Below are 56,252 nucleotides of genomic sequence, written 5' to 3'. Positions count from 1 at the left end.
CAGGGCTGGACGCCCTGCGATAAACATTTTCCCGTCGGGTCGACGTTTAACAGGCCTGATGAGGCCAATCTTAGTATTGAAAATAGAGTGTAAATTGAAGGAAGGGACGCTATCAGAATTCCTTCTTAGAGCCTATCCCATTAGGGCTATTTTACTTGCCATTTTGGTCCTGGGCAGTGCTCGCCAAAACGCGTTAGCGTTTTGAACGCCGCTAGCGGCGGCCCGAAGGGCGAGCGTAGCGAGTCAAACCTCACGTACTACGTGTACGCTCCGGTTTTTGCGCGCTGTCTGTGTTCAAACTGGCTGCGCCAATAACGCCTGGTGGGATAGGCTCTTAATTTTTATTTTAAGGAACCATATATCCGGTCAACAATCCAGCCATACGTCGCCGCAGGTAATAATCCACTGACAAAAACATTTGGATTCACTTTAGGATTTGCTACCGGCGAGTGCGGCCTGTTACCTAAAATCACAATCGCCATATGATTAACCGGATCGATAGACGTCAGCGTTCCGGTCCATCCGGTATGTCCATACGTTTGCGGACTGGCTAATACCCCGAACGTGGGGGTCATTGAGGCGTTGCCGTTAACGCGCCACCCCAGACCAAAGGTAGCGTCTTCTGGCGAGCGGCGAGTAAACTGCGCAACCGTTTTGTCGTCGAATAGCTTCACGTTACCGTAGCCGCCCCCATTGAGCATGACTTGCATTAACACAGCCATATCATGGGTGTCAGAAAACAGTCCGGCGTGTCCTGAAACGCCGCCCATTGAGTACCAGGCTTTTTCATCATGCACCTGGCCCCATAGTGTATTGGTGCGAATATTGGGGAAATGAATCACGCCGTCACGCGTATTGCCGTGTAGTTCCGTTGCGGCGATTTGCGGCGGCGTGAAGCCTTTCATCAGCGGGTTAAAGACGGTATGTTTTAATCCGAGCGGTTTATAAATGGTGGTTTCGACGTAGCGATCTAATGGCATTGCCGTTATCGCTTCAACGATAAAACCAAGAATCATATAATCCACGTCGCTGTAGATATGCTTTGACCCAGGTTGATATTCCAGCGGCGTCTTTTTAATCATCTCCAGAGTAGTGATTTTACTCTGTGAGAATAATTTACCAGCGACGTTTTTATTAGGATATTGTGGGTCGGCAGGAAAGCCCGCGACGTGATGAAGAATATCAATAATGCGGAGTTTATCTTTGCCTTTTATTTTATCCCCAGGCATATCCTTAAAGCCGGGGATGTATTTTGATACCAAATCATTGACATCTATTTTTCCTTCATACACCAGTTTTTGCAATGCAAAGTTAGTGGCATACATTTTTGTGTTTGAAGCCAGGTCATACATCGTGTTAGTGGTCGCCCGAATAGGATGGGCTAACAGCGTGGAACCGTCATATTTTTTGGCATAGCCCCAAGCTTTTTGTAGAACAATATGATTATCTTTTATCACCAGAAGATTGATGCTGGGATATCCGGCATCAATTTGATTTTGAATCCAGCCATCAAGTCGGTGAAGTTTTTGGCTATCAAACCCCACCTGATCAGGGCTCGCGGTGGTCAATACCGGGTACTCAACGGCAAAAGCTGAAAGGGAAAACGTCAGTAGAACCGTCGCAACGAGAGTAAATTTCATGATGATTCCCTCAGTCTCACTCCGGCCGTCAAATCATATCGCGAGCATGGACTCTGCGGCCCGGAGAAGCAGAATATGGTCATGGCAGTGACATAAAAATATGGCTGTACGTCCGTTCAGTTGGCATTAAGGATTAACCCTTCAGCAGACAAAACCGACCTCACGGCGTAATATTAATGCTCTTTTTACACCCTGGAGCCAGCATGTCGCAAACCATTACGCTTATTAAGGATAAAATTCTTTCTGATAATTATTTTACTCTGCGCAACATTACCTATGACCTGACCCGTCGTAATGGCGAGGTTATCCGTCACAAGCGTGAGGTTTACGATCGCGGGAATGGCGCAACCATTCTGCTTTACAACTCAACTAAAAAAACCGTGCTTCTGGTTCGCCAGTTTCGCGTGGCGACATGGGTCAACGGTAATCAAGACGGTATGTTAATTGAAACCTGCGCTGGCCTGCTTGATAACGACGAGCCGGAGGTCTGTATCCGTAAAGAGGCCATTGAAGAGACAGGGTATGACGTTGGTGAGGTACGCAAGATATTTGAGCTTTATATGTCGCCAGGCGGCGTCACGGAGCTGATTCATTTCTTCATTGCCGAATATCATGATAGCGAGCGTGCCAGCATCGGCGGCGGCGTGGAGGACGAAGAGATTGAGGTGCTTGAACTGCCGTTTTCCCGGGCGCTGGAAATGGTGCGCTCAGGCGAGATTCGGGACGGTAAGACCGTGTTATTGCTTAACTATTTACAGACGTCTCATCTAATGGACTGAAAAAAAAGAAATATATTTCTTTACACAAAAAAGACCAATCCGATAAATCTGATTGAGAACCCTGAGGCGCGCAAGGAAGATACCGCCTTAGCTGTGTTGTTCTGAATCTGGGGTTGTTCCGTTCATGCGCTACCGCGTTATTCTTTTTTGTCTGTTTGGCCTGTTGCCGGTCCAGCTACTGTGGGCTGCGCCAGCGCAACGGACTTTTTCCGACTGGCAGGTCACCTGCAATAACCAAAATTTTTGCGTAGCGCGCAATACTGGCGAACATCATGGGCTGGTGATGACATTAAGCCGCAGCGCCGGGGCGCGTACCGATGCGGTACTGCGTATCGACCGCGGCGGTTTGGCGCCGCCCGACGCTAAAGAAGCCGCAATTGCGCCTCGCTTATTGCTGGATGGCAAACCGCTTTCGTTCAACAGTCCACACTGGCGCGTGTCGCCCTGGCATCTCATGACCGGCGATCCTGCCACCATCACCGCATTTTTACAGACGATTCAGGATGCGCAGGCCATCACCTTAAAAAACGGCGTTCAGACGCTTTCGCTGGCGGGATTAAAAGCGGCATTACTGTTTATCGACGCGCAACAAAAACGTGTGGGTAGCGAAACCGCCTGGATTGAAAAAGGAAACGAACCGCCGCTCAGCGTGCCCCCGGCGCCGGCATTAAAGGGGATCGCCGTTATTAATCCAACGCCCGTACCGCTGAGTGAGGAAGAACGCGACGATCTGCTGGACTACGCAGCATGGCGGGTAAACGGCATTCGTTGTTCGCTTGACCCGCTGCGTCGTGAGACGCAGGTCAGCGCGTTGACGGATGATAAAGCGTTATTGATTGTTAACTGCGAAGCCGGCGCCTATAACACTATTGATCTCGCCTGGGTAGTTTCACGCAAAAAAACGCTCGTCTCGCGCGCCGTACGTTTGCGGCTACCGTTTAATCGCGGCGTCGAAAGTAATGACATGGAGTTGATGAATGCCTTCTTTGACGAGAAAACGCGCGAGCTGGTGACGTTGGCGAAAGGGCGGGGGTTAACCGACTGCGGTATCCAGACGCGCTGGCGTTATGGTGGCGATCGTTTTCGTCTGGTACGTTATGCCGAAGAACCGAGCTGCGATAGCTGGCACGGGCCGGATGCCTGGCCTACGCTGTGGATCACGCGTTGAATCCTGGTTGTTATCCCCTTTTCAGAATAAGGATACACCTATTGAGGTTTCATTTATGGTATAGAGATTGCTACGTTACGGTAGGATTGTTACTTTACCCGATAGCCTCACCACAGCAGGAAATAGTATGAAAATAAATAATGGCCCCGTATTATGCCCCCATTGTGGCTGCCTGAGCGCTTATTATGAAATAGATCGGCTGGCGGCGATAAGAGAAAAAGTGAATAAAGAAGGCGGATCAGCGGCGTGGGATTCAACATTACAGGCGCATAAAAAAAAGGCCTTTTGCCTGATGTGCCATAAATCCATTGATGAGGTCGTCATCGGGCAGTCAGATGCGCCTGAGTCTACGAAGTAATTTTGCACAGCCTACAGAACAGGTCTGCAGACTGTGCAAAGTCTGTGTTGCTAACGCTCGCCTTAGCCTTTGATATTCAGCACCCGGCGGGCTTTTTCTACAATATTTTCCACGGTAAAGCCAAAATACGGGAACAGTTTGTCAGCCGGGGCGGATTCACCGTATCCCGTCATGCCGATAATTGCGCCTTTTAGGCCAACATATTTATACCAGTAGTCGGCTATACCGGCTTCCACCGCGACGCGGGCGGTCACGTGCGCCGGTAGCACTGATTCGCGATATGCCTCGTCCTGCGCATCGAAAATATCCGTTGAAGGCAACGACACCACGCGAACGTTATGCCCCTCGCCAGTCAATTTTTCCGCTGCCTGTAGGGTAATTTCCATTTCCGATCCGGTAGCGATCAGAATGATATCCGGCTTGCCGCCGCTATCTTTGAGAATATAACCGCCGCGGGCAATTGCTTTCACCTGTTCCGGCGTGCGTTCCACCTGCGCCAGATTCTGCCGCGAGAGAATCAACGCCGTCGGCCCGTGCTGACGTTCAATGGCCAGCTTCCAGCCGACTGCTGCCTCAACCTGATCGCAGGGACGCCAGGTGCTGAAGTTTGGCGTTAAGCGCAGGCTCGCCAGTTGTTCCACGGCCTGGTGCGTCGGGCCATCTTCGCCCAAACCGATGGAGTCGTGGGTATAGACCATAATCTGCCGGGCTTTCATTAAGGCCGCCATACGCGCCGCGTTACGCGCATATTCGACAAACATCAGAAACGTGGCGGTATACGGTACAAAGCCGCCGTGGTGGGCGATGCCGTTGGCAATGGCGGTCATGCCGAATTCGCGCACGCCATAGTGGATGTAATTACCTGCCGGATCCTCTTTCAACGAGGTCGAACCTTTCCAGATAGTCAGGTTGCTCGGCGCCAGATCCGCCGATCCGCCCAACAGTTCCGGCAACAGGGGTCCATAGGCATTGAGCGTATTTTGCGATGCTTTACGGGTGGCGATTTTGGCCGGATTAGCCTGCAAGTCGTTAATAAATTTTTGCGTGGCGGATTCCCATGCCTCCGGCAATCCGCCGCTCATCCGGCGGGTAAACTCTGCGGCCAGCTCAGGATAAGCCTTCTCATAAGCAGCAAACTTTTCCTGCCACTGCTGCTGCGCTTTCTCGCCTTTTTCACGGCCATCCCACGCGCGGTAAATCTCTTTTGGGATCTCAAACGCCGGATGATGCCATCCCAGCTTCTGGCGGGTCAGCGCCACCTCTTCTTCGCCCAGCGCCGCGCCGTGCGACTCCTCCTTCCCGGCTTTATTCGGTGAGCCAAAACCTATCACCGTCCGACAGATAATTAGCGAAGGTTTATCTTTTACGCTCTGGGCTTCGAGAATGGCTTTTTTCACCGCCTCCGGATCGTGCCCGTCAATGTCATGCACGACATGCCAGTGGTAGGCTTCAAAGCGTTTGGCGGTATCGTCGGTAAACCAGCCTTCGGTTTCGCCATCAATGGAGATGCCGTTGTGATCGTAAAAGCCGATCAGTTTGCCCAGTCCCAGCGTACCAGCCAGCGAACACACCTCATGCGAGATACCCTCCATCAGACAGCCGTCGCCCATAAAGACATAGGTGTAGTGGTCGACAATCTCATGGTCCGGCCGGTTGAACTGTGCGCCTAACGTACGCTCGGCAATCGCCAGCCCGACGGCATTCGCCAGCCCCTGGCCCAGCGGCCCGGTGGTGGTTTCAACGCCGGGCGTATAGCCAATCTCCGGGTGACCAGGCGTTTTGGAGTGCAGTTGACGGAAGTTTTTTAGCTCCTCCAGCGGCAGGTCATAACCGGTTAAATGCAGCAGACTATAGAGCAGCATGGAGGCGTGACCGTTGGAAAGGATAAAACGATCACGGTCATACCAGGTCGGATCGGTGGGGTTATGTTTAAGAAAATCGTTCCATAGCACTTCAGCGATATCCGCCATCCCCATCGGCGCGCCGGGGTGCCCGGAATTGGCTTTTTGAACGGCATCCATGCTCAGCGCACGAATCGCATTGGCAAGGTCTTTACGGGACATAAATCACTCCATGCAAGGTTTATAGTTTGGCGGCAAGCAGGTCTTCCAGTTTGCGCTGGTCAACAGCAAAAAGACGGATACCTTCCGACAGCTTCTCTACGGCCATCGCGTCCTGATTATGTTCCCAGCGGAACTCCGCTTCCGTCATTGGCGTAGGACGGTGGAACATCTGCGAGGAAGGCACCAGTTTACGGATCACCGGTTCTTCTTTTTCTTTCAGCTCTTTAAGCAGATTAGGGGAGATAGTCAGTCGATCGCAGCCGGTTAGCGCGAGGATTTGCTCAGTACGGCGGAAACTTGCGCCCATCACGATGGTTTCATAGCGATGCTGTTTAAAGTAATCGTAGATATTGCGTACCGATTTCACGCCGGGATCTTCCTCCACGACATACGGCTCCAGCGGACTACGCGCCTGATACCAGTCGTAAATTCGGCCCACGAACGGAGAGATCAAATAGACGCCCGCTTCGGCGCAGGCGCGCGCCTGGGCAAAAGAGAACAACAACGTCAGGTTGCAATTAATGCCTTCTTTTTCGAGCTGCCCGGCGGCGCGGATACCTTCCCAGGTTGCGGCGAGCTTGATCAGAATGCGCGATTTATCAATACCCTGCTGCTGGTAGAGATCCACCAGATGGCGCGCTTTCTCGATACTTTTTTCTTTATCGAATGATAACCGCGCGTCGACTTCAGTGGAGACGCGACCGGGAATACTTTTCAGTATTTCCGCGCCAAAATTGACCGCCAGTTTATCGCTGGCTGCCGCAACCTGCTGTTCCTGCGTACCGCCGTGTTTTTTTCCCCAGGCAATCGCATCCTCAATCAAATGACCATACTGCTCAAGCCCGGCGGCTTTCAGCAGTAAAGAGGGATTTGTTGTGGCATCCTGCGGCTGGTAGTGGCGGATGGACTCGATGTCGCCGCTGTCGGCGACGACGGTAGTGAATTGTTTGATGCCGTCTAGCTGGTTCATAGGAAATACTCCTTGAAAAGTAAAGTGTTAGATGAGTGTGTTGATTCACACTTCTGAAAGATTGATACACTACATAACCAAAAAGCATAGCAGACAGGCATGGTATTGCTGGTATAAGCAGGTAACATGGCTGTTATAAGTTGATAACAAACTCTTGCGCCGCGTCGTGATAGTTTGCAGACCTTCAAAGTTTGTGTTGCGCAGTACGGTGATAATGTGCGGCGCACCAGGCCGCGTCACTTTTTGAACGATACGTGAAAGGAACAACAAAATGGATGAGCAGTTAAAACAAAGCGCCCTTGATTTCCACGAATTTCCGGTACCCGGTAAAATTCAGGTTTCTCCGACTAAGCCCCTTGCCACCCAACGCGATCTGGCGTTGGCTTACTCGCCAGGCGTGGCGGCGCCCTGCCTGGAAATCGAAAAAGATCCGCTGGCAGCCTACAAATACACCGCGCGCGGCAACCTTGTCGCGGTCATTTCCAACGGTACAGCGGTACTGGGGTTAGGCAACATTGGCGCGCTGGCCGGCAAGCCGGTCATGGAAGGCAAAGGCGTTCTGTTTAAAAAATTCGCCGGCATCGATGTGTTTGACATTGAAGTCGATGAGCTTGATCCGGACAAATTTATCAATGTGGTCGCAGCGCTGGAGCCGACCTTTGGCGGCATTAACCTCGAAGACATTAAAGCGCCGGAATGTTTCTATATTGAGCAGAAACTGCGCGAGCGCATGAACATCCCGGTTTTCCATGACGATCAGCACGGAACGGCGATCATCAGTACGGCCGCCATTCTTAATGGCCTGCGAGTCGTAGAGAAAAATATTTCCGACGTGCGGATGGTCGTCTCCGGCGCAGGGGCGGCGGCAATCGCTTGTATGAACCTGCTGGTCGCGTTGGGGATGCAAAAGCACAACATCGTGGTGTGCGACTCTAAGGGCGTTATTTACAAAGGCCGTGAGCCGAATATGGCGGAGACCAAAGCGGCCTATGCGGTAGACGACAGCGGCAAGCGCACGCTGGATGAGGTCATTGACGGCGCGGATATTTTCCTCGGCTGTTCAGGCCCGAAAGTGCTGACTCAGGAGATGGTGAAGAAAATGGCCCGCGCGCCAATGATTCTGGCGCTGGCTAACCCGGAACCGGAAATTCTGCCGCCGCTGGCGAAAGAAGTGCGTCCGGACGCCATCATCTGTACCGGTCGTTCCGACTATCCGAACCAGGTGAACAACGTATTGTGCTTCCCGTTTATCTTCCGCGGCGCACTGGACGTCGGCGCGACGGCGATCAACGAAGAGATGAAACTGGCGGCGGTCCGTGCGATTGCCGAGCTGGCGCACGCCGAACAGAGCGAAGTGGTGGCCTCGGCCTATGGCGATCAGGACCTGAGCTTTGGGCCGGAATACATTATTCCGAAACCGTTTGACCCGCGTCTGATTGTCAAAATCGCTCCGGCGGTCGCGAAAGCGGCAATGGATTCCGGCGTGGCGACGCGCCCGATTGCTGACTTTGATGCCTATATCGATAAACTGACCGAGTTTGTCTACAAAACCAACCTGTTCATGAAGCCGATCTTCTCGCAGGCACGCAAAGATCCGAAGCGCGTAGTGCTGCCGGAAGGGGAAGAGGCGCGCGTGCTGCACGCAACCCAGGAGTTGATCACCCTGGGGCTGGCGAAGCCCATCCTGATCGGGCGTCCGAGCGTGATCGAAATGCGTATCCAGAAACTGGGGTTACAGATCAAAGCGGGCGTTGATTTCGAGATCGTGAATAATGAATCCGATCCGCGCTTCAAAGAGTACTGGAGCGAGTATTACCAGATCATGAAGCGTCGCGGGGTAACTCAGGAACAGGCGCAGCGTGCGATGATCGGCAACCATACGGCCATTGGCGCGATCATGGTGCAGCGTGGGGAAGCGGATGCGATGATCTGCGGCACCATCGGCGACTACCATGAGCATTTCAGCGTAGTGAAAGCCGTCTTTGGCTACCGTGACGGCGTGCATACGGCAGGGGCGATGAACGCCTTACTGCTGCCAAGCGGCAACACTTTTATTGCCGATACTTATGTTAACGAAGATCCCACGCCGGAACAGTTGGCGGAGATCGCCGTAATGGCGGCGGAAACCGTTCGCCGCTTTGGTATTGAGCCGAAAGTTGCGCTGTTGTCGCACTCTAACTTTGGTTCCTCAAATTCGCTGTCCGCCAGCAAAATGCGCGAAACCCTTGAGCGGGTACGCGAACGAGCGCCCGATCTGATGATTGACGGTGAGATGCACGGTGATGCGGCGTTGGTGGAAAGTATTCGTAATGACCGGATGCCGGATAGCCCGCTGAAGGGTGCCGCCAATATTCTGGTGATGCCGAATATGGAAGCCGCCCGCATTAGTTACAACTTACTCCGCGTCTCCAGTTCCGAAGGCGTCACGGTCGGCCCGGTCCTGATGGGCGTGTCTAAACCGGTACATGTATTAACGCCGATCGCCTCTGTACGCCGTATCGTGAATATGGTGGCGTTAGCGGTAGTTGAAGCGCAAACCACGCCGCTTTAATAACGCATTACTCTCTCTTCTGGCGCAGGTTCTCCTGCGCTTTTTTTATGCGCCGCTGGGCTTCGCCATGGTATGAAAGGCTCGGGTGGGGATATTCTGGAACCTATTGCGTTACCCCTACTTATTTCACTGAATCTGTACTATGCACAAATCGAGTGATACGCATTATTTTTATCAATAGTAGTAATACAAAGAATAGCCGGTGGGTATTTATTGCGGAACAGGCTTAAATTCAGAATGACGCCTGAAAATGTGATGCACCACGATATTTATCGTTAACACCTTCGACAGAAGTCCCTTTTATTTTCTTTCTCTTAGTGATCTACCTCACTTTTTACATCACCTTGCCGAATTTTGTTATTTACTCCGACAAAAAATTGCCACGATGGCGGCAGTTTCAGTGGAGACGGTGAGCAATGAATAAAGAACGCATTATTCAGGAATTTGTGCCGGGCAAACAGGTCACGCTGGCGCATCTCATTGCGCACCCTGGTGAAGAACTGGCGAAAAAGATCGGCGTTCCCGATGCTGGCGCGATTGGCATTATGACCTTAACTCCGGGAGAAACGGCCATGATCGCTGGCGATTTAGCGATGAAGGCTGCGGATGTACACATCGGTTTTCTCGACAGATTTAGCGGTGCGCTGGTGATTTATGGCACCGTCGGCGCAGTAGAAGAAGCGCTATTACAGACGGTCAGCGGGCTGGGGCGATTATTAAACTTTACCCTGTGTGAGTTAACAAAAAGTTAATTGGTGGCGGTAATGAAACGTATTGCTTTTGTCGGCGTGGTCGGCGCCGGAAAGACAACGCTTTTTAACGCGTTACGGGGAAATTATTCCCTCGCCAGAAAAACGCAGGCCGTGGAATTTAATGATCATGGCGATATCGATACGCCGGGTGAATATTTTAGCCATCCCCGTTGGTATCACGCCTTAATTACCACGTTGCAGGATGTGGACACGCTGATTTATGTCCACGCGGCAAACGATAAAGAAAGTCGCTTACCTGCCGGGTTATTGGATGTTGGAACCCGTAAACGACATATCGCCGTTATCAGCAAAACGGACATGCCGGATGCCGACGTCGCCGCTACGCGGCAGTTGCTTTGCGAGATTGGGTTCCGGGAGCCGATTTTCGAGCTCAACGGCCACGACCCGCAAAGCGTGCGGCAGTTGGTGGATTATCTGGCAGCTCTCAGTGAACAGGAGGAAGAGGCAGGTGAAAAAACTTATCACAGCTAACGATATTCGTGCGGCCCACGCCCGCGGCGAACAGGCGATGTCGGTAGTGCTGCGCGCCAGCATTATTACCCCGGAGGCTCGCGAAGTGGCGGAACTACTGGGCTTCACGATTACCGAATGCGACGAGCCCGTCCCGGCATCCACATCGGCGCAGGTGTGTAAAAGCGAAAGCCAGCGCATTCGGGAAGCCATCATCGCGCAGCTCCCGGAAGGGCAGTTTACTGAAAGCCTGGTGGCGCAGTTGATGGAAAAAGTGCTCAAGGAAAAGCAGTCGCTGGAACTGGGGACGATGCAGCCGAGCTTTACCTCCGTCACGGGTAAAGGCGGCGTGAAAGTCATTGACGGCAGCAGCGTGAAATTTGGCCGCTTCGACGGCGCCGAACCGCACTGCGTCGGCTTAACCGATCTGGTTACAGAGCAGGATGGCAGCAGCATGGCCGCCGGGTTTATGCAGTGGGACAACGCTTTTTTCCCGTGGACGCTGAACTACGACGAAATCGACATGGTGCTGGAGGGCGAATTGCACGTACGCCATGAAGGCGAAACCATGATTGCCAAAGCCGGAGATGTCATGTTCATCCCTAAAGGCTCCAGCATTGAATTTGGCACGCCAACGTCCGTGCGCTTTCTGTACGTCGCCTGGCCTGCGAACTGGCAATCCGTATGAACGATTTCATCACCGAAACGTGGCTCAGAGCGAATCATACGCTCAGCGAAGGATCGGAGATCCATCTGCCCGCTGATGCACGACTGACGCCCTCGGCCCGGGAACTGCTGGAAAGTCGTCGCCTGCGCATTAAGTTTCTGGATCCGCAAGGTCGGCTGTTTGTCGATGATGACGAACAGCAGCCGCAGCCGGTACATGGCTTAACCAGTAGCGATACGCACCCACAGGCCTGCTGTGAACTGTGCCGCCAGCCGGTGGTGAAAAAGCCCGATACGCTGACCCATCTGACGGCGGACAAAATGGTCGCCAAAAGTGACCCGCGCCTCGGCTTTCGCGCCGCGCTCGACAGCGCCATCGCACTGACCGTGTGGCTACAAATCGAACTGGCGGAACCCTGGCAGCCGTGGCTTTTCGATATCCGCTCGCGGCTGGGCAACATTATGCGCGCCGACGCTATAGATGAACCGCTGGCGGCGCAGTCTATCGTCGGGCTGAACGAGGATGAGCTGCATCGGCTTTCCCACCAGCCGCTGCGCTATCTCGACCACGATCACCTGGTGCCGGAGGCCAGCCACGGTCGCGATGCGGCGCTGCTTAATCTGCTGCGAACCAAAGTCCGCGAAACGGAAACCCTCGCCGCACAAGTGTTTATTACCCGTAGTTTTGAGGTCTTGCGCCCGGACATTTTACAGGCGCTGAACCGACTCTCCAGCACGGTTTACGTGATGATGATTTTGAGCGTGGCGAAACATCCGCTGACGGTCGCCCAAATTCAACAACGGTTGGGAGAGAAGCCATGATCATTGAACGCGCCCGCGAACTGGCGGTACGCGCCCCCGCCAGAGTCGTCTTTCCCGATGCGCTGGACGAACGCGTGCTGAAAGCGGCGCATTACCTGCAACAGTGCGGTCTGGCTCGCCCCGTTCTGGTCGCCAGTCCGTTTGCGCTGCGTCAGTTTGCCCTGAGTCATCGTATGGCGATGGATGGCATTCAGGTCATCGACCCACACAGCAACCTGAGTATGCGCCAGCGTTTTGCGCAACGCTGGCTTGCCCGTGCCGGAGAAAAAACGCCGCCGGACGCAGTGGAAAAGCTTAGCGACCCGCTGATGTTCGCTGCCGCCATGGTGAGCGCCGGTGAGGCTGATGTGTGTATCGCAGGCAACCTGTCGTCAACGGCGAATGTGCTGCGCGCAGGGCTGCGGGTGATTGGCCTGCAACCCGGGTGCAAAACATTGTCGTCTATTTTCCTGATGCTGCCGCAGTATGCCGGTCCGGCATTAGGGTTCGCCGATTGCAGCGTAGTGCCGCAGCCGACGGCGGCGCAGCTGGCGGATATCGCTATCGCCAGCGCCGACACCTGGCAGGCCATTACCGGCGAAGAGCCGCGCGTGGCGATGCTGTCATTTTCAAGCAACGGCAGCGCCCGTCACCCCAATGTTGCCAACGTGCAGCAGGCGACAGAGCTCGTTCGCGAACGTGCGCCGCAACTGCTTGTGGACGGTGAATTGCAGTTTGACGCCGCTTTCGTCCCGGAGGTCGCCGCGCAAAAAGCGCCTGACAGCCCGCTGCAAGGCCGCGCCAACGTGATGATTTTCCCGTCGCTGGAGGCGGGCAATATTGGCTACAAAATAGCTCAGCGTCTGGGAGGCTATCGCGCGGTTGGGCCGCTAATTCAGGGGCTTGCCGCGCCGATGCACGATCTCTCCCGAGGCTGTAGCGTGCAGGAAATTATCGAACTGGCGTTGGTGGCAGCCGTGCCGCGCCAGGCTGACGTGAGCCGCGAACGCAGCTTACACACACTGGTTGAATGAACGGTCCCGTTCTGGACCCCTTTAATGAGAGGAAAACACGATGGAAGCATTAGGAATGATTGAAACCCGGGGCCTGGTTGCGCTGATTGAGGCCTCCGATGCGATGGTAAAAGCCGCACGCGTGAAGCTGGTCGGCGTGAAGCAGATTGGCGGTGGCCTGTGTACGGCCATGGTGCGTGGCGACGTGGCGGCGTGCAAAGCCGCAACCGATGCTGGCGCCGCTGCGGCGCAGCGCATTGGCGAGCTGGTCTCCGTACACGTGATTCCACGCCCGCACGGCGATCTGGAAGAAGTGTTCCCGATCAGCTTCAAAGGCGACAGCAACATTTGATGGTAGGCCGGATAAGACGCGCAGCGTCGCCATCCGGCATGAATGCGCGCCATTGCCTGATGGTGCGCAGATTCAAGGCCTACGACCCAACGGGCAATCCATGGAGGCGGATATGAAACTGGCAGTCGTCACAGGACAAATCGTATGTACCGTCCGCCATCAGGGACTGGCGCATGACAAATTGCTGATGGTGGAAATGATCGATGCCCAGGGCAACCCCGACGGGCAGTGTGCCGTCGCTATCGACAGTATCGGGGCGGGAACCGGAGAGTGGGTACTGCTGGTCAGCGGCAGTTCCGCACGCCAGGCGCATCGCAGCGAATTATCACCGGTCGATCTGTGCGTCATTGGCATCGTCGATGAAGTGGTGGCTGGCGGGAAAGTGGTTTTCCATAAATAGGACTGAACATCATGAATCAACAGGATATTGAACAGGTGGTGAAAGCGGTACTGCTGAAAATGAAAGACAGCAGCCAGCCGGCCAGCACTGTTCATGAGATGGGCGTTTTTGCCTCCCTGGATGACGCAGTGGCGGCAGCAAAACGGGCCCAGCAGGGGCTGAAGAGCGTGGCGATGCGCCAGCTTGCTATTCATGCCATTCGCGAGGCGGGCGAAAAACACGCCCGAGAATTAGCGGAGCTTGCCGTCAGCGAAACCGGCATGGGACGCGTTGACGATAAATTTGCTAAAAACGTGGCGCAGGCGCGCGGCACGCCGGGCGTCGAGTGTTTATCTCCGCAGGTGCTGACCGGCGATAACGGCCTGACGCTGATTGAAAATGCGCCGTGGGGCGTGGTGGCCTCGGTCACGCCGTCCACCAATCCGGCGGCGACGGTGATTAATAACGCCATCAGCCTGATTGCCGCAGGCAACAGCGTCGTGTTTGCCCCGCATCCGGCGGCGAAAAAGGTCTCTCAGCGGGCAATCACCCTCCTCAATCAGGCGGTGGTCGCCGCCGGTGGCCCGGAAAATTTGCTGGTCACCGTGGCGAACCCGGATATCGAAACCGCCCAGCGGCTGTTCAAGTATCCCGGTATTGGCCTGCTGGTGGTGACTGGCGGCGAAGCGGTGGTGGACGCGGCGCGTAAACATACTAATAAACGCCTGATCGCCGCCGGTGCCGGTAATCCCCCGGTGGTGGTGGATGAGACCGCCGACCTGCCGCGCGCTGCACAATCCATCGTCAAAGGCGCGTCGTTTGATAACAACATCATCTGTGCCGACGAAAAAGTGCTGATTGTGGTGGATAGCGTCGCCGACGAGCTGATGCGTCTGATGGAAGGTCAGCACGCGGTGAAACTGACCGCCGCTCAGGCCGAACAGCTCCAGCCGGTGCTGCTGAAGAATATCGATGAACGCGGCAAAGGCACCGTCAGCCGTGACTGGGTCGGTCGTGACGCGGGCAAGATTGCCGCAGCCATCGGCCTGAACGTCCCGGATCAAACGCGCCTGCTGTTTGTGGTAACGCCAGCCAACCATCCGTTTGCCGTCACTGAAATGATGATGCCGGTACTGCCGGTGGTGCGGGTCGCCAACGTCGAAGAAGCCATCGCCCTGGCGGTACAACTTGAAGGCGGTTGCCACCATACGGCGGCGATGCACTCGCGCAATATCGACAACATGAACCAGATGGCGAACGCCATCGACACCAGCATTTTCGTCAAAAACGGGCCGTGCATTGCCGGGCTTGGATTGGGCGGAGAAGGCTGGACCACCATGACCATCACCACGCCAACCGGCGAAGGCGTGACCAGCGCGCGTACCTTTGTGCGGCTGCGTCGATGCGTGCTGGTGGATGCGTTTCGCATTGTATAAGGGATGACTCATGGCGTACGACGAACAACTCTGGCTCACCCCAAGACTGCAAAAAGCGGCGGCCCTGTGTAACCAGACGCCCGCCGCCAGCGACGCGCCGCTGTGGCTGGGCGTCGATTTGGGCACCTGCGACGTGGTGTCGATGGTGGTCGACGGCAACGCCCAGCCGGTGGCGGTGTGCCTTGACTGGGCCGACGTTGTGCGTGACGGCATCGTCTGGGATTTCTTCGGCGCCGTCACCCTCGTGCGCCGCCATCTCGACACCCTTGAACAGCAGCTCGGCTGCCGCTTTACCCACGCGGCGACCTCGTTCCCGCCGGGCACCGACCCGCGTATTTCGATCAACGTGCTGGAGTCTGCCGGGTTAGAAGTCAGCCACGTACTGGATGAACCGACGGCGGTAGCGGATCTGCTGGCGCTTGATAATGCAGGCGTGGTGGATATTGGCGGCGGCACTACCGGCATTGCCATCGTCAAACAGGGCAAGGTGACTTACTCCGCCGATGAAGCCACTGGCGGGCACCATATCTCCCTGACGCTGGCGGGCAACCGCCGTATTCCCCTGGAAGAGGCGGAACAGTACAAGCGCAGCAATGCGCAGGAGATTTGGCCGGTAGTGAAGCCGGTGTACGAAAAAATGGCGGAAATCGTTGCTCGCCACATTGAAGGGCAAGGAATTGCTGATTTATGGCTGGCGGGCGGTTCCTGTATGCAGCCGGGCGTGGAGGCGTTATTTCGCCAGCGTTTCCCGGAGTTACAGGTGCATTTGCCGCAGCACAGCCTGTTTATGACCCCGCTGGCGATAGCCAACAGCGGGAGAGCGAAAGCGGAGGGACTCTATGCAAGCTGAACTACAGACGGCGCTATTTCAGGCATTCGACACCCTGAATCTGCAACGGGTGAAAACGTTCAGCGTACCGCCGGTCACGCTGTGCGGACTTGGGGCGCTCGGCGCCTGTGGACAGGAAGCGCAAGCGCGAGGCGTAAGCCATCTGTTTGTGATGGTCGACAGCTTCCTGCATCAGGCGGGAATGACCGCGCCGCTGGCACGCAGCCTGGCGATGAAAGGCGTGGCGATGACGGTCTGGCCGTGTCCGCCAGGCGAGCCGTGCATCACCGACGTCTGCGCGGCGGTCGCGCAACTGCGTGAGGCGGCGTGCGACGGCGTAGTGGCCTTTGGCGGCGGTTCGGTGCTGGACGCGGCGAAAGCGGTCGCCCTGCTGGTGACTAACCCTGACCAGACGCTGAGCGCCATAACCGAGCGCAGTACATTACGCCCGCGTCTGCCGCTGATTGCGGTGCCGACCACCGCCGGAACCGGTTCAGAAACCACCAACGTGACGGTGATTATCGACGCGGTCAGCGGGCGCAAGCAGGTGCTGGCACACGCGTCACTAATGCCGGATGTGGCGATTCTTGATGCTGCCGTGACCGAAGGCGTTCCGCCAAATGTGACGGCAATGACCGGTATCGATGCGTTGACGCATGCGATTGAGGCCTACAGCGCGCTCAACGCCACGCCGTTTACCGACAGCCTGGCGATTGGCGCGATAGCGATGATTGGCAAATCGCTGCCGAAAGCCGTGGGTTACGGCCACGATCTGGCGGCGCGTGAAAATATGTTGCTGGCCTCCTGTATGGCGGGAATGGCCTTTTCCAGCGCTGGTCTGGGGCTGTGTCATGCGATGGCGCACCAGCCAGGGGCGGCGCTGCATATTCCGCACGGCCAGGCCAACGCCATGCTGCTGCCAACAGTCATGGGCTTTAACCGGATGGTATGCCGCGAGCGCTTCAGTCAAATCGGTCGGGCGTTAACCAATAAGAAATCGGACGATCGCGATGCGATTGCGGCGGTGTGCGAGCTGATTGCCGAAGTGGGACAGAGCAAACGGCTGGCTGACGCTGGCGCCAAAACCGAACACTACAGCGCGTGGGCGCAAGCCGCGCTGGAGGATATTTGTCTGCGCAGTAACCCACGCACCGCCACACAGGCACAGATTATCGACCTGTACGCGGCTGCCGGGTAATGCCTGTAGGCCGGATAAGGTGCTCGCACCGCCATCCGGCAATAACACGGCGTTAATGCCGGAGGCGACGTAAACGTCTTATCCGGCCTACAAATCATAAATGGCAGGGAGTAAGGGCTATGGGAATTAACGAAATCATCATGTACATCATGATGTTCTTTATGCTGATTGCCGCCGTGGACAGAATCCTGTCACAGTTCGGCGGGTCGGCGCGCTTTCTCGGTAAATTCGGCAAGAGTATCGAGGGGTCTGGCGGCCAGTTTGAAGAGGGCTTTATGGCGATGGGCGCGTTGGGACTGGCGATGGTCGGTATGACCGCGCTGGCGCCGGTGCTGGCGCATGTACTGGGGCCGGTTATTATCCCGGTATACGAAATGCTGGGCGCGAACCCATCCATGTTCGCGGGTACGCTGCTGGCCTGTGATATGGGCGGGTTCTTCCTCGCCAAAGAGCTGGCCGGCGGTGATGTCGCGGCGTGGCTATACTCAGGATTAATACTTGGGTCGATGATGGGGCCGACCATTGTGTTCTCCATTCCGGTGGCGCTCGGCATTATCGAACCGTCTGACCGCCGCTACCTGGCGCTTGGCGTACTGGCGGGTATCGTCACCATTCCCATTGGCTGCATTGCGGGGGGATTGATCGCCATGTACTCAGGCGTGCAGATCAATGGTCAGCCAGTGGAGTTTACCTTCGCGCTGATCCTGATGAACATGATCCCGGTATTGATCGTCGCGGTGCTGGTAGCGCTGGGGCTGAAGTTCATCCCGGAAAAAATGATCAACGGTTTCCAGATTTTCGCCAAATTTCTGGTGGCGCTGATCACCATCGGTCTGGCGGCTGCGGTGGTTAAATTCCTGTTGGGCTGGGAGTTGATTCCGGGGCTCGACCCGATCTTTATGGCGCCAGGCGACAAACCCGGCGAAGTGATGCGCGCCATTGAAGTGATCGGCTCTATCTCCTGCGTGCTGCTCGGCGCGTATCCGATGGTGCTGTTACTGACCCGCTGGTTTGAAAAACCGTTGATGAATGTTGGTAAGCTGCTGAACGTAAATAATATTGCGGCGGCAGGCATGGTAGCGACCCTGGCGAACAATATCCCCATGTTCGGCATGATGAAGCAGATGGATACCCGCGGCAAAGTGATTAACTGCGCATTTGCCGTCTCTGCGGCGTTCGCGCTGGGCGACCATTTAGGCTTCGCCGCCGCGAATATGAACGCCATGATCTTCCCGATGATTGTCGGCAAGCTGATCGGCGGTGTGACGGCGATTGGCGTGGCGATGATGCTGGTGCCGAAAGATGACGCCGCCCAGGTGAAAACCGAAGCGGAGGCGCAATCGTGAACACTCGCCAGCTACTGAGCGTCGGTATCGATATCGGCACCACCACCACGCAGGTGATCTTCTCGCGCCTGGAGTTGGTTAACCGTGCGGCGGTGTCGCAGGTGCCGCGCTACGAATTCATCAAACGCGACATTAGCTGGCAAAGCCCGGTCTTCTTTACGCCCGTGGATAAGCAGGGCGGTCTGAAAGAGGCCGAACTTAAAGCGCTGATTCTGGCCCAGTATCAGGCCGCAGGCATCGCGCCTGAATCGGTGGACTCAGGGGCTATCATTATCACCGGCGAAAGCGCCAAAACCCGCAACGCCCGTCCGGCGGTCATGACGCTCTCGCAGTCGCTGGGCGACTTTGTGGTCGCCAGCGCTGGGCCGCATCTGGAATCAGTCATTGCCGGTCACGGCGCCGGAGCGCAAAGCTTGTCTGAGCAGCGGATGTGCCGGGTGCTGAATATTGATATCGGCGGCGGCACGTCTAACTACGCGCTGTTTGACGCGGGAAAAGTCAGCGGCACCGCCTGCCTTAACGTCGGTGGTCGCCTGCTGGAAACCGACGCTCAGGGGCGCGTGGTGCATGCGCATCAGCCGGGACAGATGATTGTCGATGACGTATTTGGTCCGGGCTTTGACGCCCGAACGCTCAACGCCGCACAACTGGTCCAGGTAGCAAGACGCATGGCGACGCTAATTGTGGAGGTGATTGACGGCACGCTGTCACCACTGGCGCAGGCGCTGATGCAAACCGGTCTGCTGCCTGCGAGCGTGAAGCCGGAAGTGATTACGTTGTCCGGTGGGGTAGGTGAATGCTACCGCAACCAACCTGCCGACCCGTTCTGCTTTTCTGATATCGGGCCGCTGCTGGCGACCGCGCTGCATGAGCACCCGCGTCTGCGCGAGATGAACGTGCAGTTTCCGGCGCAAACCGTGCGCGCCACGGTGATTGGCGCTGGGGCCCATACGCTCTCGCTTTCCGGCAGTACTATCTGGCTGGAAGACGTCCAACTGCCGCTGCGCAACCTGCCGGTGGCGATCCCGCAGGATGACGCCGATCTGGTGAACGCCTGGCGGCAGGCGCTTCTCCAGCTTGATCTCGACCCGCAAACCGACGCTTACGTGCTGGCGCTTCCCGCCACGCTTCCGGTGCGTTACGCCGCATTACTCACGGTCATCAACGCGCTGACGGCTTTTGTCGCGCGTTATCCCAATCCACATCCCCTGCTGGTGGTGGCCGAGCAGGATTTTGGTAAAGCGCTGGGCATGTTATTGCGCCCACAGTTACCGCAACTTCCGCTGGCGGTCATCGATGAGGTGGTCGTGCGGGCGGGAGACTATATCGACATTGGTACGCCTCTTTTTGGCGGATCGGTTGTGCCGGTGACGGTGAAATCACTCGCATTTCCTTCCTGAGGGAACGACTTATGAAACTAAAGACCACATTGTTCGGCAATGTTTATCAGTTTAAGGATGTAAAAGAGGTACTGGCCAAAGCCAACGAACTGCGTTCGGGGGATGTGCTGGCCGGGGTTGCCGCGGCAAGTTCGCAGGAGCGCGTAGCGGCAAAACAGGTACTGTCGGAAATGACGGTGGCGGATATCCGCAACAATCCGGTGATTGCCTATGAAGAGGACTGCGTGACGCGCCTGATTCAGGACGACGTCAACGAAACGGCCTATAACCGGATTAAAAACTGGAGCATCAGCGAACTGCGCGAATACGTACTGAGCGATGAAACCTCCGTGGACGACATCGCGTTTACCCGCAAAGGCCTGACCTCCGAAGTGGTGGCGGCAGTAGCGAAAATCTGCTCCAACGCTGACCTGATCTACGGCGGCAAGAAAATGCCGGTGATCAAAAAAGCCAATACCACCATCGGTATTCCGGGCACCTTTAGCTGCCGTTTGCAGCCGAACGATACCCGTGACGATGTACAGAGTATCGCCGCGCAAATCTACGAAGGGCTTTCTTTCGGCGCAGGCGATGCGGTGATCGGCGTTAACCCGGTGACCGATGACGTGGAGAACCTGACCCGCGTGCTCGACACCGTTTACGGCGTTATCGATAAATTCAATATTCCGACCCAGTGCTGCGTGCTGGCGCACGTCACCACCCAGATCGAAGCGATTCGTCGCGGCGCGCCGGGCGGACTGATTTTCCAGAGCATTTGCGGCAGCGAGAAGGGCTTAAAAGAGTTCGGCGTGGAACTGGCGATGCTCGACGAAGCGCGGGCTGTGGGGGCGGAGTTCAACCGCATCGCCGGGGAAAACTGCCTGTACTTTGAAACCGGGCAAGGGTCTGCGCTGTCGGCTGGTGCGAACTTTGGTGCCGACCAGGTGACGATGGAAGCGCGTAACTACGGGCTGGCGCGCCACTACGATCCGTTCCTGGTGAACACCGTGGTGGGCTTTATCGGGCCGGAGTATCTCTACAACGACAGGCAGATTATCCGCGCCGGTCTCGAAGATCACTTTATGGGCAAGCTGAGCGGCATCTCGATGGGCTGCGACTGCTGCTATACCAACCATGCCGACGCCGACCAGAACCTTAACGAAAACCTGATGATTCTGCTCGCCACTGCCGGCTGTAACTACATCATGGGGATGCCGCTCGGCGACGACATCATGCTCAACTACCAGACCACCGCTTTCCACGATACCGCCACCGTCCGTCAGTTGCTGAATTTACGGCCATCGCCGGAGTTTGAACGCTGGCTGGAAACGATGGGCATTATGGCAAACGGTCGTCTGACCAAACGGGCGGGCGATCCGTCACTGTTCTTCTGATGACGCGGAGATAACACCATGGATCAAAAACAGATTGAAGAAATTGTACGTAGCGTGATGGCGTCAATGGGACAGGACGTACCGCAGCCCGTCGCGCCGTCAACGCAGGCAGGCGCAAAGCCGCAGTGCGCCGCGCCGACGGTGACCGAAAGCTGCGCGCTGGATTTAGGTTCCGCAGAGGCAAAAGCCTGGATTGGCGTCGAGAACCCACATCGTGCGGACGTGCTGACCGAACTGCGTCGCAGTACCGCTGCTCGTGTATGTACCGGGCGCGCTGGCCCACGTCCACGTACCCAGGCGCTGTTGCGCTTCCTGGCGGATCACTCCCGTTCGAAAGATACCGTGCTCAAAGAAGTGCCGGAAGAGTGGGTAAAAGCGCAAGGGCTGCTGGAAGTGCGTTCGGAGATCAGCGACAAAAACCTGTACCTGACGCGCCCGGATATGGGGCGTCGCCTGAGCCCGGAAGCTATTGACGCGCTGAAGTCGCAGTGCGTGATGAACCCGGATGTGCAGGTAGTGGTCTCCGATGGCCTCTCTACGGATGCGATCACCGCCAACTATGAAGAGATCCTGCCGCCGCTGCTTGCCGGTCTGAAGCAGGCCGGGCTGAACGTCGGCACGCCGTTCTTTGTGCGCTATGGCCGCGTGAAGATTGAAGATCAGATTGGCGAAATTCTCGGCGCGAAGGTCGTCATCCTGCTGGTGGGCGAACGTCCGGGGCTGGGGCAGTCGGAAAGCCTCTCCTGCTACGCCGTCTATTCCCCGCGCGTGGCGACCACCGTCGAGGCCGACAGAACCTGTATTTCAAACATTCATCAGGGGGGGACGCCGCCAGTAGAAGCTGCCGCCGTGATTGTGGATTTGGCCAAACGGATGCTGGAGCAGAAAGCGTCCGGCATCAACATGACCCGTTAAGGAGACATCATGCCTGCATTAGATTTGATTCGACCTTCAGTGACTGCCATGCGCGTGATTGCCTCCGTGAATGACGGCTTTGCGCGGGAACTTAAATTACCGCCACATATACGTAGCCTCGGACTCATCACGGCAGATTCTGATGATGTGACCTATATTGCCGCTGATGAAGCAACAAAACAGGCGATGGTGGAAGTGGTCTATGGCCGTTCCCTCTATGCCGGGGCGGCTCACGGGCCGTCGCCGACCGCCGGTGAGGTGTTGATTATGCTGGGCGGACCGAACCCGGCGGAAGTGCGCGCCGGTCTGGATGCAATGGTCGCCAGCATTGAAAACGGCGCGGCGTTCCAGTGGGCGAACGATGCGGAAAATACCGCATTCCTGGCGCATGTGGTTTCGCGTACCGGCTCGTACCTCTCGTCTACCGCAGGTATCGCGCTGGGCGATCCAATGGCCTACCTGGTGGCGCCGCCGCTGGAAGCGACATTCGGCATTGACGCGGCGATGAAATCCGCTGACGTTCAACTGGTGACTTACGTGCCGCCGCCGTCGGAAACCAACTATTCGGCCGCGTTCTTAACGGGAAGCCAGGCCGCGTGTAAAGCCGCCTGCAACGCCTTTACCGACGCCGTGCTGGATATCGCCCGTAACCCTGTCCAGCGTGCGTAACGGAGGCTGCCAATGATCAATGCCCTGGGATTACTGGAAGTGGACGGAATGGTCGCCGCCGTCGATGCGGCGGATGCCATGCTGAAAGCGGCCAACGTGCGTTTGCTTAGTCATCAAGTGCTCGACCCTGGCAGGCTAACGCTGGTGGTAGAGGGCGATCTGGCGGCGTGTCGTGCGGCGCTGGATGCCGGAAGCGCCGCCGCGCAGCGCACAGGCCGTGTGATTAGCCGCAAAGAAATTGGTCGTCCGGAAGAGGACACCCAGTGGCTGATTGGCGGGTTTGCGCGTGCGACAACGCCGACTGAGAAAGCGCCCCAGGTACCCGCAACGCCTGAGTTCGCTGAAGCGTTACTGGCGCTGCTGGCATCAGTACGCCAGGGAATGACGGCGGGAGAGGTTGCCGCGCATTTTGGCTGGCCGCTGGAGCAGGCCAGAAACGTGCTGGAACAACTCTTTTCTGACGGAGCGTTGCGTAAACGCAGTAGTCGCTATCGCATCAAAAATTAATCTGTCGGAGGGCCGGGCGTCCTGGCGGGCGTCCGGCATAGAAGATCATGAAAAAGACCCGTACAGCGAATTTGCACCATCTTTATCATGAAGCGTTACCCGAAGACGTTAAACTTACGCCCAGAGTCGAGGTGGACAATGTTCATCAGCGACGGACGACGGATGTCTATGAACATGCTCTGACTATCACCGCCTGGCAGCAGATCTACGATCAGTTACACCCGGGTAAATTTCATGGCGAGTTCACGGAAATCCTGCTTGATGAGATTCAGGTGTTCCGTGAATACACCGGCCTGGCGCTGCGTCAGTCGTGTCTGGTTTGGCCAAACTCTTTCTGGTTTGGTATTCCGGCGACGCGCGGCGAACAGGGATTTATCGGCGCGCAGGGGCTCGGCAGCGCCGAGATTGCCACCCGACCGGGAGGCACCGAGTTTGAACTGAGCACGCCGGATGATTACACCATTCTGGGCGTCGTTATCTCGGAAGATGTTATTTCCCGTCAGGCCACGTTTTTGCATAACCCGGAAAGGGTGCTGCATATGCTACGTAACCAGTTAGCGCTGGAGGTAAAAGAGCAGCATAAAGCGGCGCTGTGGGGCTTTGTGCAGCAGGCGCTGGCCACCTTCAGCGAGAGTCCTGAAACCCTGCATCAACCTGCGGTGCGTAAGGTCTTGAGTGATAATTTGTTGCTGGCGATGGGCACGATGCTGGAAGAGGCGAAGCCGATTCATAGCGCCGAGAGCATCAGCCATCAGGGATATCGTAGGCTACTGTCGCGGGCGCGGGAATATGTGCTGGAAAATATGTCGGAGCCGCTGACGGTGCTCGACTTATGTAACCAGCTACACGTAAGCCGTCGCACGCTGCAAAATGCGTTTCACGCCATTTTGGGCATTGGCCCCAATGCGTGGCTGAAACGTATTCGCTTAAACGCAGTACGCCGGGAACTGATTAGCCCGTGGTCGCAGAGCGCCACGGTCAAAGATGCCGCGATGCAGTGGGGATTCTGGCATCTGGGGCAATTTGCCACCGATTATCAGCAATTATTTGCCGAAAAACCGTCGTTGACGCTGCATCAACGGATGCGGCAATGGGCTTGATATTGATGGGGAGGCTCTCCGGTTGCTGATAACGTGCGCGTGTCGGGAATTGCCCGGTGGCGGCTGGCGCCTTACCGGGCCTACGGATTCGCTGCTGTCTGTGGTTGGTAGCCCGGACAAGGCGCGCCAGCGCCGCCTCCGGGGAACCGCGCGCACAACGTGCAAAACAGTTTTGTCATCAGATCATGAGGATGAGCGTTTATGTTTGCTGATAAGACGTTGCCGTTGTTTGGCAGGAGGGGCAGATAAACCCATAAAGCATTCCTTCCGCATATTCCTCTTCCTCGATATCTTCATAGCTTAGCTGCGCAAGAAACATCATCGTTTGCGCGCACGTTGGGCACGTGGGATAGTCTGCATCCTGAACCCATGCGGGATGGCCGCCGAGCTGTGAGAAGGTGGTGGGTAAAAATATTTCAGCAGCGAATAGCGGCAAACGGGATTCCCCGGGGTGCAGAACATCAAGCGGTAGCGTTATCCAGTCAGAGGAATTCTCCACCGCCAGCGTCGAGAGCGCATTTTTTTCGTACCATCGCGGCTGGCCTTGCGGATCGACGGTGGCGAAAACGGTGTTATATGCCGTACAACACTGACAGGTCAGAATACGAATTTGACCGGGCCAACCCTGCGTGCTGAGGCCGACGGCGCTCGGCGAAACCTCAAACAGATTGATTAGCGGCAGGGAACAGTGTGGGCAGTTTTCACCATATTCTGCGACGGCGCGAAAAACGGCAGGCTGTTCAGGTGCCTGTTTTACCAGATGGGTACATTGCGTAAAGTAAAGATCGCGCCTGCGGCCATTTTCAGTGAGCTCCCATCCCGCCTGGTGAGCATAGCGATGAGGGAGGATATGAAGTGAAGCACTCCACGCAGGTGGTTCCTGGTGCCAGCGGTTAAAATGCTCAACGACAACCTCATCGCCAATCCAGGCCAGGGCACAAAGAATGCCGTCACGGTTTTCGTCATCGGTTTCCACCTTCTGCAAAAGCGCGTCGCGTACGTCAGGCGGCGCACGGTGAAAAGGTAGGGGTGAAGAGAGCTCCAGTTCTTCTTCATTTATTACCTGGCGCAGGAAATTATCCAGATTGGCCTGGGTAAATGCCGCCAGGCACAGCGCAATTTCCTGAGCTTCCTCCTGCCATCCGGAATCAAATAATTCTTCTGCATAATCGACCATGTCGCGGCTTTCATCATCGGAGAGCTTTTTGTAAAGCTCATCGGTCGGAATGGGGCAGGGAATCCACTCGATTAACGGATCGTGTTCCCGGGGTTCATGAACGAGTTTAAGCATTTCAACAGGGTTGGTAATGCCACTGAACGCGTCGATCGTTTTTCTGTTTTTCCGGATATATTCTTCCTGCTCTTGCCGATAGCGCGCCTGGACGCAGGGCATGCAATAGCCCTCCGTGCGGGCAGCCGTTGCTGGCAGGATGAAATGTGAGCATTGCGGGTTTTTACAAGGAATACGCTCGTCCATGCGGTAGTGCTCCACTGCAAATTCTACGAGTGTTTACTGTACTGTTTTACTAATGATAACGGCAGCGGGCGGTTATCCGAATTCTTTATCTACAATGAACTCGTTTATTTCTACGAGCCTGCTTTTATTCAACGGCCAACCGGATAGGCGATAAACAAACCGGCTATCGTCAGAATACATGCCAGTATGCATAGCAAGATACAGTTAACGCTTTTACGCGGAATATGAACAATAAAACAGAGTAATGCTATCAGGGCCATGACCACAGGGATGGTCACCATATTGATAACCAGAAGCACGATCAGACCGAAGCTCACCCCTCCGCTATGAGGGATGAATATTCTTTCTTCAAAATATATTTCTAGCGTAATGGCAAGCAGGCAGCCAATAAAACTTATACCCAGATGGGGATGCCATTTGGCGTCACTGGTTACTACTTTCCGTGTATTTGTTTGCATTGTTTTACTTTATAAATAAGTTAAATCCAGTCGCGTACCTGAATAAACTCGCTCAGCGCCGCTTCCGGGCTACCCGCTTCTGGCTGCCAGTCGTACTCCCAGCGCACCAGCGGCGGCATCGACATCAGGATAGATTCAGTGCGCCCGCCGGTTTGCAGACCAAACAGGGTGCCTCTGTCCCACACCAGATTGAACTCCACGTAGCGACCGCGGCGATAAAGTTGAAAATTACGCTCCCGCTCTCCCCAGACCATCGCTTTGCGTCGTTCGACAATCGGTAAATACGCCTCGGTGTAGCCGTTACCGACCGCCTGCATAAAAGCAAAACAGTGGTCGAAATCCGGCGTATTCAAATCGTCAAAAAACAGGCCGCCGATACCGCGCTGCTCGTTACGATGCTTGAGGAAAAAGTAGTCGTCGCACCACTTTTTATAGCGCGGATACACATCGTCGCCAAACGGCTGACACAGGTCGCGGGCGGTGCGGTGCCAGTGAACGGCATCCTCTTCAAAGCCGTAGTAGGGCGTTAAATCGAACCCGCCGCCAAACCACCACACCGGATCGGCGCCCGGTTTTTCGGCAATAAAAAAGCGCACGTTAGCATGGCTGGTGGGAATATACGGATTGTGCGGATGCACCACCAGCGATACGCCCATCGCTTCAAAGCTACGCCCGGCCAGCTCTGGCCGATGCGCGGTGGCGGACGCGGGCATTGCATCGCCGTGAACGTGAGAGAAATTAACGCCCGCCTGTTCGAAAATCCCGCCGTTGCGTAATACCCGGCTGCGTCCGCCGCCGCCCGCTTCGCGTCGCCAGCTATCTTCGACAAAGTTTGCGCCATCCGCAGCGGATAACTTTTGGCAAATATCATCCTGCAGGCGTAGCAGAAACTGTTTTACGTGATGTGCATCGGGTTTCATGATTACCGTTTCTTCGTGTGTGCTTTCTGATTATCAAACCAGTGAAAATAACTGATGATGCCGTTGGCGATCGCCGTAGCGATTTTCTGGCGAAACGCCGTCGTGCCCAGCAGGCGTTCTTCTTCCGGATTGGTAATAAACGAGGTTTCGACCAGTACCGACGGAATTGACGGTGATTTTAGCACCACGAAAGCCGCTTGTTCGGTAGTGCGGCTGTGTAATTTATGTATAGGTTTGATTTTCTTGAGAATATGCGAACCCAGCGTCAGACTGTTTTTAATCGTATCGGTTTGCACCAGATCAAACAAAACTTGTTGTAATAGATGATCCCGGTCAGTGGCTTTTTTACCCGCCACTTCGTCTGCGCGGTTTTCACGTTCGGAGAGATACTTCGCCATGGCGCTACTGGCCCCGCGGTTGGAAAGCGCAAAAACGGAAGCGCCCGCCGCTTTCGGGTTGGTAAAACCATCGGCATGAATGGACATAAACAGATCCGCGCCGTGCTTATGGGCGATTTCCACCCGATCGTACAGCGGAATAAAGGTATCCCCTGTCCGGGTTAAACGCGCATCGATTCCGTGATTTCGCAAAATAGCGCGCACGTTTTTGGCAATTGCCAGCACGACGTGTTTTTCCTGAGAACCGTTGCGGCCAATCGCGCCGGTATCGATGCCGCCGTGTCCGGGGTCGAGCATCACCAACCGTTTACTGCCGGTTTTTTTGGTTTTGGGTTTGCTGTGACCATTACTGGTTTTTAGCGTTTCTTCTTTGGCTATTGCGTGCGACATACCTGACAGCGTCAGGGCCGCCAGACCTGTTTTGAGTACCTGGCGGCGCGATGTGAGAGTTTTTAGGAGTTTAAAAGTGCTCATACGGCCTGAGTTGTGAAAATTAAGTTCAAGATGTTATATCGTATCGCGTAATCCGTTACGACGGTTGGTGATGAGAATTGTTTTACTTTTCATTTCAATACGTGACACATCGCCATTATGCCATTTTTTCCGCTACATCGCGTCAGATATTGGCTGAATCAGATGTTTGCGCCATAATCTTGGTTTTTCCACCCGAAAAGGCAACGAATACCATGGAAATACGCGTTTTTCGCCAGGAAGATTTCGAAGAGGTGATTACCCTCTGGGAGCGTTGCGACCTGCTGCGTCCATGGAACGATCCTGAAATGGATATTGAACGCAAGGTGAATCACGATGTCAGCTTGTTCCTCGTTGCGGAAGTTAGCGGCGAAGTCGTCGGTACGGTAATGGGCGGTTATGACGGGCATCGCGGCTCGGCGTATTACCTGGGCGTTCACCCGGAGTTCCGCGGGCGCGGCATTGCGAATGCGTTGCTTAACCGGCTGGAAAAAAAACTCATCGCCCGCGGGTGTCCGAAAATCCAAATTATGGTGCGCGATGATAACGACGTTGTGCTGGGCATGTATGAACGTCTGGGGTATGAGCATTCTGACGCCCTAAGTTTGGGTAAACGCCTGATTGAAGATGAAGAGTACTGAGTTTCATCCAGCCGATTATGATGTACACGGACGTTTACGCCTGCCGTTTCTGTTCTGGTGCGTACTGCTACTTCAGGCGCGCGCCTGGGTACTCTTTGTCATTGCCGGTTCATCCCGTGGACAGGGTAATACTTTGTTAAACTTTTTTTATCCCGACCATGACAATTTTTGGCTGGGGCTGTTGCCCGGCATTCCGGCGGTAGTGGCATTTTTACTCAGCGGGCGGCGTGAAGCGGTTCCTGGTGTGTGGCGCTGGCTGCGCGGACTCCTGATCCTTGCTCAACTGGTGTCGTTGTGCTGGCTGCCGGTGATGTGGCTGGGTGGCGACCCGGTCAACGGCGTCGGGCTGGCGCTGCTGCTGGCGGACATCGTCGCGCTGATCTGGCTGTTAACCAATCAACGTTTGCGTGCCTGTTTTTCCCTTGAGAAAGAATAACGGCACTTTTTGGCGAACCCGCACTCCAACCAACGTTAATTAATAAAAGAAAGGAAGTGAGATGAAATCGCTGCGTTTGACTTTACTCGCACTGCCGCTGGCGCTGACCGGCTGCTCGACGCTCTCCTCGGTCAACTGGTCTGCCGCAAATCCATGGAACTGGTTTGGTTCCTCGACAGAAGTCACTGAGCAAGGCGTGGGAGCGCTGACCGCCGCCACGCCGCTGGAAGAACCGGCTATTGCAGAGGCATTAGATGGCGATTATCGCCTGCGTAGCGGTATGAAAACCGATAACGGCAACGTGGTGCGCTTTTTCGAAGCGATGAAGGGCGACAATGTCGCGATGGTGATCAACGGCGAGCAGGGAACCGTGAGCCGTATTGATGTGCTGGACAGCGATATCCCAACCGCCGCGGGGGGCAAAATCGGTACGCCGTTTAGCGACCTTTATAGCAAAGCGTTTGGTCACTGCGAGCCGGTTTCCAGCGATAGCCATACCAGCGTTGAATGTAAAGCCGAGGGAAGTCAGCATATTAGCTATGTTTTCTCCGGCGAGTGGAGCGGACCGGAAGGCTTAATGCCTCCTGATGACATCTTAAAAAACTGGGACGTGCGCAAAATTATCTGGCGTCGTTAATTTGCGCCTGAACAAACCGCTTCGCTTAAAAACAAGGTAAAATAGCCTCCATTAATGCCACGACTGCGTGGCATTCTCATTTTCAGGAGGAATCATGTCTCAGGTTCAAAGTGGCATTTTGCCGGAACATTGCCGTGCGGCAATTTGGATTGAAGCCAATGTAAAAGGCGACCTGGACGCCCTGCGCGCGGCCAGCAGAACATTTGCCGATAAACTGGCGACCTTCGAAGTCAAATTTCCGGACGCCCATCTTGGGGCCGTTGTGGCGTTTGGCAACAATACCTGGCGTGCCCTGAGCGGCGGCGTCGGGGCGGAAGAACTGAAAGATTTTATTCCTTATGGTAAAGGGCTGGCGCCGGCCACGCAGTATGACGTGCTGATCCATATCCTTTCCCTGCGCCACGATGTGAATTTTTCTGTTGCTCAGGCGGCGATGGAAGCCTTCGGCGACTGTATCGACGTGAAAGAAGAAGTTCACGGCTTCCGTTGGGTGGAAGAACGCGATCTGAGCGGCTTTGTCGACGGGACAGAGAACCCGGCGGGCGAAGAGACGCGTCGTGAAGTGGCGGTGATCAAAGATGGCGTGGATGCCGGCGGCAGTTATGTGTTCGTGCAGCGTTGGGAACACAATCTCAAGCAACTTAACCGGATGAGTATTCACGATCAGGAGATGATGATTGGGCGTACCAAAGAAGCCAATGAAGAGATTGACGGCGATGCGCGTCCGGCAACGTCTCACCTGAGCCGCGTCGATCTCAAAGAAGATGGCAAAGGGCTGAAGATTGTGCGCCAGAGCCTGCCATACGGCACCGCCAGCGGTACTCATGGTCTCTATTTCTGCGCTTACTGCGCACGTCTGCACAATATCGAACAGCAGCTTCTGAGTATGTTCGGCGATACCGACGGTAAACGCGACGCGATGCTGCGCTTCACCAAGCCGGTGACTGGCGGCTACTATTTTGCGCCGTCGCTGGATCGCCTGTTAGCGCTATAAAGTAAAACCCTGTTGGATGGCAGCGCAAACGCTTTATTCGACCTACGATTGGTAGGCCTGATAAGCGCAGCGCCATCAGGCAGAACAGCATGAAACAGCATGAAAATGGTCATCCCCGCCTCCGCGGGGATTTTTTTACCTAATATTTACCTGAATTAGTGAGCTATTCCTCAGCACTTATTTGTTATTACTGTATTTTCAGTGTTAATGGAGTGTAAGACTCCATATTCAAAAGGAGACATTGAAAATGGGTAAACTCACGGGCAAGACAGCATTGATTACGGGCGCATCGCAGGGCATTGGCGAAGGGATCGCTCGCGTATTCGCACGCCACGGCGCGAACTTAATCTTGCTGGATATCTCCGATGAGATTGAAAAGCTGGCGGATGAGCTGGGCGGGCGCGGACATCGCTGTACTGCCGTTAAGGCTGACGTCAGAGATTTTGCTTCGGTGCAGGCGGCGGTTGCGCGCGCCAAAGAGACTGAAGGTAGAATTGATATTTTGGTGAATAACGCTGGCGTGTGCCGTCTGGGCAACTTCCTCGATATGAGTGAAGAAGATCGCGATTTCCACATTGATATTAATATTAAAGGTGTCTGGAACGTCACCAAAGCCGTCCTGCCGGAGATGGTTAAACGTAAAGATGGCCGCATTGTGATGATGTCTTCCGTCACGGGAGATATGGTGGCGGACCCGGGTGAAACGGCCTATGCGCTGTCAAAAGCCGCCATTGTCGGTTTAACCAAATCGCTGGCGGTAGAGTATGCGCAGTCCGGTATTCGCGTGAATGCCATTTGCCCCGGTTATGTAAGAACGCCGATGGCGGAAAGCATTGCCCGTCAGTCTAATCCTGACGATCCGGAATCGGTATTAACGGAAATGGCAAAAGCTATTCCGCTACGCCGCCTTGCCGATCCGCTGGAAGTAGGGGAACTGGCGGCATTTCTGGCTTCCGATGAGTCCAGCTATCTTACCGGAACGCAAAACGTCATTGATGGCGGCAGTACCCTGCCTGAAAGCGTAAGCGTAGGCGTCTGATTGATGCCGGTCTCCTCCCCGCGCCGCGTGGGGAGGGATTCTCTTATTCCCTTTTCAACTTTCAAATCATCAAACGGTATATAAAACCGTTACTCCTTTAGCGCTGGTTATAAATATGATGACCATAAGAAAGTCATTAAATTTATAAGGGTGCGCAATGGCCGTTAACTTACTGAAAAAGAGACCCCTGACGCTGGCAGCAATGCTGTTACTGGCAGGGCAGGCGCAGGCAACGGAGCTGCTGAACAGCTCATACGATGTCTCCCGCGAGCTGTTTGCCGCCCTTAACCCGCCGTTTGAGCAACAATGGGCGAAGGATAACGGCGGCGATAAGCTGACGATTAAGCAGTCTCATGCCGGGTCATCAAAACAGGCGCTGGCGATTTTGCAGGGACTGAAGGCAGACGTCGTGACCTACAATCAGGTGACCGACGTACAGATTCTCCATGATAAAGGCAAACTGATCCCTGCCGACTGGCAAAGCCGTCTGCCGAACAACAGTTCGCCATTCTATTCCACGATGGGCTTCCTGGTGCGCAAGGGGAACCCCAAAAATATTCACGACTGGAGCGATCTTGTACGTTCCGACGTGAAGCTGATTTTCCCTAACCCGAAAACCTCCGGCAACGCCCGTTACACGTATCTGGCGGCATGGGGCGCGGCGGATAACGCGGACGGCGGCGATAAAGCCAAAACCGAACAGTTTATGACCCAGTTCCTGAAAAACGTCGAAGTGTTTGATACCGGCGGCCGCGGCGCTACGGCTACCTTTGCCGAGCGTGGTCTGGGCGATGTGCTGATTAGTTTTGAATCGGAAGTGAACAACATCCGCAAACAATATGAAGCCCAGGGATTTGAAGTGGTGATCCCGAAAACGAACATTCTTGCTGAATTCCCGGTTGCCTGGGTAGATAAAAACGTGCAGGCCAACGGCACAGAAAAAGCCGCCAAAGCTTACCTGAACTGGCTGTATAGCCCGCAGGCGCAGACCATCATCACCCATTACTACTACCGCGTGAATAACCCGGAAATCATGGGCAAGCAAGCAGATAAATTCCCGCAGACCGAACTGTTCCGCGTGGAAGACAAGTTTGGCACGTGGCCTGAGGTGATGAAAACGCACTTTGCCAGCGGCGGCGAGCTGGACAAACTGTTGGCGGCGGGGCGTAAGTAATGCTTGCCGTTTCTTCCCGACGCGTGCTGCCCGGCTTTACGTTAAGCCTCGGCACCAGTTTGCTGTTTGTCTGCCTGATCCTGCTGTTGCCGTTGAGCGCGCTGGTGATGCAGCTCTCACAGATGAGCTGGTCGCAATACTGGGATGTCGTGACCAACCCTCAGGTGGTGGCTGCCTATAAAGTGACGCTACTGGCGGCATTTGTGGCATCGATTTTTAACGGCGTGTTTGGCCTGCTGATGGCGTGGATTTTAACCCGCTACCGTTTTCCAGGGCGCACGTTGTTGGATGCGCTGATGGATCTGCCGTTTGCGCTGCCGACAGCGGTGGCGGGGTTAACGCTGGCCTCGCTGTTCTCAGTGAACGGTTTCTACGGTCAGTTTCTTGCGCAGTTTGATATCAAAGTGACCTATACCTGGCTCGGTATTGCGGTGGCGATGGCCTTTACCAGCATTCCATTTGTGGTGCGCACTGTCCAGCCGGTACTGGAAGAGCTGGGGCCGGAATATGAAGAAGCGGCACAAACGCTGGGGGCCACCCGCCTGCAAAGTTTTCGCAAAGTCGTGCTGCCTGAGCTGTCGCCTGCGCTGATTGCCGGCGTGGCGCTCTCTTTTACCCGTAGCCTGGGCGAGTTTGGCGCGGTGATTTTTATCGCCGGAAATATCGCCTGGAAAACAGAAGTGACCTCGCTGATGATTTTTGTGCGTTTGCAGGAGTTTGATTACCCCGCCGCCAGCGCCATTGCCTCGGTGATCCTTGCGGCATCCTTGCTGCTGCTGTTCTCTATCAATACTTTGCAAAGTCGCTTTGGTCGACGTGTGGTAGGTCATTAATGGCGGAAGTGACTCAATTGAAGCGATACGACGTCCCCCGCATTAACTGGGGAAAATGGTTTCTGATTGGCGTCGGGATGCTGGTTTCGGCGTTTATCCTGCTGGTGCCGATGATTTACATCTTCGTGCAGGCGTTCAGCAAAGGGTTAATGCCGGTACTGCAAAATCTGGCCGATCCGGACATGCTGCACGCCATCTGGCTGACGGTGTTGATTGCCTTGATCGCAGTGCCGGTGAATCTGGTGTTCGGTATTCTGCTGGCGTGGCTGGTGACGCGCTTTAACTTCCCCGGACGTCAGCTACTGCTGACCCTGCTGGATATTCCCTTCGCCGTCTCGCCGGTGGTGGCCGGTCTGGTTTATCTGCTGTTTTATGGCTCCAACGGCCCGTTGGGCGGCTGGCTGGATGAGCATAATTTGCAAATGATGTTCTCCTGGCCGGGGATGGTACTGGTCACTATTTTTGTCACCTGTCCGTTTGTGGTGCGCGAACTGGTGCCAGTGATGCTCAGCCAGGGCAGTCAGGAAGATGAGGCGGCGATTTTACTGGGCGCATCCGGCTGGCAAATGTTTCGCCGCGTGACGTTGCCGAATATTCGCTGGGCGCTACTCTACGGCGTGGTATTAACCAACGCCCGCGCGATTGGCGAGTTTGGCGCGGTGTCGGTGGTGTCCGGCTCGATTCGCGGCGAAACGTTATCGCTACCGTTACAGATTGAATTACTGGAGCAGGACTACAACACCGTCGGCTCCTTTACCGCCGCCGCATTGTTGACGCTAATGGCGATTATTACCCTGTTTTTGAAGAGCATGTTGCAATGGCGTCTGGAGAATCAGGAAAAACGCGCGCAACAGGAGGAAAATCATGAGCATTGAGATCGCCAGAATTAAGAAATCGTTTGGTCGTACTCAGGTACTGAATGATATCTCGCTGGATATTCCTTCCGGCCAGATGGTTGCCTTGTTGGGGCCGTCAGGTTCCGGCAAAACGACGCTGCTGCGCATTATTGCTGGGCTGGAACATCAGTCCAGCGGCCATATTCGTTTCCACGGTACGGACGTTAGCCGCCTGCACGCGCGTGAGCGTAAGGTGGGTTTCGTGTTCCAGCACTATGCGCTGTTCCGCCATATGACGGTGTTTGACAACATTGCTTTCGGTTTGACGGTGCTGCCGCGTCGTGAACGACCTAATGCCACCACCATTAAAGCGAAAGTGACCAAACTGCTGGAGATGGTGCAACTGGCGCACCTGGCCGATCGCTATCCGGCGCAGCTTTCCGGCGGGCAAAAGCAGCGTGTGGCGCTGGCTCGCGCGCTTGCCGTAGAACCGCAAATTCTACTGCTGGATGAACCCTTTGGCGCGCTGGATGCCCAGGTACGTAAAGAGTTACGTCGCTGGTTGCGCCAGCTACATGAAGAACTGAAATTCACCAGCGTCTTTGTTACCCACGATCAGGAAGAAGCGACGGAAGTGGCGGATCGGGTGGTGGTGATGAGTCAGGGCAATATCGAACAGGCTGACGCGCCGGATCGGGTGTGGCGTGAACCGGCAACCCGCTTCGTACTGGAGTTTATGGGCGAGGTGAACCGCCTGACAGGCACCGTCCGCGGCGGGCAGTTTCACGTTGGCGCGCATCGCTGGCCGCTGGGTTATACGCCCGCGTACCAGGGGCCGGTCGATCTGTTCCTGCGTCCGTGGGAGGTGGATATTAGCCGCCGCACCAGCCTGGATTCTCCGCTACCAGTACAGGTCATTGAGGCCAGCCCGAAAGGTCACTATACACAGTTAGTGGTACAGCCGCTGGGGTGGTATCACGATCCGCTGACGGTGGTGATGGCGGGTGAGGATGTTCCGGTTCGCGGCGAGCGTTTGTTTGTCGGCTTACAGAACGCACGTCTCTATCATGGCGACCAGCGTATTGAGCCCCATGAGGCGCTTGCTCTTGCGGAGTCTGCCTGATAGGTTAATTTGCATAGTTATCGCCCGGTGGCGCTTCGCTTACCGGGCCTACAGCGTATATCGTGATTTTGTAGGCCGGGTAAGCACAGCGCCACCCGGCATTTTTATTGAGCTGAAAACGTGAATACATTAGAACAAACCATCGGTAATACGCCGCTGGTCAAATTACAACGTCTGGCGCCGGATAACGGCAGTGAAATCTGGGTCAAGCTGGAAGGCAATAATCCGGCAGGATCGGTGAAAGATCGCGCGGCGCTATCGATGATTGTCGAGGCGGAAAAGCGCGGGGAAATTAAACCGGGCGATGTCCTGATTGAAGCGACCAGCGGCAACACTGGCATTGCGCTGGCGATGATTGCCGCGCTGAAAGGTTATCGCATGAAGCTGTTGATGCCGGACAACATGAGCCAGGAGCGTCGGGCGGCAATGCGGGCCTATGGCGCGGAACTGATTCTGGTCACTAAAGAGCAGGGAATGGAAGGGGCGCGCGATTTGGCGCTCGCTATGTCTGAGCGAGGCGAGGGCAAACTGCTCGATCAGTTTAATAATCCTGATAACCCCTACGCCCACTACACCACCACCGGCCCGGAAATCTGGCGGCAAACGTCAGGTCGCATCACCCATTTTGTTTCCAGCATGGGCACCACCGGCACCATTACCGGCGTGTCGCGTTTTCTGCGCGAGCAGGAAAAGCCGGTCACTATCGTTGGCCTGCAGCCGGAAGAGGGCAGCAGTATTCCGGGCATTCGCCGCTGGCCTGCGGAATATATGCCGGGCATTTTTAACGCCTCGCTGGTAGATGAGGTGCTGGATATTCACCAGAATGATGCCGAAAACACCATGCGTGAACTGGCCGTTCGTGAAGGCATTTTCTGCGGCGTGAGTTCCGGCGGCGCGGTAGCGGGCGCGTTACGCGTCGCACGAGCCACGCCCGGCGCGATAGTGGTGGCGATCATCTGCGATCGCGGCGATCGTTACTTGTCTACCGGCGTGTTTGGTGAAGAGCATTTCAGCCAGGGGGCAGGGATTTAAACGAGGTGCCATCGTCGTATGGCACCCGTGTGTTATAGCGTTTTATCCGTTTCCGCAATAAGCGCATGTAAATAAGGCTGCGCGTTTTCATCGCTTTTACCGGGAATTTTAACGATATAGGGCTTTCCGGTGATGGACGACGACGACGCGACTTTATCGATAAACTGTTCGGCGGTGTCGATACGATTGCGCGTGTTGCCCAGTTTTAAGCGCAGGTGCGATACGGCTTCCTCGCAGTTATGCGCATCACCGTTACGAACGAATGTCAGATCCTTTTTCTGCGCCAGCGCATTAAGCATGGCGTTAATGCGCGCTTCTTCGTGGGCGTTTAGCTTCGCCCAGGCGGGTAGGGCCAGCAGGAGCGCAACGACGGCGCAGACAATTTTCTTCATGGTAAAATCCTTTTTCATGCGATAATTACTGCACCTCAGACCGTTAGCCGGGTAATAAGTTGCACTCCTGGTGGGGTTATTTCTGTGAGTGCGCCAGCGTGAGTTCATCCAGAAAACGCCACAGCTTTTCATTCATTTGCTGATAATCCCATGCGCGCATCTCGGCGACCGAGCGGATAAAACGCTTCCCTTGCGCGTCGGCCAGCTCCTGCTGCGAATGTTGGATTAATCCTTCAACCGCCTCGACGGTAAATTCCATATGACACTGGAAGCCGTAGACAAAATTACCGTACTGCACTATCTGACGTGGACAGCCTTCGCTTTCGGCCAGCACGGTCGCCTGATCGGTGAGTCCTGGCATATCGTTGTGCCAGTGGCCGACGGTTAACGGGGAGCCAAAGTGGGCGATAAGCGGATGCCGCAGACCGGCTTCAGTGAGCGTAATAGGGTAGTGACCAATCTCTTTTTCCGGACTTTGGCACACAGCGGCGCCCAGCGCCTCGCCAATGAGCTGCGAACCAAGACAAATGCCGATAACCATTCGCCGGGCCGTAATCGCCTGATTAATTAAGTGCTGTTCGGCGCGAGAGTCAAAGTACGGGCACTCTTCGCGGGTGGTGCGCGGCGACTGCGGACCGCCAAATACCACGAGCATATCGAACTCATCGGCATTGGGCGGTAGCGCTTCTCCGGCATAGACGCGCGACCATGAAATGGTATAACCGCGATCTTCAGCCCATTTCAGATAAGCGCCAGCGGATTCAAACGACTCATGGACAACAAAATGAACTCGCACGTTATTTTCTCCTGTTAGCGATTTAGCGCCTGATGGATATCAGCCGCCAGCGTGTTGATCTCGCTGTCATTTAATGTCGACAGCGTGATACGTAGACCGTGAGACGGCGCGCTTACGCCAAAGGCTTCTCCCTCACGTACCAGCCAGCCGGATTTTGCCAGCGTAAACGCGGTAGCCTGGCTATGGGTGTCCAGTGGGAGCCAGGCATTCACGCCGTCGCCGGGAGAAATGGCGATGCCATATTGCTGTAGGGCGCGGGCCAGTTTTTGTTGCCGGGCGGCGTAAAACAGCCGCGTTTGCGTCAGCCTGTGCTGATACTCAGGGTCGGTCAGGCAGGCGTAGACCAGATCCTGTAACAGATGGCTGACCCACTGACTACCGGCATTTAGTCGCAGCCGAAGTTTTGCCGAGGTCGCGCTGTCGCTGGCGACAATAGCAAGACGTAAATCGGGGCCGAGGGCTTTGGAAACGGAGCGTATCACCGCCCAATGTTGCGTTGTCTGCGCAATAACCGGCTGCCAGGGCGACAAAGAAAGCAGGGCGAAGTGATCGTCGATAATGACCACTACCTGAGGGTAACGCGCCAGTATATTTTGCAGCGCAGCGGCACGGCGAGCGCTCAGGCTACAGCCGGTAGGGTTGTGTGCGCGCGGCGTTAAGATCACTGCCCGCGCGCCCTGGTTTAGCGCCTGTTCCAGCTTTTCAGGCTGCATTCCTTCGCTATCCACACTGACCGGGCTGGCGCTAAAACCGGCATAGCGCAGCATATTGATACTGCTTAAAAAACAGGGATCTTCCACCGCGACGCTGTCGCCCGGCAGCAGATGCGCGCAAAGCAGTCTTTCGATAGCGTCGATAGCTCCGCTGGTGATATCAATTTCACCTGCGACGGGGGTGGCATCCCGTAGCCAGCGCGCCGCCCAGGCGTGTAGTTCAGGGGAAACGGGCGCATCGCCGTAGAGATGCGGCGTGCGGCTGAGACGGGCAAAATAACGGCTGAGGTCAGGCAGACGCTGCGGATCGGGATTGCCGCCGGAAAGGTCGTGCAGAGGCGTATGCGGATCGCCGCCTTCCAGTGCTACGGGAGACGGACTGCCTTTAATCACCGTCCCATTGCGGCCTAAACTTTGCGCCAGTCCCGCCGTTATCAGCCGTTTATACGCCGCTGCGACGGTATTGCGGTTCACCTTTAATTCGCTTGCCAGCTCCCGTACCGGCGGGAGCGAATCCTCCGCCCGTAACGTGCCGGCGATAATGTGTTGACGGATACTGTCAAAAATTTCGTTAGCGGTTTTTCCGTCGATCATTATTGACCTATGACAAAATGAATTTTAGCATATGACAATGATAATGAGGCGGTAGCCTGCTGTCCAGCGAGAGGAAAATTTTATGGGACAAGAGAGTGATATTCAGTCAGTGCTCTTCGACGACAACCATCGGGCGTTACAGACCGATATCGTCGCCGTCCAGTCACAGGTCGTGTACGGCAGCGTAGGCAACAGTATCGCTGTTCCGGCCATTAAAGCGCAGGGACTACGCGTGACGGCGGTTCCGACGGTGCTGTTCAGCAATACGCCGCACTATAAAACCTTTTATGGCGGCATTATTCCCGCCGAGTGGTTTGCAGGCTACCTTACGGCGTTGAATGAGCGCGATGCGCTACGTGAATTAAAAGCGATTACCACCGGTTACATGGGCAGCGCAGACCAAATTGTCTTGCTTTCGAAGTGGCTAATGGCGATCCGGGCTTTGCATCCGGAGGTGTGTATTCTTGTTGATCCCGTCATTGGTGATACCGACAGTGGAATGTATGTGCAGGCGGAAATTCCGCAGGCTTATCGCACACATTTGTTGCCGCAGGCGCAGGGGCTAACGCCGAACGTATTTGAGCTGGAGATGCTGAGTGGTAAACCGTGTCGCACGCTGGAAGAGGCGGTGGCGGCGGCGCAATCTCTGCTTTCCGATACGCTGAAATGGGTGGTTATCACCAGCGCGCCGGGCGAATCTTTGGAGACCATAACGGTTGCCGTCGTTACCGCGCAGGTCGTGGAGGTCTTTGCCCATCCGCGGGTGGCGACGGAGTTAAAAGGGACGGGAGATCTCTTCTGCGCCGAGCTGGTCAGCGGTATTGTGCAGGGAAAAAAACTGACGACCGCGGCAAAAGATGCGGCGCAGCGCGTGCTGGAGGTGATGACCTGGACACAGCAGTGTGGCTGTGATGAGTTAATTCTGCCGCCGGCAGGGGAGGCGCGATGAAGAGTTATCGGCTGGTGGTTCGCCAGCAGGGGCGTATCGTGGGGTATTTTGAAACGAGCGGGCTGGACGCGCTTGAAGATATCTGCGTGGCGCGAGCGATGTTTGGCATCACTGGCGGCTATCAGTGCGAGTTGCAAGTGTCCGATTCCGAACGCAGGATGCTGGAGAGTGGCCCGAATGGGATGAAGATCCTGATGCGCGAGAAGTGCTTTCGCCCGGTGACCTCGCAGTTGTAACCCGTGGATTGGCGCTGAAATGTTCGCAACCTTGTAGGCCTGATAAGCGTAGCGCCATCAGGCAGTGCGCCGCACCATCGCCGGATGGCGGCGCAAGTACAGGCAAAAAAAATGGCGCCCAAAGGCGCCATTCTTCACTGCGGCAAGAATTACTTCTTAATGCGGATAACCGGAGTTTCACCCACGGTCACGCTACCGGACAGTTTGATCAGTTCTTTGATTTCATCCATGTTGGAGATAACAACCGGAGTCAGGGTAGACTTGGCTTTTTCTTCCAGCAACGGCAGATCGAACTCGATGACCGGATCGCCAACTTTCACGCGCTGACCTTCTTCAGCAATACGCTTGAAGCCTTCGCCTTTCAGTTCAACGGTGTCGATACCGAAGTGAACGAACAGCTCAATGCCGCTATCGGATTCGATAGAGAACGCATGGTTGGTTTCAAAGATTTTGCCGATGGTACCGTCAACAGGGGCGACCATTTTGTTACCGGTTGGTTTGATAGCGATGCCATCACCAACGATTTTTTCAGCAAAAACTACATCCGGCACGTCTTCGATGTTGACGATCTCGCCAGAGAGCGGGGCAACAATCTCAATAGTTCCGGTGTCTTTCTTATCATCAGAAACCAGAGATTTTAGTTTATCGAACAAACCCATGATCTTCTCCTAAGCAGTAAATTGGGCCGCATCTCGTGGATTAGCAGATTGTTTTTTCTTCAATGAACTTGTTAACCAGCGTCATTAACTCGTCCGTTGTCGGTTGAGCAAGAGCCTGCTCTGCTAACACCTTCGCATCTTCGAAGTTCGTGTTACGGATAATCTTCTTAATGCGCGGGATAGAAATGGCGCTCATAGAGAATTCGTCCAGACCCATCCCCAGCAACAGAAGTGTAGCACGTTCGTCGCCTGCAAGCTCACCACACATGCCAGTCCATTTACCTTCTGCATGAGAAGCATCAATAACTTGCTTGATCAAGTTCAGTACGGACGGTGACATTGGCTGGTAAAGGTGTGAAATCATATCATTACCACGGTCAACTGCCAGGGTGTACTGCGTTAAATCATTGGTGCCGATACTAAAGAAATCAACTTCTTTGGCTAAATGACGCGCAATTGTCGCCGCAGCCGGTGTTTCCACCATCACGCCAATCTCAATGCTTTCGTCAAATGCTTTACCTTCGTCACGCAGTTCCTGTTTGTAGATTTCAATCTCTTTGCGCAGCGCGCGAACTTCTTCAACAGAGATGATCATCGGGAACATAATGCGCAATTTACCGAAAGCGGAGGCACGCAGAATCGCGCGAACCTGGTCACGCAGGATCTCTTTGCGATCCATGGCGATACGCACGGCGCGCCAGCCCAGGAACGGGTTCTCTTCTTTCGGGAAGTTCATGTACGGCAGCTCTTTGTCGCCGCCAATGTCCATGGTACGGACGATAACCGCCTGCGAGCCGCACGCTTCAGCGACCGCTTTATAGGCGGCAAACTGCTCTTCTTCCGTCGGCAGCGCGTCGCGATCCATGAACAGGAATTCAGTACGATACAGACCAACGCCTTCCGCGCCGTTACGCTCAGCGCCTTCAACGTCGCGAACGGTACCGATGTTGGCGCAAACTTCGACCTGATGTCCATCCAGCGTGATTGCCGGCAGATCTTTCAGTTTTGCGAGTTCCGCTTTCTCGGTCGCAACCTGCTCCTGGACGGCGCGCAGTTGCTCAATAACATCGTTGGTCGGGTTGACGTAAACCTGGTTGTTTACGGCATCCAGAATCAGATAGTCGCCGTTTTTCACCTGAGAGGTGACGCTACCGGTACCTACGATCGCTGGCAGTTCCAGAGAACGCGCCATGATGGAGGTATGAGACGTACGTCCGCCCGCGTCGGTGATGAAGCCCAGCACTTTCTGCAGGTTCAACTGTGCGGTTTCTGACGGCGTCAGGTCAGCGGCAACCAGGATAACTTCTTCCTGAATCGCGCTCAGATCGATAATGGCCAGACCCAGGATGTTGCGCAGCAGGCGCTTACCGATATCACGTACGTCAGCCGCACGCTCTTTCAGGTATTCGTCATCCAGTTCTTCCAGGGCAGTGGCCTGACCTTCGATAACTTCATGTGCGGCTGCGTCAGCCGTCATGTGCTTATCTTTAATCAGGGCTATGATTTCCTGCTCCAGCTCCTCATCTTCGAGCAGCATAATATGCCCTTCAAAGATGGCTTCTTTTTCTTCACCGAACGTTTCACCAGCTTTTGTCTTGATCGCTTCCAGTTGCGCAGATGCCTTGGCACGACCGCTCAGAAAACGTTCAACTTCCTGATCAACCTTGTCGGCAGAAATTTTTTTCCGGTCAATGACGATTTCGTCTTCTTTCAGCAGCAGTGCTTTGCCGAAAGCGATACCCGGGGATGCTAAAATGCCTGAAATCATAACCCTACCTTACTTGTGACTGATTTTTAAAAGAACCCGGAAAAAAACTTACTCGAGTTCCGCCATCAGTTTGACCAGATGTTCAACCGCTTTCTGCTCATCTTCACCTTCTGCGGAGATGGTGACGACGGTGCCTTGAGTCAGGCCCAGAGTCTGCAGTTTAAACAGGCTTTTCGCGCTGGCGCTTTTGCCGTTGGAAGTCACAGTAATCTCAGAAGTGAAGCCTTTTGCTTCTTTAACAAACTGAGCAGCAGGGCGGGTGTGCAGACCGTTCGGAGCGGTAATGGTAACTTCTTGCTGGAACATTGTATTTCCCCAACTTATAGGTTTAGTGTTGTGGAACTAAAGTCTAGCCTGGCGGCTCAACTTTAGCCTGTATTGTTAGCGCCGGCGTAAACGGGACGCGACACAAAAGGTGTTCTACGCAATCCGTTGCTGGCAACTTATGGCCGCTGACGTTTCGCTCGTCATTAAACATTATGCCGCGAAAGGAAGATTTGAACCAAATCATAAAATCGATTCAGCTAACGCTTTTCCTGTAACGATTAATTTCGCGCATCAAAATAATTAGTCTGGTTAAATACCAGTTCCGGCAGGGTGAATCAATGCCAGGTGAGGTGAAAGTTTGAAGCAGGCCACAAAAAAGCACCCAAAAAGGTGCTTTTTTACGCGTTTTTAACATGCTGGCATCACTGTTGCAGTTCTTTCTCAGTAAAGAGATCGGCGAATAACGCGGTGCTCAGATAACGCTCACCTGATGAGGGTAGGATAACCACAATATTCTTATTGGTAAAGCTTTCATCTTCCTGCAGCTTAAGCGCTGCAGCAACCGCGGCGCCGGAAGAAATTCCCGCCAGAATACCTTCCTCTTCCATCAGACGGCGCGCGGTAGAAATGGCTTCTTCATTGGTGATGCCAACCACTTTATCAATCAGTTTCAGATCCAGGTTGCCTGGGATGAAGCCTGCGCCGATGCCCTGAATTTTATGCGGGCCCGGTTTGATCTCTTCACCAGCCAGCGCCTGGGCGATAACCGGGGAGTCAGTGGGTTCTACCGCAACGGTGATAAGATCGGTTTTACCCTTCGTCCCTTTGATATAACGCGTGACGCCGGTTAACGTACCGCCAGTGCCGACGCCGGAGATAAACACATCCACCTGACCATCGGTGTCTTCCCAGATTTCCGGGCCGGTGGTTTTTTCATGGATTTCCGGGTTGGCAGGGTTGCTGAACTGCTGGAGCAGGAGATATTTTTGTGGATCGCTGGCGACAATTTCTTCGGCTTTCTGAATAGCGCCTTTCATCCCTTTCGCCCCTTCGGTCAGCACCAGATTCGCGCCTAATGCTTTGAGTAGCTTGCGGCGTTCAATGCTCATGGTTTCCGGCATGGTCAGGGTGAGTTTGTAACCGCGCGCGGCGGCGACATACGCCAGCGCAATACCGGTGTTGCCGCTGGTCGGCTCCACCAGTTCCACGCCAGGTTTCAGTACGCCACGCTTTTCGGCATCCCAAATCATATTGGCGCCGATACGGCACTTGACGCTGAAGCTCGGGTTGCGCGACTCCACCTTCGCCAGAATGCGTCCATTACCGATACGGTTCAGTCGAACCAGCGGCGTATGACCGATAGTCAGCGAGTTATCTTCATAAATCTTACTCATGGCCTGTCCTTAACTGTATGAAATTGGGATACCTTCCCAGCATACCTTCCAGCCAGATATGGGGAAGTAAGGATTTCGCATATCTATATGCTGATGGGAAATAATGGTTATCAGTATGGAATAAGAGACAGCATAAGCCATCTCTTATTTATACATTTTTACGTTATTTCCATAACGCGTGCTTAGCACGCCAGCAATCAACCCACATTGCCGTCGCGCCACAGACGGCGACAGGCATAATGAACAGGTTAAGCACCGGAATCATCGTAAAGAGGCTGGTGAGCGCGCCAAATTGCATATTCGCCACCTTCTGCGTGCGCAACGCGGCGCGCATCGTTTTAAACGGCACTTTGTGGTTATCAAACGGGTAGTCGCAATACTGGATCGCCAGCATCCAGGCGCTGAACAAAAACCACAGCACCGGCGCGATGGTTTGGCCAATGCCAGGAATAAAATAGAGAACCAGCAGCACGATAGCGCGCGGCAGATACCACGCCAGCTTTTGCCATTCACGTTTCATAATGCGCGGTACATCTTTCATGATGCCGAGTATGCCGGTATCTGGCGGCGTGGCGCCGGTTAACCGCGCCTCAAGCTGTTCGGCTAAAAGGCCGTTAAACGGCGCGGCGATCCAGTTGGCGAGGGTAGAGAAAAAATAGCCAAAGACCAGCAGAACAGAGATAACCGCAATCGGCCACAGCAGATAGCTCAGCCATTGCAGCCAGTCCGGCACATGACTCATCAACGAAGGTATCCAGGCGTCAAGCTGGGTAAACAGCCACCAAAATGCGCCGCCCATCAGCACAATGTTGACCAGCAAAGGTAAAATAACAAAGCGGCGGATTCCCGGTAGGGTGACTAACTTCCATCCTTGCGAGAAATAATAGACGCCGCTACGTGGTACGGTTGTGGATGATGAAACCATATTCAGGACATACTCCTTTTTCTTAAAGCCCTGGGTAAACGTGGGATATCTTACCCGGTTATCAGACGGTGGATAGTTCGGAAATGTTCGAAAAAACAGCAAAAAGCACATTTTCCTTCATCTTTATGCTGCGAAAGCCAACAGTACACTTGCACTTGACGTAATCGGCAAATACTCTTAGTGAGTAAATGTTTGCCGTGGTGGCAAGGTGTTAGAACAACAGAGAATATAATGATGCAGGATTTGCGTCTGATATTAATCATTGTTGGCGCGATCGCCATAATCGCTTTACTGGTACATGGTTTCTGGACCAGCCGTAAAGAACGATCTTCTATGTTCCGCGATCGTCCACTAAAACGCATGAAATCGAAACGCGACGACGACTCGTATGACGACGATGTCGAAGAAGACGAAGGCGTGGGTGAAGTTCGTGTTCACCGCGTAAATCATGCCCCCGGCCAGTCGCAGGAGCATGATGCCCCTCGTCAGTCGCCGCAACACCAGTACCAGCCGCCTTATGCGTCTGCGCAACCGCGTCCAGCGCCGCCGCCGCAGCCGCAAGCGCCGATGCAACAGCCGGTTCAGCAACCGGTCCAACCTGCGCCGCAGCCTCAGCAGGTTCAGCCATCTGCGCCGCCGGTACAGCCGCCGCAACAGCAGCCTGCACCGCCGTCGCAAGCGCCGCAGCCTGTTGCGCAGCCCGCGCCGCCGCCATCAGCGCAAACCTTCCAGCCTGCGGAACCTGTGGTTGAGGCGGAACCGGTAGTGGAAGAAGCGCCGGTTGTGGAAAAACCGCAGCGTAAAGAGGCGGTCATCATTATGAACGTCGCGGCCCATCATGGCAGCGAGCTTAATGGTGAAGTGTTACTGAACAGTATTCAGCAGTCAGGCTTTAAATTTGGCGATATGAATATTTTCCATCGTCATTTGAGCCCGGACGGCAGCGGCCCGGCCTTGTTCAGTCTCGCGAATATGGTCAATCCGGGAACGTTCGATCCTGAAATGACGGACTTCACTACGCCTGGCGTCACTATCTTTATGCAGGTACCGTCTTACGGCGATGCGCTGCAGAACTTCAAGCTGATGCTGCAATCCGCGCAGCATATCGCTGATGAGGTCGGCGGCGTTGTGCTGGATGACCAGCGTCGGATGATGACGCCGCAGAAACTGCGCGAATATCAGGACCGCATCCGCGAGGTGATGGACGCTAACGCCTGAGGTTAACGCAGGTGTGACATTTTTAACGTAACCCCCGCCTGTCGGGGGTTTTTTATCATTGATGGTGTGATATGGAACCAATCGAACAACAACTGACAGAACTGCGAACCACGCTTCGCCATCATGAATATCTGTATCATGTGATGGATGCGCCCGAGATTCCCGACGCCGAATATGACCGCCTGATGCGGGAACTGCGAGAGCTGGAGGCGCAACGTCCGGACCTTATCACGCCGGATTCGCCCACGCAGCGCGTTGGCGCGGCGCCGCTGACGGCATTCAACCAGATTCGTCATGAAGTACCGATGCTGTCGCTCGATAACGTATTTGATGAAGAAAGCTTCCTGGCGTTTAACAAGCGAGTGCAGGATCGTCTAAAAAGCACGGAAAATGTCATCTGGTGCTGCGAGCTAAAACTGGATGGCCTGGCGGTCAGCATTCTGTATGAAAACGGCGTGCTGGTGAGCGCTGCGACGCGTGGCGACGGCACCACCGGTGAAGATATCACTTCAAACGTGCGCACGATTCGCGCCATTCCGTTAAAGCTGCACGGCGATAACATTCCGGCGCGTCTTGAAGTTCGCGGAGAGGTATTTTTACCGCAGGCCGGGTTTGAAAAGATCAATGAAGACGCGCGCCGCACTGGCGGCAAAGTGTTTGCTAACCCGCGTAACGCGGCGGCGGGCTCGCTGCGTCAGCTCGATCCGCGTATTACGGCGAAGCGACCGCTAACATTTTTCTGCTACGGCGTCGGTATTCTGGAAGGCGGCGAGTTGCCGGATACGCATCTGGGACGTTTGCTGCAATTTAAAGCGTGGGGGTTACCGGTCAGCGATCGCGTGACGCTGTGCGATTCTCCCCAGGCGGTACTGGATTTTTATCGCAACGTCGAAAAAGATCGCCCCACGCTCGGTTTTGATATCGACGGCGTGGTGATTAAGGTCAACTCGCTGGCTTTGCAGGAACAGCTGGGCTTTGTGGCCCGCGCGCCGCGCTGGGCGGTGGCGTTTAAATTTCCTGCTCAGGAGCAGATGACTTTTGTGCGCGACGTTGAGTTTCAGGTAGGGCGTACTGGGGCGATTACGCCGGTGGCGCGTCTGGAACCGGTTCAGGTGGCTGGTGTGCTGGTCAGCAATGCCACGTTGCATAATGCCGATGAAATTGAGCGACTTGGCTTGCGCATTGGCGATAAGGTGGTTATCCGTCGGGCAGGCGATGTGATCCCTCAGGTGGTCAACGTGGTTCTGTCCGAACGCCCTGAAGAGACGCGTCCGATTGTGTTTCCAACGCACTGTCCGGTGTGCGGATCGGACGTAGAGCGCGTCGAAGGCGAAGCCGTTACCCGTTGTACCGGCGGGCTGATTTGCGGCGCGCAGCGTAAAGAGTCGTTGAAACATTTTGTGTCGCGCCGGGCAATGGATGTAGACGGGATGGGCGATAAGATCATCGACCAACTGGTGGAAAGGGAGTATGTCCATACGCCAGCGGATCTGTTCCGTCTGACGGCGGGTAAACTGACCGGTCTGGACCGAATGGGGCCAAAGTCCGCGCAAAATGTTGTAAACGCGCTGGAAAAAGCCAAAGCGACGACTTTTGCGCGTTTTCTCTATGCGCTGGGCATCCGTGAAGTGGGTGAAGCGACGGCGGCGGGGCTGGCGGCTTATTTCGGCACGCTGGAGGCGCTGCAGACCGCTACCATTGACGAGTTGCAGAAAGTACCCGACGTGGGGATTGTGGTCGCTACGCACGTCTTTAACTTTTTTGCCGAAGAGAGCAATCGTGACGTGATTGGGCAGCTACTGGCGGAAGGGGTTCACTGGCCCGCGCCGGTAGTCATTAATGTGCAAGAGATCGATAGCCCGTTTGCCGGTAAAACCGTGGTACTAACCGGTAGCCTGAGCCAGATGTCCCGCGATGACGCTAAAGCGCGTTTAGTGGCGCTGGGCGCGAAAGTAGCAGGCAGCGTATCGAAGAAAACCGATCTGGTGATTGCCGGTGAAGCGGCGGGTTCCAAACTGGCAAAAGCGCAGGAACTGGGTATTACCGTGATTGATGAAGCGGAAATGATCCGCTTACTGGATGCCTGAGATGGAGAAAGAGCAGCTGGTTGAAATCGCCAACACCGTGATGCCGTTCGGCAAATATCAGGGACGTCGATTGATCGACCTTCCGGAAGAGTATTTGCTGTGGTTTGCCCGTAAAGATCAATTTCCGGCGGGTAAACTGGGGGAATTGATGCAAATCACGCTGCTGATTAAAACCGAGGGGCTGACGCAACTGGTGCAGCCCCTGAAACGCCCGCTTTAAGCTTTCGCGGCGCGGCTTTCCTGCTGCGCCTGTAACTTCTCGGTCTGGCGTTTGTAGCGCCGCGCCAGCCCTGCGCAGACCATCAGTTGGATCTGGTGGAAGATCATCAGCGGTAATACCATCATACCCAGCACTGACGTCGGAAACAGAATATTGGCCATCGGGATCCCGTTGGCCAGGCTTTTTTTCGAACCGCAGAAAACAATAGTGATTTCGTCGGCTTTATTGAAGCCGCATTTACGGGCGACAAAGACGTTAATGGTGATGACGATCGCCAACAGTATGAGACTGACCACGACGATAAACAGCAGCGATCCCCAGCCGACTTTGTGCCAGATGCCATTGACCACCGCTTCGCTGAACGCCGAGTAGACCACCAGCAAAATAGAGGTCTGATCCGTTTTCGCGATCCACTTTTTGTTGCGCGCGACCCAGTTGCCGATCCACGGGCGAGACAGGTGTCCCAGCACAAAAGGCAGCAGCAGTTGCAGCATAATTTTGCCCACCTCTTCCAGACTGCCCTGCGCGCCATGAATATTCATTACCAGACCGACCAGCAGCGGCGACAGGAAAATGCCCAGCAGACTGGACGCAGACGCTGAGCACACAGCGGCCGCGACGTTACCGCCCGCGAGTGAAGTAAATGCAATCGCCGACTGCACGGTGGCGGGCAAAATGCACAGATACAGAAAGCCACTGTAGAGCATAGGGTCGACATTGACAGGCGCCCACCAGGCAAACAGTACGCCGAGGACAGGAAAGAGCACAAAAGTGCTGCACATGACCCACAGATGCAACCGCCAGTGGCTGCCGCCAGCGATGATCGCTTCACGCGAAAGCTTCGCGCCATGCATAAAAAACAGCAGAGCGATGGCCGCTGTCGTAATGCCTTCAACGACAGGCACAAAGCCGCCTTCCGCCGGGAAAAAAGAGGCCAGTAGTACCACGGTGATAAGTGTCAGCGTGAAAGGGTCAAGGATACGAAAAAGTTTCATAAAAACTCCTGAAAGTCGGTGCAGCTATTTTGCGTTTTTCGCTTTGAGAAATAAAATTGATTTATTGCATCTATATATGAATCTAGTCGATGAACTATTCACTGCGTCAACTGCGGATTTTTATTACCGTCGCCCAGGCCAAAAGTTTTAGTCGGGCAGGGGTCAGGATTGGACTGAGCCAGTCTGCGGTCAGTCATAGCGTAAAAGAGCTGGAGCGGCAAACCGGCGTCAGACTGTTGGATCGCACTACGCGTGAGGTGGTGCTGACCGAGGCGGGGCAACAACTGGCGACGCGTCTGGAGCGGGTGCTTGATGAACTGAACAGCATACTGCGCGATGCAGGTAGAGTAGGGACACAATTAACCGGCACCGTGCGCGTTGCCGCGAGCCAAACCATTTCTGCGCATCTTATTCCGCAATGCATTGCCCAAAGTAATTCACTTTATCCCGCTATTGATTTTGTATTGCACGATCGTCCGCAGCAGTGGGTGCTGGAGAGCATCCGCCAGGGGGAAGTGGATTTTGGCATCGTTATCGATCCCGGCGCAGCGGTGGATTTACAGTGTGAAGCCATCTTATCAGAGCCTTTTTTACTGTTGTGTCGCCAGGATCATCCGCTGGCGCATCAGGAATGGGTAAGCTGGCAGGATCTTAAACAGGCCTCGCTGGTCTTACAGGATTATGCTTCCGGCAGTCGACCGCTGATTGATGCGGCGCTGGCCCATTTTGCTATTGAGGCGGATATCGTGCAGGAGATTGGTCACCCGGCCACGCTGTTTCCAATGGTGGAAGCGGGAATCGGCATCAGCGTGCTGCCCGCGCTGGCGTTACCGCTCCCGCAGGGCAGCCACTTACAGGTTAAACGGCTGACGCCCGTAGTTGAAAGGCAGCTCATGCTGGCGCGGCGAAAAAACCGATCGCTCTCCACGGCGGCGCAGGCGTTGTGGGACGTGGTGCGTACTCAGGCCAGCGAATTAACCGCCGCGAGGGCGAAAGATCCGCTGTATCAGCTATAAATATCTATCTGTCCGTGTGTGAGGTGCGGTCTTGCCCTGCCATTTTTGACAGGGCAGTGTGTTAAAACAGGTATTTGATGGAATAAATAATGCCATCCTGCAGGAAGGATTCTCCTAACTTATTATCAGCGTAACGATATTGTACTCCTGCGGTCAGGTGAGGAGTCGCATTCCACCACAGCGCTACTGCGCCATTAATGCCATCTTTCCCGCCATTGCCCGCAGCGTAGGACGCATCGCGGTCAAACTCATACTCATTCCAGTTCGTTACGCTGAATTTCTCACTACCCAACGAGAAGCTATAGCCGGCCACCCAACCTAATACATAACCATTATCGCCTGTGTAGTAGGTCTGATCGGTATAACGTTTGGCAAAGAAGGGTTTAAACCAGTAACCGTTACCTGTGAAGTTATAGCCTAAACCATAGAGAAACATGTCATCATGGAAATTAGCGCGATGAGGTGAACCGTACGTCCCGTAGGCATGGAGATAGAGGTTTAATCCTGTATCGCCCAGATAAATACGGTTGGTATTTTTAAAGGTGTAACGCTGTTCGCTGCCTGGTTTAGCGTGGCGGCCATTGTAAAAATTTTCCCAGTCGAAGAATCCGTACATTTCTCCCCAGCTAAAATTCGCTCCGCCTTCCAGTTCCAGGTACCCAAAATCATCTTTATGGGATTTTTTACTGGTTTTTTCCGTGGTGTCTGATGTCCAGTCGAGGTAATGGAGGCCGATATCGGCGAACCCGCCTTTAAATTCCGCATGGGTGAGTGCGGGAATAATGAGTAAAGAAGAAAGCGTCAGAGTAAGAATTTTTTTCATAGCATATTTCCCTATGCCGATAATTATTAATGGGTTAATTAAAAAGAGGCAATTTATAAATATGAAAGCGGCATATTGTTAATATGAAGTGCAAGCAAAAACCAATACTGTTTTCCCTCTGTATTAATACAGAAGCGATCTAAATCTATCGATATTAAATGGCTATTGATGACACGTGAAAAGTGTATTGGTCAGCAAGGGGCGATGGTCGTTATAAAAAGGAGTCAAATTAAATCCGATAGAACAAGGAAACTTATGCCTCACGCTCTTTTTTCTCATAATCCTGAGTATTGTATTGATATTATTCATGCACATAAACCGGCATTTACCCCGCGAGTCGCGTTTATTTTAGGCTCCGGGTTGGGTGCTCTGGCGGATCAAATCGAAGATGCGGTAGCCATTTCTTACGAGAAATTGCCGGGATTTCCCGTCAGCACCGTACACGGCCATGCTGGTGAACTGGTGCTCGGCCATCTGGCGGGGGTTCCGGTGGCCTGTATGAAAGGCCGCGGACATTTTTATGAAGGGCGTGGAATGGCGGTGATGACCGATGCCATTCGCACGTTGAAATTACTGGGCTGTGAAGTGTTGTTCTGCACCAATGCGGCAGGATCTCTGCGTCCGGAAGTGGGGCCGGGTAGCCTGGTTGCGCTTAGCGATCACATTAATACGATGCCCGGTACGCCGATGGTGGGGCCAAACGATGATCGTTATGGCGATCGCTTCTTCTCGCTGGCTAATGCTTATGACGCGGATTATCGCGCCATGCTTCAGTCCGTTGCGGCAGAGGAGGGATTCCCCCTCACTGAAGGCGTATTTGTTTCTTATCCGGGTCCGAACTTCGAAACGGCGGCAGAAATCCGCATGATGCAGATTATTGGCGGCGATGTGGTCGGAATGTCCGTTGTCCCTGAGGTGATTAGCGCACGTCATTGTGGCCTCAAAGTTGTTGCCGTCTCAGCGATCACCAATCTGGCGGAAGGGCTGGGCGATGTAAAACTCTCCCATGCGCAAACGCTGGCGGCGGCTGAACTTTCCCGGCAGAACTTTATCAATCTGATTTGCGGCTTTTTACGTAAGCTGGCCTAAACACAATGACTACGGCCCCGTATTGGGGCTTTATCTCACGGCAAGGAATAAAAAATGGGTATTACGTCCCGCTTAAAAGTCATGTCGTTCTTGCAATATTTTATCTGGGGGAGCTGGCTGGTTACCCTGGGCTCTTACATGATCAACACTCTGGATTTTACCGGCGCGAATGTCGGTATGGTCTACAGCTCAAAAGGGTTGGCAGCGATTATCATGCCGGGCATTATGGGGATCATTGCTGATAAATGGCTGCGCGCTGAGCGAGCCTACATGCTTTGCCATCTGGTTTGCGCGGGGGCGTTATTGTACGCCACCACCGTTACCGATCCCCAGACGATGTTCTGGGTGATGTTGGTTAATGCGATGGCGTATATGCCAACGATTGCATTATCCAATAGCGTTTCGTACTCCTGTCTGGCGAAAGCAGGTCAGGATCCGGTAACGTCATTTCCGCCTGTGCGCGTTTTCGGCACAATAGGTTTTATTGTTGCGATGTGGACGGTGAGCCTGATGGGGCTGGAACTGAGCAGTGCGCAATTATACATCGCTTCTGGCGCATCGTTATTGCTGGCCCTGTATGCGCTGACGTTACCGAAAATTCCGGTAGCCGAGAAGAAGGCGAACACCACGCTTGCCAGTAAGCTCGGACTGGATGCTTTTGTTCTGTTTAAAAATCCACGCATGGCAATCTTCTTTTTGTTTGCGATGATGTTGGGGGCGGTGCTGCAAATTACCAATGTCTTCGGTAATCCGTTCTTGCATGATTTTGCCCGTAATCCTGAGTTTGCCGACAGCTTTGTGGTGAAGTATCCCTCTATCTTGCTTTCAGTTTCGCAGATGGCGGAAGTGGGCTTTATCCTCACCATTCCGTTCTTCCTTAAACGCTTTGGTATTAAAACAGTAATGCTGATGAGCATGCTGGCGTGGACGCTACGTTTCGGCTTCTTTGCCTTTGGCGATCCATCCCCGTTTGGCTTTGTGCTACTGCTGCTGTCGATGATTGTTTATGGCTGCGCATTTGATTTCTTCAACATCTCAGGGTCAGTATTTGTAGAGCAGGAGGTGGACTCAAGTATTCGCGCCAGCGCGCAGGGGCTATTTATGACCATGGTTAACGGCGTGGGGGCGTGGATTGGGTCTCTTTTAAGCGGTATGGCCGTGGATTATTTTTCTATTGATGGCGTAAAAGATTGGCAAACCATCTGGCTGGTTTTTGCCGCCTACGCTCTGGCATTGGCCGTTATTTTTGCATTGTTCTTTAAATATCAGCACCATCCAGAAAAACTGTCGACCAAATCATTAGCACATTAATTTTATTTGACTGGCGAGAGGATGTTCGCCAGTCCATTTTTATGAACAAGGACACAGCATGAAAGAAATTATTCTCTCCTCCGGTATTGGATTTGGTATTGGCGCATTTTTTACTTTATGCCGTATACCTATTCCCGCACCAAATGTTTTACCCGGGGTATTATCTATTGTATTTATGTATATTGGGTATCTTGTCGTTAAATCTATTTTTTACTAGGTAATATGGTAAATTCCAGACGTTATCCCTTATTCCTGGAGTGCGATAGTGATGGAACGAGCCCATCGTATTGATCTAAAGCTATTACGTTATTTCCTCGCTGTTGCAGAAGAATTGCATTTTGGCCGGGCTGCTGCCCGGTTAAATATGTCACAACCTCCCTTGAGTATCCATATCAAAGAACTTGAACAGCAACTGGGTACATTGCTGTTTATTCGTCATTCCCGCAGCGTTGCATTAACCCATGCCGGGAAAGTTTTAATGGAGGAGTCACGTCGCTTGTTAGCCAATGCAAATCAGGCGCTGGCGCGAGTGGAGCAGATTGGTCGCGGTGAAGCGGGGCGCATTGAACTGGGTGTGGTTGGTACGGCGCTGTGGGGAAGAATGCGTCCTGCGATGCGTCACTTTTTGAAAGTAAATCCCAATGTTGAAGTACTTTTTCGCGAAAAGTCTCCAGGTATGCAAATGGCGTTGTTAGAGCGTCGGGAACTTGATGCAGGGATCTGGCGTATGGCTATCGAACCGGCAGTCGGTTTTACCAGCATACGTTTGCATGAATCTGCATTCATGGTTGCAGTTCCGGAAGATCACGATCTGGCATCCAGAGATTCTGTGCCGTTGGCGGCGTTGCGCAATGAATATTTTGTTACGTTGCCTTCCGTACATTCTGATTGGGAATTTTTACAACGTGTATGCCAACAGGCAGGCTTTTCGCCAATGATTATTCGGGAAGTGGTTGAGCCGCAAACGGTGTTGGCGATGATCAGTATGGGGATTGGGATTACGTTGATGGCTGATGGCTATGCGCAAATGAGCTGGCCGGGTGTGGTGTTTCGTCCGTTAGAGGAACGTATTCCGGCGGATTTGTATACTGTGTATGACCAGCAGCAGGCAACGCCAGCACTGGAGAAACTGGTGGCGGCGTTGACGGTATGATGTCTGTGCCGGATGGCGACTAACGTCTTATCCGGCCTACGTGTGCGGTGTCGTCTGTGCCGGATGGCGGCTAACGTCTTATCCGGCCTACGTGTGCGGTGTCGTCTGCGCCGGATGGCGACTAACGTCTTATCCGGCCTACGTGTGCGGTGTCGTCTGTGCCGGATGGCGACTAACGTCTTATCCGGCCTACGCGTGCGGTGTTGTCTGTGCCGGATGGCGACTAACGTCTTATCCGGCCTACGCGTGCGGTGTCGTCTGTAGGCCTGATAATCGCAGCGCATCAGGCAAGACCCGAACCTGCGGCAGGTTCGAATCTTATAAATCGCAGATAGCAAAAAAGCGCCTTTAGGGCGCTTTTTTACATTGGTGGGTCGTGCAGGATTCGAACCTGCGACCAATTGATTAAAAGTCAACTGCTCTACCAACTGAGCTAACGACC

Annotated in this window: 58 protein-coding genes; 41 read left to right on the top strand and 17 right to left on the bottom strand. The window is 54.5% G+C overall.

What is annotated here, in order from left to right; translation table 11 throughout:
* Window positions 1-341: 341 nt before the first annotated feature.
* Window positions 342-1,640, bottom strand: coding sequence for a penicillin binding protein PBP4B (gene pbp4b / locus ACLJZ5_RS16615; RefSeq protein ID WP_024798112.1), 1,299 nt, complete (start codon window positions 1,638-1,640; stop codon window positions 342-344).
* 203 nt (window positions 1,641-1,843) lie between these two features.
* Here pbp4b and nudK point away from each other — a divergent pair, with 203 nt between their 5' ends.
* From nudK to ACLJZ5_RS16600, 3 genes are all read left to right on the top strand, one after another.
* Entirely contained in the window at window positions 1,844-2,419 is a 576-nt protein-coding gene (nudK, locus tag ACLJZ5_RS16610; RefSeq protein ID WP_000084033.1) for a GDP-mannose pyrophosphatase NudK, read from the top strand.
* Between the two features lie 124 nt (window positions 2,420-2,543).
* Window positions 2,544-3,587: a DUF1176 domain-containing protein gene (locus tag ACLJZ5_RS16605; RefSeq protein ID WP_410958986.1), complete on the top strand. Its 1,044-nt coding sequence runs from the start codon at window positions 2,544-2,546 to the stop codon at window positions 3,585-3,587.
* 127 nt (window positions 3,588-3,714) lie between these two features.
* Complete coding sequence (locus ACLJZ5_RS16600; RefSeq protein WP_000700635.1) at window positions 3,715-3,945, top strand: hypothetical protein; 231 nt, start codon at window positions 3,715-3,717, stop codon at window positions 3,943-3,945.
* Window positions 3,946-4,007: 62 nt separating this feature from the next.
* Here the strand turns inward: ACLJZ5_RS16600 and tkt are convergent, their stop codons facing one another.
* Both tkt and tal read right to left on the bottom strand, forming a co-directional pair.
* Window positions 4,008-6,008 carry a transketolase gene (gene tkt / locus ACLJZ5_RS16595; protein ID WP_000087326.1) on the bottom strand — a complete coding sequence of 667 codons (2,001 nt, stop codon included), beginning with the start codon at window positions 6,006-6,008 and terminating at the stop codon, window positions 4,008-4,010.
* A 19-nt stretch (window positions 6,009-6,027) separates the two neighbouring features.
* Window positions 6,028-6,978, bottom strand: a complete 951-nt coding sequence (gene tal / locus ACLJZ5_RS16590; RefSeq protein ID WP_001072443.1) for a transaldolase — start codon at window positions 6,976-6,978, stop codon at window positions 6,028-6,030.
* A gap of 271 nt (window positions 6,979-7,249) precedes the next feature.
* On the opposite strand from tal, the gene maeB reads away from it, so the two are divergent.
* The 18 genes from maeB (at window position 7,250) to eutR (ending at window position 24,736) form a co-directional block, all read left to right on the top strand.
* Window positions 7,250-9,529 carry an NADP-dependent oxaloacetate-decarboxylating malate dehydrogenase gene (gene maeB, locus ACLJZ5_RS16585; protein WP_000344299.1) on the top strand — a complete coding sequence of 760 codons (2,280 nt, stop codon included), beginning with the start codon at window positions 7,250-7,252 and terminating at the stop codon, window positions 9,527-9,529.
* A gap of 416 nt (window positions 9,530-9,945) precedes the next feature.
* On the top strand, window positions 9,946-10,281 hold the full coding sequence (eutS, locus tag ACLJZ5_RS16580) for an ethanolamine utilization microcompartment protein EutS (RefSeq protein ID WP_001031445.1): 336 nt from the start codon (window positions 9,946-9,948) through the stop codon (window positions 10,279-10,281).
* A gap of 12 nt (window positions 10,282-10,293) precedes the next feature.
* The gene (gene eutP, locus ACLJZ5_RS16575) at window positions 10,294-10,773 is read left to right on the top strand and encodes an ethanolamine utilization acetate kinase EutP (RefSeq protein WP_024797862.1); all 480 of its coding nucleotides are present in this window, start codon (window positions 10,294-10,296) and stop codon (window positions 10,771-10,773) included.
* The gene (eutQ, locus tag ACLJZ5_RS16570) at window positions 10,751-11,440 is read left to right on the top strand and encodes an ethanolamine utilization acetate kinase EutQ (protein ID WP_001727052.1); all 690 of its coding nucleotides are present in this window, start codon (window positions 10,751-10,753) and stop codon (window positions 11,438-11,440) included. The genes eutP and eutQ overlap by 23 nt, the downstream gene beginning before the upstream one ends.
* Window positions 11,437-12,240, top strand: a complete 804-nt coding sequence (gene eutT / locus ACLJZ5_RS16565; protein WP_000997656.1) for an ethanolamine utilization cob(I)yrinic acid a,c-diamide adenosyltransferase EutT — start codon at window positions 11,437-11,439, stop codon at window positions 12,238-12,240. Before eutQ ends, eutT begins: the two co-directional genes overlap by 4 nt.
* Window positions 12,237-13,253, top strand: a complete 1,017-nt coding sequence (gene pta / locus ACLJZ5_RS16560; protein ID WP_024797861.1) for a phosphate acetyltransferase — start codon at window positions 12,237-12,239, stop codon at window positions 13,251-13,253. The genes eutT and pta overlap by 4 nt, the downstream gene beginning before the upstream one ends.
* A gap of 40 nt (window positions 13,254-13,293) precedes the next feature.
* Window positions 13,294-13,584, top strand: a complete 291-nt coding sequence (gene eutM, locus ACLJZ5_RS16555) for an ethanolamine utilization microcompartment protein EutM (RefSeq protein WP_000387716.1) — start codon at window positions 13,294-13,296, stop codon at window positions 13,582-13,584.
* A 112-nt stretch (window positions 13,585-13,696) separates the two neighbouring features.
* Window positions 13,697-13,984, top strand: coding sequence for an ethanolamine utilization microcompartment protein EutN (eutN, locus tag ACLJZ5_RS16550; protein WP_001522340.1), 288 nt, complete (start codon window positions 13,697-13,699; stop codon window positions 13,982-13,984).
* 11 nt (window positions 13,985-13,995) lie between these two features.
* Window positions 13,996-15,399, top strand: a complete 1,404-nt coding sequence (locus ACLJZ5_RS16545; RefSeq protein ID WP_024797860.1) for an aldehyde dehydrogenase family protein — start codon at window positions 13,996-13,998, stop codon at window positions 15,397-15,399.
* A 10-nt stretch (window positions 15,400-15,409) separates the two neighbouring features.
* Window positions 15,410-16,249 carry an ethanolamine utilization protein EutJ gene (gene eutJ / locus ACLJZ5_RS16540; RefSeq protein ID WP_000312756.1) on the top strand — a complete coding sequence of 280 codons (840 nt, stop codon included), beginning with the start codon at window positions 15,410-15,412 and terminating at the stop codon, window positions 16,247-16,249.
* Window positions 16,239-17,426: an ethanolamine utilization ethanol dehydrogenase EutG gene (eutG, locus tag ACLJZ5_RS16535; RefSeq protein ID WP_024797859.1), complete on the top strand. Its 1,188-nt coding sequence runs from the start codon at window positions 16,239-16,241 to the stop codon at window positions 17,424-17,426. Before eutJ ends, eutG begins: the two co-directional genes overlap by 11 nt.
* Window positions 17,427-17,545: 119 nt before the next feature.
* Window positions 17,546-18,772, top strand: coding sequence for an ethanolamine utilization protein EutH (gene eutH, locus ACLJZ5_RS16530; protein WP_000512359.1), 1,227 nt, complete (start codon window positions 17,546-17,548; stop codon window positions 18,770-18,772).
* Window positions 18,769-20,172 carry an ethanolamine ammonia-lyase reactivating factor EutA gene (gene eutA, locus ACLJZ5_RS16525; RefSeq protein ID WP_024797858.1) on the top strand — a complete coding sequence of 468 codons (1,404 nt, stop codon included), beginning with the start codon at window positions 18,769-18,771 and terminating at the stop codon, window positions 20,170-20,172. The genes eutH and eutA overlap by 4 nt, the downstream gene beginning before the upstream one ends.
* 11 nt (window positions 20,173-20,183) lie before the next feature.
* Window positions 20,184-21,545: an ethanolamine ammonia-lyase subunit alpha gene (gene eutB, locus ACLJZ5_RS16520; RefSeq protein WP_410958983.1), complete on the top strand. Its 1,362-nt coding sequence runs from the start codon at window positions 20,184-20,186 to the stop codon at window positions 21,543-21,545.
* A gap of 18 nt (window positions 21,546-21,563) precedes the next feature.
* Window positions 21,564-22,460 (top strand): ethanolamine ammonia-lyase subunit EutC, encoded by an 897-nt coding sequence (gene eutC / locus ACLJZ5_RS16515; protein WP_000372344.1) that lies wholly within the window; start codon window positions 21,564-21,566, stop codon window positions 22,458-22,460.
* A 9-nt stretch (window positions 22,461-22,469) separates the two neighbouring features.
* Complete coding sequence (eutL, locus tag ACLJZ5_RS16510; protein ID WP_001111056.1) at window positions 22,470-23,129, top strand: ethanolamine utilization microcompartment protein EutL; 660 nt, start codon at window positions 22,470-22,472, stop codon at window positions 23,127-23,129.
* Window positions 23,130-23,141: 12 nt separating this feature from the next.
* Window positions 23,142-23,636 (top strand): ethanolamine utilization microcompartment protein EutK, encoded by a 495-nt coding sequence (eutK, locus tag ACLJZ5_RS16505; protein WP_000606266.1) that lies wholly within the window; start codon window positions 23,142-23,144, stop codon window positions 23,634-23,636.
* Window positions 23,637-23,683: 47 nt separating this feature from the next.
* Window positions 23,684-24,736, top strand: coding sequence for an HTH-type transcriptional regulator EutR (gene eutR / locus ACLJZ5_RS16500; protein WP_000753665.1), 1,053 nt, complete (start codon window positions 23,684-23,686; stop codon window positions 24,734-24,736).
* Between the two features lie 199 nt (window positions 24,737-24,935).
* On the opposite strand, the gene ACLJZ5_RS16495 is transcribed toward eutR, so the two are convergent.
* The 4 genes from ACLJZ5_RS16495 to amiA form a co-directional block, all read right to left on the bottom strand.
* Entirely contained in the window at window positions 24,936-26,213 is a 1,278-nt protein-coding gene (locus ACLJZ5_RS16495) for a DUF1963 domain-containing protein (RefSeq protein ID WP_000344434.1), read from the bottom strand.
* Window positions 26,214-26,341: 128 nt separating this feature from the next.
* On the bottom strand, window positions 26,342-26,671 hold the full coding sequence (locus tag ACLJZ5_RS16490) for a hypothetical protein (protein WP_001194345.1): 330 nt from the start codon (window positions 26,669-26,671) through the stop codon (window positions 26,342-26,344).
* A gap of 20 nt (window positions 26,672-26,691) precedes the next feature.
* On the bottom strand, window positions 26,692-27,591 hold the full coding sequence (hemF, locus tag ACLJZ5_RS16485; protein WP_024797857.1) for an oxygen-dependent coproporphyrinogen oxidase: 900 nt from the start codon (window positions 27,589-27,591) through the stop codon (window positions 26,692-26,694).
* A gap of 2 nt (window positions 27,592-27,593) precedes the next feature.
* Entirely contained in the window at window positions 27,594-28,463 is an 870-nt protein-coding gene (gene amiA, locus ACLJZ5_RS16480) for an N-acetylmuramoyl-L-alanine amidase AmiA (protein WP_000102880.1), read from the bottom strand.
* 212 nt (window positions 28,464-28,675) lie between these two features.
* Here amiA and ACLJZ5_RS16475 point away from each other — a divergent pair, with 212 nt between their 5' ends.
* From ACLJZ5_RS16475 to cysM, 10 genes are all read left to right on the top strand, one after another.
* Window positions 28,676-29,101 carry a GNAT family acetyltransferase gene (locus tag ACLJZ5_RS16475; RefSeq protein ID WP_000406008.1) on the top strand — a complete coding sequence of 142 codons (426 nt, stop codon included), beginning with the start codon at window positions 28,676-28,678 and terminating at the stop codon, window positions 29,099-29,101.
* Window positions 29,088-29,537 (top strand): DUF2919 domain-containing protein, encoded by a 450-nt coding sequence (locus ACLJZ5_RS16470; RefSeq protein ID WP_024797856.1) that lies wholly within the window; start codon window positions 29,088-29,090, stop codon window positions 29,535-29,537. The genes ACLJZ5_RS16475 and ACLJZ5_RS16470 overlap by 14 nt, the downstream gene beginning before the upstream one ends.
* Before the next feature lie 61 nt (window positions 29,538-29,598).
* Window positions 29,599-30,174 (top strand): RpoE-regulated lipoprotein, encoded by a 576-nt coding sequence (locus tag ACLJZ5_RS16465; protein WP_000838967.1) that lies wholly within the window; start codon window positions 29,599-29,601, stop codon window positions 30,172-30,174.
* A gap of 94 nt (window positions 30,175-30,268) precedes the next feature.
* A complete protein-coding gene (gene yfeX, locus ACLJZ5_RS16460; RefSeq protein WP_000084583.1) occupies window positions 30,269-31,168 on the top strand; it encodes a porphyrinogen peroxidase in 900 nt (299 codons plus the stop codon).
* A gap of 247 nt (window positions 31,169-31,415) precedes the next feature.
* Window positions 31,416-32,207 carry an SDR family oxidoreductase UcpA gene (gene ucpA, locus ACLJZ5_RS16455; RefSeq protein ID WP_024797855.1) on the top strand — a complete coding sequence of 264 codons (792 nt, stop codon included), beginning with the start codon at window positions 31,416-31,418 and terminating at the stop codon, window positions 32,205-32,207.
* 157 nt (window positions 32,208-32,364) lie between these two features.
* Window positions 32,365-33,381, top strand: a complete 1,017-nt coding sequence (cysP, locus tag ACLJZ5_RS16450; RefSeq protein ID WP_024797854.1) for a thiosulfate/sulfate ABC transporter substrate-binding protein CysP — start codon at window positions 32,365-32,367, stop codon at window positions 33,379-33,381.
* The gene (gene cysT, locus ACLJZ5_RS16445; protein WP_000881746.1) at window positions 33,381-34,214 is read left to right on the top strand and encodes a sulfate/thiosulfate ABC transporter permease CysT; all 834 of its coding nucleotides are present in this window, start codon (window positions 33,381-33,383) and stop codon (window positions 34,212-34,214) included. The genes cysP and cysT overlap by 1 nt, the downstream gene beginning before the upstream one ends.
* On the top strand, window positions 34,214-35,089 hold the full coding sequence (cysW, locus tag ACLJZ5_RS16440; RefSeq protein WP_000852705.1) for a sulfate/thiosulfate ABC transporter permease CysW: 876 nt from the start codon (window positions 34,214-34,216) through the stop codon (window positions 35,087-35,089). The genes cysT and cysW overlap by 1 nt, the downstream gene beginning before the upstream one ends.
* Entirely contained in the window at window positions 35,079-36,173 is a 1,095-nt protein-coding gene (gene cysA / locus ACLJZ5_RS16435) for a sulfate/thiosulfate ABC transporter ATP-binding protein CysA (protein WP_024797853.1), read from the top strand. Before cysW ends, cysA begins: the two co-directional genes overlap by 11 nt.
* A 120-nt stretch (window positions 36,174-36,293) precedes the next feature.
* Window positions 36,294-37,205 (top strand): cysteine synthase CysM, encoded by a 912-nt coding sequence (gene cysM / locus ACLJZ5_RS16430; RefSeq protein ID WP_001093874.1) that lies wholly within the window; start codon window positions 36,294-36,296, stop codon window positions 37,203-37,205.
* 32 nt (window positions 37,206-37,237) lie between these two features.
* Here the strand turns inward: cysM and ACLJZ5_RS16425 are convergent, their stop codons facing one another.
* Genes ACLJZ5_RS16425 through ptsJ form a run of 3 tightly spaced genes read right to left on the bottom strand, consistent with a single transcriptional unit; the run spans window position 37,238 to window position 39,700 of the window.
* Window positions 37,238-37,615, bottom strand: coding sequence for a YfeK family protein (locus tag ACLJZ5_RS16425; protein ID WP_000710726.1), 378 nt, complete (start codon window positions 37,613-37,615; stop codon window positions 37,238-37,240).
* Window positions 37,616-37,673: 58 nt separating this feature from the next.
* Window positions 37,674-38,393, bottom strand: a complete 720-nt coding sequence (locus tag ACLJZ5_RS16420; RefSeq protein ID WP_001263752.1) for a GMP synthase — start codon at window positions 38,391-38,393, stop codon at window positions 37,674-37,676.
* Window positions 38,394-38,407: 14 nt separating this feature from the next.
* The gene (ptsJ, locus tag ACLJZ5_RS16415) at window positions 38,408-39,700 is read right to left on the bottom strand and encodes a transcriptional regulator PtsJ (protein ID WP_024797852.1); all 1,293 of its coding nucleotides are present in this window, start codon (window positions 39,698-39,700) and stop codon (window positions 38,408-38,410) included.
* Between the two features lie 82 nt (window positions 39,701-39,782).
* Between ptsJ and pdxK the strand changes: the two genes are divergently transcribed.
* Both pdxK and ACLJZ5_RS16405 read left to right on the top strand, forming a co-directional pair.
* Window positions 39,783-40,649, top strand: coding sequence for a pyridoxine/pyridoxal/pyridoxamine kinase (gene pdxK, locus ACLJZ5_RS16410; protein ID WP_024797851.1), 867 nt, complete (start codon window positions 39,783-39,785; stop codon window positions 40,647-40,649).
* Complete coding sequence (locus ACLJZ5_RS16405; protein ID WP_024797850.1) at window positions 40,646-40,885, top strand: hypothetical protein; 240 nt, start codon at window positions 40,646-40,648, stop codon at window positions 40,883-40,885. The genes pdxK and ACLJZ5_RS16405 overlap by 4 nt, the downstream gene beginning before the upstream one ends.
* A 149-nt stretch (window positions 40,886-41,034) precedes the next feature.
* On the opposite strand, the gene crr is transcribed toward ACLJZ5_RS16405, so the two are convergent.
* The 5 genes from crr to cysZ all read right to left on the bottom strand — a co-directional run bounded on the left by crr (window position 41,035) and on the right by cysZ (window position 45,898).
* Complete coding sequence (gene crr, locus ACLJZ5_RS16400; protein ID WP_000522253.1) at window positions 41,035-41,544, bottom strand: PTS glucose transporter subunit IIA; 510 nt, start codon at window positions 41,542-41,544, stop codon at window positions 41,035-41,037.
* A gap of 40 nt (window positions 41,545-41,584) precedes the next feature.
* Complete coding sequence (gene ptsI / locus ACLJZ5_RS16395; RefSeq protein WP_000623118.1) at window positions 41,585-43,312, bottom strand: phosphoenolpyruvate-protein phosphotransferase PtsI; 1,728 nt, start codon at window positions 43,310-43,312, stop codon at window positions 41,585-41,587.
* A 48-nt stretch (window positions 43,313-43,360) separates the two neighbouring features.
* Complete coding sequence (ptsH, locus tag ACLJZ5_RS16390; protein ID WP_000487600.1) at window positions 43,361-43,618, bottom strand: phosphocarrier protein Hpr; 258 nt, start codon at window positions 43,616-43,618, stop codon at window positions 43,361-43,363.
* A 383-nt stretch (window positions 43,619-44,001) separates the two neighbouring features.
* Window positions 44,002-44,973, bottom strand: coding sequence for a cysteine synthase A (gene cysK, locus ACLJZ5_RS16385; RefSeq protein ID WP_000036904.1), 972 nt, complete (start codon window positions 44,971-44,973; stop codon window positions 44,002-44,004).
* Window positions 44,974-45,136: 163 nt separating this feature from the next.
* Window positions 45,137-45,898: a sulfate transporter CysZ gene (gene cysZ, locus ACLJZ5_RS16380; protein ID WP_000255008.1), complete on the bottom strand. Its 762-nt coding sequence runs from the start codon at window positions 45,896-45,898 to the stop codon at window positions 45,137-45,139.
* 231 nt (window positions 45,899-46,129) lie between these two features.
* Between cysZ and zipA the strand changes: the two genes are divergently transcribed.
* The 3 genes from zipA (at window position 46,130) to ACLJZ5_RS16365 (ending at window position 49,423) form a co-directional block, all read left to right on the top strand.
* The gene (zipA, locus tag ACLJZ5_RS16375; protein WP_023241608.1) at window positions 46,130-47,116 is read left to right on the top strand and encodes a cell division protein ZipA; all 987 of its coding nucleotides are present in this window, start codon (window positions 46,130-46,132) and stop codon (window positions 47,114-47,116) included.
* Window positions 47,117-47,187: 71 nt separating this feature from the next.
* Window positions 47,188-49,203 (top strand): NAD-dependent DNA ligase LigA, encoded by a 2,016-nt coding sequence (ligA, locus tag ACLJZ5_RS16370; RefSeq protein ID WP_024798490.1) that lies wholly within the window; start codon window positions 47,188-47,190, stop codon window positions 49,201-49,203.
* Between the two features lies 1 nt (window position 49,204).
* On the top strand, window positions 49,205-49,423 hold the full coding sequence (locus ACLJZ5_RS16365) for a DUF3820 family protein (RefSeq protein WP_001519708.1): 219 nt from the start codon (window positions 49,205-49,207) through the stop codon (window positions 49,421-49,423).
* Here ACLJZ5_RS16365 and ACLJZ5_RS16360 read toward each other — a convergent pair.
* The gene (locus ACLJZ5_RS16360) at window positions 49,420-50,418 is read right to left on the bottom strand and encodes a bile acid:sodium symporter family protein (protein ID WP_000765573.1); all 999 of its coding nucleotides are present in this window, start codon (window positions 50,416-50,418) and stop codon (window positions 49,420-49,422) included. The genes ACLJZ5_RS16365 and ACLJZ5_RS16360 overlap by 4 nt on opposite strands.
* A gap of 89 nt (window positions 50,419-50,507) precedes the next feature.
* On the opposite strand from ACLJZ5_RS16360, the gene ACLJZ5_RS16355 reads away from it, so the two are divergent.
* Window positions 50,508-51,434, top strand: a complete 927-nt coding sequence (locus ACLJZ5_RS16355) for a LysR family transcriptional regulator (RefSeq protein WP_024157186.1) — start codon at window positions 50,508-50,510, stop codon at window positions 51,432-51,434.
* Window positions 51,435-51,495: 61 nt separating this feature from the next.
* Here ACLJZ5_RS16355 and ACLJZ5_RS16350 read toward each other — a convergent pair whose 3' ends face one another.
* Complete coding sequence (locus ACLJZ5_RS16350) at window positions 51,496-52,257, bottom strand: outer membrane protein (RefSeq protein WP_000722926.1); 762 nt, start codon at window positions 52,255-52,257, stop codon at window positions 51,496-51,498.
* 255 nt (window positions 52,258-52,512) lie between these two features.
* On the opposite strand from ACLJZ5_RS16350, the gene xapA reads away from it, so the two are divergent.
* The 4 genes from xapA to ACLJZ5_RS16330 are packed head-to-tail and all read left to right on the top strand — an operon-like array spanning window position 52,513 to window position 55,810.
* Window positions 52,513-53,346, top strand: coding sequence for a xanthosine phosphorylase (xapA, locus tag ACLJZ5_RS16345; protein ID WP_001119748.1), 834 nt, complete (start codon window positions 52,513-52,515; stop codon window positions 53,344-53,346).
* 54 nt (window positions 53,347-53,400) lie between these two features.
* A complete protein-coding gene (locus ACLJZ5_RS16340; RefSeq protein WP_000513241.1) occupies window positions 53,401-54,657 on the top strand; it encodes a nucleoside permease in 1,257 nt (418 codons plus the stop codon).
* A 58-nt stretch (window positions 54,658-54,715) separates the two neighbouring features.
* Window positions 54,716-54,874: a XapX domain-containing protein gene (locus ACLJZ5_RS16335; protein WP_000658727.1), complete on the top strand. Its 159-nt coding sequence runs from the start codon at window positions 54,716-54,718 to the stop codon at window positions 54,872-54,874.
* A 51-nt stretch (window positions 54,875-54,925) separates the two neighbouring features.
* Window positions 54,926-55,810, top strand: a complete 885-nt coding sequence (locus ACLJZ5_RS16330) for a LysR family transcriptional regulator (protein WP_024798093.1) — start codon at window positions 54,926-54,928, stop codon at window positions 55,808-55,810.
* Window positions 55,811-56,252: the final 442 nt, after the last annotated feature.

This window comes from Salmonella sp. 5800, from assembly GCF_046558195.1.
GTDB lineage: Bacteria > Pseudomonadota > Gammaproteobacteria > Enterobacterales > Enterobacteriaceae > Salmonella > Salmonella enterica.
This window is presented reverse-complemented; position numbering and strand designations above follow the sequence as displayed.

Bases quoted from the DNA above. Each gene is read 5' to 3' on its own strand.
- ACLJZ5_RS16495 (WP_000344434.1), bottom strand. From the start codon at position 26,213: ATGGACGAGCGTATTCCTTGTAAAAACCCGCAATGCTCACATTTCATC.
- maeB (WP_000344299.1), top strand. From the start codon at position 7,250: ATGGATGAGCAGTTAAAACAAAGCGCCCTTGATTTCCACGAATTTCCG.
- ACLJZ5_RS16355 (WP_024157186.1), top strand. From the start codon at position 50,508: ATGAACTATTCACTGCGTCAACTGCGGATTTTTATTACCGTCGCCCAG.
- yfeX (WP_000084583.1), top strand. From the start codon at position 30,269: ATGTCTCAGGTTCAAAGTGGCATTTTGCCGGAACATTGCCGTGCGGCA.
- ACLJZ5_RS16350 (WP_000722926.1), bottom strand. From the start codon at position 52,257: ATGAAAAAAATTCTTACTCTGACGCTTTCTTCTTTACTCATTATTCCC.
- xapA (WP_001119748.1), top strand. From the start codon at position 52,513: ATGCCTCACGCTCTTTTTTCTCATAATCCTGAGTATTGTATTGATATT.
- eutS (WP_001031445.1), top strand. From the start codon at position 9,946: ATGAATAAAGAACGCATTATTCAGGAATTTGTGCCGGGCAAACAGGTC.
- ACLJZ5_RS16405 (WP_024797850.1), top strand. From the start codon at position 40,646: ATGAAGAGTTATCGGCTGGTGGTTCGCCAGCAGGGGCGTATCGTGGGG.
- cysA (WP_024797853.1), top strand. From the start codon at position 35,079: ATGAGCATTGAGATCGCCAGAATTAAGAAATCGTTTGGTCGTACTCAG.
- eutJ (WP_000312756.1), top strand. From the start codon at position 15,410: ATGGCGTACGACGAACAACTCTGGCTCACCCCAAGACTGCAAAAAGCG.
- pdxK (WP_024797851.1), top strand. From the start codon at position 39,783: ATGGGACAAGAGAGTGATATTCAGTCAGTGCTCTTCGACGACAACCAT.
- ACLJZ5_RS16425 (WP_000710726.1), bottom strand. From the start codon at position 37,615: ATGAAAAAGGATTTTACCATGAAGAAAATTGTCTGCGCCGTCGTTGCG.
- ACLJZ5_RS16365 (WP_001519708.1), top strand. From the start codon at position 49,205: ATGGAGAAAGAGCAGCTGGTTGAAATCGCCAACACCGTGATGCCGTTC.
- tkt (WP_000087326.1), bottom strand. From the start codon at position 6,008: ATGTCCCGTAAAGACCTTGCCAATGCGATTCGTGCGCTGAGCATGGAT.
- eutN (WP_001522340.1), top strand. From the start codon at position 13,697: ATGAAACTGGCAGTCGTCACAGGACAAATCGTATGTACCGTCCGCCAT.
- ACLJZ5_RS16330 (WP_024798093.1), top strand. From the start codon at position 54,926: ATGGAACGAGCCCATCGTATTGATCTAAAGCTATTACGTTATTTCCTC.
- ACLJZ5_RS16490 (WP_001194345.1), bottom strand. From the start codon at position 26,671: ATGCAAACAAATACACGGAAAGTAGTAACCAGTGACGCCAAATGGCAT.
- ptsH (WP_000487600.1), bottom strand. From the start codon at position 43,618: ATGTTCCAGCAAGAAGTTACCATTACCGCTCCGAACGGTCTGCACACC.
- eutR (WP_000753665.1), top strand. From the start codon at position 23,684: ATGAAAAAGACCCGTACAGCGAATTTGCACCATCTTTATCATGAAGCG.
- eutT (WP_000997656.1), top strand. From the start codon at position 11,437: ATGAACGATTTCATCACCGAAACGTGGCTCAGAGCGAATCATACGCTC.
- pbp4b (WP_024798112.1), bottom strand. From the start codon at position 1,640: ATGAAATTTACTCTCGTTGCGACGGTTCTACTGACGTTTTCCCTTTCA.
- eutM (WP_000387716.1), top strand. From the start codon at position 13,294: ATGGAAGCATTAGGAATGATTGAAACCCGGGGCCTGGTTGCGCTGATT.
- ACLJZ5_RS16605 (WP_410958986.1), top strand. From the start codon at position 2,544: ATGCGCTACCGCGTTATTCTTTTTTGTCTGTTTGGCCTGTTGCCGGTC.
- ACLJZ5_RS16475 (WP_000406008.1), top strand. From the start codon at position 28,676: ATGGAAATACGCGTTTTTCGCCAGGAAGATTTCGAAGAGGTGATTACC.
- eutH (WP_000512359.1), top strand. From the start codon at position 17,546: ATGGGAATTAACGAAATCATCATGTACATCATGATGTTCTTTATGCTG.
- ligA (WP_024798490.1), top strand. From the start codon at position 47,188: ATGGAACCAATCGAACAACAACTGACAGAACTGCGAACCACGCTTCGC.
- eutC (WP_000372344.1), top strand. From the start codon at position 21,564: ATGGATCAAAAACAGATTGAAGAAATTGTACGTAGCGTGATGGCGTCA.
- cysK (WP_000036904.1), bottom strand. From the start codon at position 44,973: ATGAGTAAGATTTATGAAGATAACTCGCTGACTATCGGTCATACGCCG.
- eutP (WP_024797862.1), top strand. From the start codon at position 10,294: ATGAAACGTATTGCTTTTGTCGGCGTGGTCGGCGCCGGAAAGACAACG.
- ptsJ (WP_024797852.1), bottom strand. From the start codon at position 39,700: ATGATCGACGGAAAAACCGCTAACGAAATTTTTGACAGTATCCGTCAA.
- crr (WP_000522253.1), bottom strand. From the start codon at position 41,544: ATGGGTTTGTTCGATAAACTAAAATCTCTGGTTTCTGATGATAAGAAA.
- ACLJZ5_RS16600 (WP_000700635.1), top strand. From the start codon at position 3,715: ATGAAAATAAATAATGGCCCCGTATTATGCCCCCATTGTGGCTGCCTG.
- ACLJZ5_RS16545 (WP_024797860.1), top strand. From the start codon at position 13,996: ATGAATCAACAGGATATTGAACAGGTGGTGAAAGCGGTACTGCTGAAA.
- cysW (WP_000852705.1), top strand. From the start codon at position 34,214: ATGGCGGAAGTGACTCAATTGAAGCGATACGACGTCCCCCGCATTAAC.
- amiA (WP_000102880.1), bottom strand. From the start codon at position 28,463: ATGAGCACTTTTAAACTCCTAAAAACTCTCACATCGCGCCGCCAGGTA.
- ACLJZ5_RS16335 (WP_000658727.1), top strand. From the start codon at position 54,716: ATGAAAGAAATTATTCTCTCCTCCGGTATTGGATTTGGTATTGGCGCA.
- cysZ (WP_000255008.1), bottom strand. From the start codon at position 45,898: ATGGTTTCATCATCCACAACCGTACCACGTAGCGGCGTCTATTATTTC.
- cysP (WP_024797854.1), top strand. From the start codon at position 32,365: ATGGCCGTTAACTTACTGAAAAAGAGACCCCTGACGCTGGCAGCAATG.
- hemF (WP_024797857.1), bottom strand. From the start codon at position 27,591: ATGAAACCCGATGCACATCACGTAAAACAGTTTCTGCTACGCCTGCAG.
- eutG (WP_024797859.1), top strand. From the start codon at position 16,239: ATGCAAGCTGAACTACAGACGGCGCTATTTCAGGCATTCGACACCCTG.
- ptsI (WP_000623118.1), bottom strand. From the start codon at position 43,312: ATGATTTCAGGCATTTTAGCATCCCCGGGTATCGCTTTCGGCAAAGCA.
- ucpA (WP_024797855.1), top strand. From the start codon at position 31,416: ATGGGTAAACTCACGGGCAAGACAGCATTGATTACGGGCGCATCGCAG.
- ACLJZ5_RS16470 (WP_024797856.1), top strand. From the start codon at position 29,088: ATGAAGAGTACTGAGTTTCATCCAGCCGATTATGATGTACACGGACGT.
- zipA (WP_023241608.1), top strand. From the start codon at position 46,130: ATGATGCAGGATTTGCGTCTGATATTAATCATTGTTGGCGCGATCGCC.
- eutL (WP_001111056.1), top strand. From the start codon at position 22,470: ATGCCTGCATTAGATTTGATTCGACCTTCAGTGACTGCCATGCGCGTG.
- eutB (WP_410958983.1), top strand. From the start codon at position 20,184: ATGAAACTAAAGACCACATTGTTCGGCAATGTTTATCAGTTTAAGGAT.
- ACLJZ5_RS16465 (WP_000838967.1), top strand. From the start codon at position 29,599: ATGAAATCGCTGCGTTTGACTTTACTCGCACTGCCGCTGGCGCTGACC.
- cysT (WP_000881746.1), top strand. From the start codon at position 33,381: ATGCTTGCCGTTTCTTCCCGACGCGTGCTGCCCGGCTTTACGTTAAGC.
- eutK (WP_000606266.1), top strand. From the start codon at position 23,142: ATGATCAATGCCCTGGGATTACTGGAAGTGGACGGAATGGTCGCCGCC.
- ACLJZ5_RS16360 (WP_000765573.1), bottom strand. From the start codon at position 50,418: ATGAAACTTTTTCGTATCCTTGACCCTTTCACGCTGACACTTATCACC.
- tal (WP_001072443.1), bottom strand. From the start codon at position 6,978: ATGAACCAGCTAGACGGCATCAAACAATTCACTACCGTCGTCGCCGAC.
- ACLJZ5_RS16340 (WP_000513241.1), top strand. From the start codon at position 53,401: ATGGGTATTACGTCCCGCTTAAAAGTCATGTCGTTCTTGCAATATTTT.
- pta (WP_024797861.1), top strand. From the start codon at position 12,237: ATGATCATTGAACGCGCCCGCGAACTGGCGGTACGCGCCCCCGCCAGA.
- nudK (WP_000084033.1), top strand. From the start codon at position 1,844: ATGTCGCAAACCATTACGCTTATTAAGGATAAAATTCTTTCTGATAAT.